The sequence below is a fragment of the Variovorax sp. E3 genome, assembly GCF_016082275.1.
Classification (GTDB): Bacteria; Pseudomonadota; Gammaproteobacteria; order Burkholderiales; family Burkholderiaceae_C; genus Variovorax.
Window position 1 is genome coordinate 1 of the sequence record NZ_MOWM01000045.1, and the last position, 49,648, is coordinate 49,648.

Genomic DNA, 49,648 nt, shown 5'->3' on the forward strand with positions numbered 1-49,648 from the left:
CAAGTCGCCGCCGTGCTGGTCGACGCGCCCTGCCGCCTCTATGCCGAGGCCGGCGCGCAAACCCCGGCGCAGGGCGGCTGGCTGGTCGTCGCCGACATGCCGCCCGAGGCCGACGGCCGCCACGGCGAGCCCTTCGCGGGCGACGCGGCCGCCTGCTCGACAACATGCTGCGCGCCCTGAAGCTGCACGACGGCAAGACGCCCGTGCACCTCGTGCGCACCCACCGCGGCGTGGCCGCCGGCCAGCCCGGCAGCCCGCGCCCGATGCCCGAGCTTCGGCGAACACGCCGCCGCGCTGGCGCCGCGCGTGGTGCTGGCCATGGGCCCGCTGGCCGCGCAAAGCCTGATGCAGAGCGCCGATCCGCTGGGCAAGCTGCGCGGCCGCGCCGTGCCGCTGGGCACCGGCGACGCCCAGGTGGTGGCGACGTATCACCCGGCCTATCTGCTGCGCAATCCGGCCGACAAGGCCCGCGCCTGGGCCGACCTCTGCCTGGCCGCCGAGCAGCACACGCCTGCGTCCGGCTGAGGGTCGGAAGCGGCCGCCTAAAATCACGGCCCATGACTTTCCTCGACAAGCTGGCCGCCGCACAGCAAAAAACGGTTCCCTGCTTTGCGTCGGGCTCGATCCGGAGCCAGCCAAGTTCCCGGGCGCCTTCAAGGGCGACGCCGGCCGCATCTATGACTTCTGCGCGCGCATCGTCGACGCAACGGCCGACCTGGCCATCGCCTTCAAGCCGCAGATCGCCTATTTCGCGGCCCACCGCGCCGAAGCCCAGCTCGAACAGCTCATGGAACACATGCGCCGCAACGCGCCCGACGTGCCCGTGATCCTCGACGCCAAGCGCGGCGACATCGGCTCCACCGCCGAGCAGTACGCCCTGGAAGCCTTCGAGCGCTACGGCGCCGACGCCGTCACGCTGTCGCCCTTCATGGGCTTCGACTCGGTGGCGCCGTACCTCAAGCACGAGGGCAAGGGCGCCTTCCTGCTGTGCCGCACCAGCAACCCCGGCGGCTCCGACCTGCAAGGCCAGCGCCTGGCGGACGTCGACGGCCAGCCTTTCTTGTACGAGCACGTCGCCAGGCTGGCGCAGGGCCCGTGGAACCTCAACGGCCAGCTCGGGCTGGTGGTGGGCGCGACCTACCCGGCGGAAATCGAGCGCGTGCGCGAACTCGCGCCGACCGTGCCGCTGCTGATTCCGGGCGTCGGCGCCCAGGGCGGCGACGCCGTGGCCACGGTGCGCGCCGGCTGGCGCCCCGACGCGCCGATCATCGTGAACTCGTCGCGTGCCATCTGCTACGCCTCGTCGGGCGAAGATTTCGCCGAGGCGGCGCGCAATGCCGCCCGGGCGACCCGCGACGCGCTCGAAGCCGCCAAGCCCTGAGCGGCTTCAGTTCCGGCGCAGGCGGGTGAAGGCCTCGAACTCCCAGTTGCGCATGCCCAGCAGCAGCGTGTAGCCCTCGCGGTCCTTGGCCGACAGCTTCTGGTCGGTCTGGTGCTGCTGCGCAAAGTCTTGCGCCACGCGCTGCAGCCGCTCCAGGAAGGCCGGCGCCAGCGAGCGGCTGATCGAGCCGTGCACCAGCAGCAGCCCCTCGGCCGGGCCGTCGAAGCCGCCCCGGTAGTAGTCGAGCACCACGTTCTCGCGAAAGAACTCCATCACCGGGCCGTGCGGCCGCCAGCGGAAGGTCTTGGCCAGCTTCAGGCGATACCGGTTCAGCGGGCGCAACTCGATGATGCCGATGCGGTCCAGCTGCGCCAGGCAGCCGATGCACTCGGCCTCGCTGATACGGTAGGAGGCCACGATCTGCTCCAGCGTCCACTGGCTCAGCACGCTGATGGCCACCAGCAGCAGCTTCTTGTCCTTGACCACGGCCTTTTCCTGCTCGTGCGTCAGCTCCTTCAGCAGCGGCTGGGCGTCGGCCACGCGGCGGGCGAGTTCGGCGAAATCGATCTTCAGCGCACGGCAGATGGCGTCCACGCGCGACAGCGGCATGTCGCTCTTGGCCAGCATGCGCTTGACGCTGGATTCGGCCATGTCCAGCGACCGCGCCAGGTCGGCGTAGGTCATGCGGGCGCTTTTGAGTTCGTTCTTGAGGGCTTGGACGAGGTCGACGGTGGTGCTCATCGCTGAAGCGTACACGGGCGCCAGGAAGTATCGGGCGGAGATACCGTTGGGTGTGAATTAATACCTCGTATCGATTCTCGATGCCTGGCGGGCGGCGCGGCCCTAAATTCCGCCGCTCGTCACCCACCACCGAGGACCGCCCCATGCTTCTGCCCTCTCTCAGCCGCCGCGAACGCGGCCTGCTGTTCACCCTGTTCCTGCTCACGGCCATTGCCTTCTTCGGCCCGGCGTTGCCCGCCGCCGACGTGGCCATCGCCTCAGTGTTCGCCGACGACCGCGCCTGGCACGGCCTGCCGAACGCCATGGACGTGCTGAGCAACATCCCCTTCGTGGTGATCGGCGTCTGGGGCCTGTACCGGCTGAACCGCATCGACCGCTCGCACCAGCAGGCGCTGTCGGTCTTTCCGTTGACGCCGCCCGCCAGCGACCCGCCCGACAACACGCTCGACTGCGCCTGGCTGTTCTTCGCCGGCCTGATCGCCACCGCCGCCGGCTCGGCCTTCTACCACCTGCTGCCCGACGGCCCCCGCCTGGCGGCCGACCGCGCCGGCATGGCCGTGGCCTTTGCGGGCCTGATCGGCGTGGCGGTCTGCGAGCGGGTGAGCCAGCGCGCCGGCTGGCCCGCCGCGTGGTTCGTGCTGACGGCCGGCCTGCTCTCGGCCGAGGTGTTCCAGGAAACCGGCAACGTCCTGCCCTGGGCGCTGGTGCAGTTCGGCGGCATGGCGCTGGTGCTGACGCTGGCGCTGGCCACGCCGATGCGCAAATCGGTCGGCCTCAAGCTCGGCTGGGTGATCTTCTTCTACGTGCTGGCCAAGGGCTTCGAGCTGGCCGATCACCCGATCTACGAGTTCACGCAGCAGACCGTGTCGGGCCATACGCTCAAGCACCTGACGGCGTCGCTCGCGGGACTGCCGGTGGTGCTGGCGCTGCGCAAACTCGAGATGCGCTGGCAAGCCGCGCTGCGGCACAATCCGGGCGCAGCCGCCGTAGCGGCCTGAGGAAAGCCTTCGAATGACAACCCCCGCCGCTGCTGCAGCCCCCGCGACATCCGCGCCTCACGAGGCGAACGCGCACGCCAACCAGTTCGCGCTCCTCAAGCAGCGGCGCTTCGCGCCTTTCTTCTGGACCCAGTTCACAGGGGCCGCGAACGACAACCTGTTCAAGTTCGCCTTCACCGTGATGGTGACCTACCAGCTGCAGCTCAGCTGGATGCCGCCGGCCATGGCGGGCCTGGTGATCGGGGCGCTGTTCATCCTGCCGTTCCTGCTGTTCTCGGCCACTTCGGGCCAACTGACCGACAAGTTCGACAAGACGAAGATGATCCGCTTCGTCAAGAACCTGGAGATCGCGATCATGCTGCTCGCGGCCTGGGGCTTCGTGCGGGCCGACGCGGTGACGCTGCTGGCCTGCGTGTTCCTCATGGGGCTGCACTCCACGCTGTTCGGGCCGGTCAAGTTCGCCTACCTGCCGCAGGTGCTCGACGCGCGCGAGCTCACGGGCGGCAACGGCATGGTCGAGATGGGCACCTTCGTCGCCATCCTGCTGGGGCAGGTGGCGGGCGGGCTGCTGGTGGCGCTGCCGCAGATCGGCCACACGACGGTGGCGGTGGCCTGCGTGCTGCTCGCGCTGGTGGGGCGCGGCGTGGCACAGGCCATTCCGCCGGCGCCGGCCACCGACCCCGGGCTGGTCATCAACTGGAACCCGATCAGCGAGACCTGGCGCAACCTGAAGCTCGCGCGCGAGAACATCGTGGTGTTCCGCTCGCTGCTGGGCATTTCGTGGATGTGGTTCTTCGGCGCGGTGTTCCTGAGCCAGTTCCCCAGCTTCGCCAAGGAAGTGCTGCACGGCGACGAGCAGGTGGCCTCGCTGCTGCTGGTGGTGTTCTCGGTGGGCATCGGCGTCGGCTCGCTGCTGTGCGAGACGCTGGGCCGCCGGCAGGTCGAGATCGGGCTGGTGCCGCTGGGCGCCATCGGCATGAGCGTGTTCGCCATCGACCTGTACTTTGCCTCGCGCGGCCTGCCGCACGTGCCCGAGATGGGCATCGGCGCCTTCGTGCACCAGGGCGCCCACTGGCGCGTGATGGCCGACCTGGCGCTGCTGTCGATGTTCGCGGGCCTGTACAGCGTGCCGATGTACGCGCTGATCCAGCTGCGCAGCCAGCCCACGCACCGCGCGCGCATCATCGCGGCCAACAACATCCTCAATGCGCTGTTCATGATCGGCAGCTCGGTCATTGCCGGCGCGCTGCTGGGCGCGGGCTTCACCATTCCGCAGATCTTTTTGTTCACGGGCATCGCCAACGCGGTGGTGGCGTTCTACATCTTCATGCTGGTGCCCGAGTACATGCTGCGCTTCGTGGCCTGGGTGCTGTCGCGCTTCGTCTACCGCTTCGACATCAAGGGCGACGAGCACATTCCCACCGACGGCGCGGCCGTGCTGGTGTGCAACCACGTGAGCTTCATCGACGCGGTGTTGCTGATGGCGGCCAGCCCGCGGCCCATTCGCTTCATCATGGACCACCGCATCTTCAAGGTGCCGGTGCTGGGCTGGCTGTTCAAGCTGGCCAAGGCCATTCCGATCGCGCCGCAGAAGGAAGACCCCGCGGCCTACGAAGCGGCCTTTGCCAAGGCGCTGGACGTGCTGCGCGAGGGCGACCTGCTCGCCATCTTCCCCGAGGGCGCGATCACGCGCGACGGCACCTTGCAGCCCTTCAAGGGCGGCGTGATGAAGATCGTCGAAAGCGCGCGCGCGAAGGCCTCGAGCCGCCGGTGATCCCGATGGCGCTGACCAACCTCTGGGGCTCGTACTTCAGCCGCATCGAGCTGCGCGGCGGCGAGCGCGTGGCCATGGCCAAGCCCTTTCGCCGCGGCTTCTTCAGCCGCGTGGGCCTGAACGTCGGCGGTGCCGTGCCGCCGGCCGAGGTGCAGCCCGAGTCGCTGCGCCAGCGCGTGAGCGGCCTGCTCGGCGCGTAAAAGTAGCGCACTGAGATACCGGAGGCGCCGCAAACTGCCACCGGTGCAAGCATTCAAGCCTCGCGCAGCGGGGGCGAACGATCATCCGTTCACCTTCACTACGCCGCGAGGCACACATGCAACCCCTGATATCCACGACCGTTTCCATCCAGCGCGATTCGCGGGCCTGGCAGTTCCAGACCTGGGCCTCCTTCGCGATCGCCGTCTTCCTGTGCGCCACCGGCTTGAGCTGGCTGCCGGGGCAGGCGCTGGACCGGGCGTCATGGTGATGGGCTATGTGTTCTGCCTGAGCACCGCCTTCATGCTGGCCAAGTTCATCCGCGACGGCGAGCAGGCCGACGCGGGCCATAGCGCCGGCCGCGACGTGCCGATGTGGCGCCTGGTGGTCTGGGGCAGCTTCTTCACCGCCATGGGCCTCACGGGCTGGGGCCTCGTGCGCATGGAGATCAACGACGCCTACAAGGCCTTCCTGGGCGTGAGCTGGCTGTTCCTCATCAGTTCGGCCTTCACGCTGGCCAAGACCCTGCGCGACCGCCACGAGGCCGACATGGCCGAAGCCCGCCTGCAGGGCCGTCGCCTGGCCCGCGCCGAAGCCGCCGCGGTAGCAACCACCGCCGAATGACATCCCTTCGTACCAACGAACGAAAGCACACCATGAAGAACTCGATCGCCGCCGTCCTCGTCGCCGCATGCACCGCCTTCGCCGGCGTCGCGGCGCCCCTGCAAGCCCAGGCCCAGAGCGATGCCTCGATGGCCATCTCGCTGATGCCCGTCGCCTCCGTCCTCGTCACGGCCTCGGCCGTGGGCGCCTCGGCGGATTCGGTCGGTGCCTCGGTCGGCGCCGCCGTGGCGCTGCCCGTCGCGCTGTCGGTGGGCGGCTCGACGCTCACCGTGGTCGCGGTGCAGGCCTCGGCCGACGGCACGGTCTACGTGCTCGAGCGCGCCTCGGACGGCGCGCGCGCCAGCATCAAGGTCGCCGGGCGCGCCGCCAGCGGCGTGGCGAACGCGGTGGGCACCAGCGTCGTCGTCAGCGTGATCGGCTCGGGCGTGGTGCTGTCGGCCGCCGGCGAGGTGCTGGCTTTCGTGCCCAACGCCATCGGCCGCGCGCTGCTGCACAACGAGAGGTTGTCATGAAGCGCGGGCATCCGGCGATCGCGGCCGCTGCCGTCCTCGGGCTCGTGCTTGCGACGGCCCTGCCGATGCAGGCGCACGCCGGCCGCTCGTGCGAGCAGGCCAAGCCCACGCCCGCGGTGATCGTCAAGGGCATGGAGTTGGCCGAGCGCACCTCGCAGGCGCTCGATGCCAGCGGCGCGCGCGTCGTCATCCTCGCGCGCGCCGGGCAGGACCTGAGCAAGTACGGCCTGCGCTACTCGCACCTGGGCATCGCCTACAAGACCGACGCGGCCCGTGGCGCGTGGTGCACAAGCTCAACCAGTGCGGCACCGCCGTGGCCCAGGTGTACCGACAGGGGCTCGGCGAGTTCTTCCTCGACGACCTGTGGCGCTACGAGGCCGCGTGGGTCGTGCCCACGCCCGCCGTGCAGGCGCAGCTCGTGGCCGCGCTGAACGAGTCGCCCGCGCGCATCGTGCGGCTGCACACCGCGCCCTACAGCATCGTGAGCTACGCCTGGGGCCAGAAGTACCAGCAGTCGAACCAGTGGGCCGTTGAAACGCTGGCCGCCGCCATGGAGCCCGCCACCGTCGACAGCCGTGCGCAGGCGCAGGCCTGGATGCAGTTCAAGGGCTACGTGCCGACCACGCTGAAGCTGGGCCCGCTCACGCGGCTGGGCGGGCGCGTGGGCTCGGCCAACATTGCCTTCGACGACCACCCGAACGACAAGCGCTTCAGCGACCGCATCGAGACGGTGACCGTCGACTCGGTGTTCGCATGGCTGCCGCGCGCCGGGCTGAGTGCGGCGCCGGTGACGCTGAAACTTCAATAACAACAGCCGAGGAGCAAAGCCATGAGCAAATCCCTTCGCCTTTCCGAAAAATGGTTTCGCCGCGGCCTCTGGCTGGTGGCGCTGGTCTTCGCAGGCTTCCTGATCGGCCTGGGCAGCACGGTCGTGGGCGACCTGCCGCAGGTCGAGCGCGTGCGCGGCATCGACGACTTCATCGACAAGCGCGCGGCCGACCCGTTGCGCGCCACCATCCACGCCTCGGAGGCGGCCGAGCTGCAGGCCGCGCGCGACTTCGACCAGGTCCGGCTGCAGCTGCAGGCCGCGCAGCAGGCCAACGCCAATGCACGCGAGACCTTCGGCAACTGGCTCGCCACGCGCCGCGCCACCGCGCAGCCCGACCAGGACACCGAGCTCATCGCGCGCACCAGGGCGCTGGACGCCTTCAAGCAGAAGGAAGAAGCGGTGCAGCGCCAGGCCAACGCGCAGCAGCAGATCATGCTCGACGCGCGCCAGGCCGAGCAGCGCGCGCGCACGTCGCTGGCCGACCTGGAGCGCGACGCGCAGGTCAAGCTCGACGCCGAGTACCGCCGCATCGAGCTGCGCGTGTTTCTCTACCGGCTGGCGCTCACGCTGCCGCTCCTGGTGGTGGCCGGCTGGCTGTTCGCGAAGAAGCGCAAGAGCACGTACTGGCCCTTCGTGTGGGGCTTCATCTTTTTTGCGCTGTTCGCGTTCTTCGTCGAGCTGGTGCCCTACCTGCCGAGCTACGGCGGCTATGTGCGCTACGTGGTGGGCATCGTGCTCACGGTGCTGGTGGGGCGCTATGCCATCGTCGCGCTCAACAGCTACCTGGCGCGCCAGAAGCTCGCCGAGCAGCAGCCCGACCAGGTGCGGCGCGAGGAGCTCAGCTACGACACGGCGCTCGCGCGCCTGGGCAAGAGCGTGTGCCCCGGCTGCGAGCGGCCGATCGACCTGAAGAACGAGGCCATCGACTTCTGCCCGCACTGCGGCATCGGCCTGTTCGACCACTGCGGCCTGTGCGAGACGCGCAAGAGCGCGTTCTCCAAGTTCTGCCATGCGTGCGGCACACCGGCCCACGCGTCGGACACCGCGCCGCGCGAGCGGCCGGAGGCTGCCAATTTATTCACGCCGGGCCCGCCTGGACACGCGTTGTAGCCGGAGCGCCGCAAGGCCGTGCTACAACGGCGGATTCCCAACCCCAGACGGAGCTAAAGCATGAGCATTTTCGGCAGCATCCTTTCCAAGATCTTCCCGGGCGCCAAGGCCGCTGAGGCCCCCGCCGCCCCGGCGCCCACCGCCGCGGCTCCAGCCGATGCACCCGCGCCCGTCGTGGCCGCGCCCCCGCCCGCCATTGCGTTGGGCGACGTGGCCGCCGTGCTCGACGGCATGCCCGGTGCGAGCAACCTGAACTGGCGCACCTCCATCGTCGACCTGATGAAGCTGCTGGGCCTGGACAGCAGCCTGGACGCACGCAAGCAGCTGGCCGCCGAACTGAGCTACGGCGAAGACACCAGCGACAGCGCCAAGATGAACATCTGGCTGCACCGCCAGGTCATGACCAAGCTGGCCGCCAACGGCGGCACCGTGCCCGCCGAACTGCGCGACTGATTCTCCAGCGCCTGCCTCGGCAAGCATCACGAAGCCCGGTTCGCCGGGCTTTGTCGTTTCAGGTCCAGCCCGCGTCCACCACGTAGTCCTGCGCGGTGCACATGCGCGAGTCGTCGGCCGCCAAGAAGAGCGCCATCGCCGCGATGTCCCCGGCCATCACGCGGCCCGGCAGGCATTGGGCCGCGTCGATTTCGGCGCCCGATTCGGGCTTGACCCACAGCTTGATCTGCCGCTCGGTCATGACCCAGCCCGGCACGATCGTGTTGACGCGGATGTTCTGCTTGCCCAGGTCGCGCGCCAGCGAGCGCGTGAGGCCCTGTGCCGCCGCCTTGCAGGCCTGGTACACCGGGTAGCCCTTGCCCTTGATCATCCAGCTGATCGAGCCGAAGTTGATGATCGAGCCGCCGCCCAGCGCGCGCATGTCGTCGGCCACCGCCTGCGCGGCGAAGACTGGTGCTTGAAGTTGACGGCCACGAGGCGGTCGAAGTCGTCGCTGCTCACGTCGGCCATTTCGTGGCGGCGGTCGTTGGCGGCGTTGTTCAGCAGCGCGGCAATGGGCCCGAAGCGCTGTCGCACCGCGTCGATGGCGGCGGCCAGCGCGGCGGTGTCGGTCACGTCGCAGGCCACGAACAGCGCCGGGTGCTCGCCCTGCAGCTGCGTTGCCAGCGCATCGCCCGCGGCCTTGTCGAGGTCGCAGAAACCGACCTTCGCGCCCTGCGCGTGAAAGGCCCGCACCAGCGATTCGCCGATGCCGCTGGCACCGCCGGAAATGAACACGGTGCGCCCCGCCAGCGAGGGGTAGCGGGCGGTGTAGGGGGTGGATGCGTTGGTCATGGCGTGCGGCAACAGCAGTGGGAACAGGCGGCAAGCGTACCGGATGAACGCCTCCCCGGCGAACGCGGGGCGACCGGCCGGTGTATGGCTTCCGGCGAATGGTCGGCGCGCGGGCGCGTGGCTACGCTTGCGGGCATGACGAACACCTTTCCCCGCCGCGGCGTCTTCCTCGGGCTCATGCTGCTGCCGGCCGCGCTGGCGGTGCGCTCCGTGCGCGCGCAGGCGCCGGCGCCCGTGCAGCTCTTCAAGGTGGTGTCGCCGCGCGACGAGGTGATCGTCGGTGTCGACGCGGCCCAGCTCGGCGCGGGCACCGGCCCCGCCGTGGAGCGGCTGGCCGCGCAGCTCGCGGCCAAGGGCCAGCTCACGCTGTGGCAATACGCCTCGCACAAGGACGCCGGCGGCGCGCTGGTGCAGGCGCCGCTCAAGCAGATCGTCGTCTTCAGGAACGAGCTGCTGCGCATCGAGCCCTACGCCACGCCGCTGCCGATCCAGCCGATGAAGTAGCGCCCGCGGCCGGATCTGGTCAGACCCCGCGTGCGCGCTCGGCCTTGAAGCGGGCGCGGAACTCGGTGAACGTGCCCGCGTCCAGCGCCGCGCGGATCTCCGTCATCAGGTTCAGGTAGTAGTGCAGGTTGTGGATGGTCGTGAGCATCGGCCCGAGCATTTCGCCGCAGCGGTCCAGGTGGTGCAGGTAGGCGCGGCTGAAGCCCTCGCGCCCGCCGTCGTTCCAGCTTACGCCCGAGGTGCCCGCGCAGGCGTGGCAGGTGCAGCTCGGGTCGATGGGTTGCGGGTCGCTCTTGTGGCGCGCGTTGCGCATCTTCAGGTCGCCGAAGCGCGTGAAAAGCGTGCCGTTGCGCGCATTGCGCGTGGGCATCACGCAGTCGAACATGTCCACGCCGTCGGCCACGCCCTGCACCAGGTCCTCGGGCGTGCCCACGCCCATCAGGTAGCGCGGCTTGTTCGCGGGCAGCCGGTGCGGCGTGTGGCCCATGATGTGCAGCATCTCTTCCTTGGGCTCGCCCACGCTCACGCCGCCGATGGCGTAGCCCGGAAAGTCCATGTCCACCAGCGCCGCGAGCGACTCCTCGCGCAGGTTCTCGAACATGCCGCCCTGCACGATGCCGAACAGCGCGTTCGGGTTCTCCAGCCGCGCGAACTCGGCCTGGCAGCGCCTGGCCCAGCGCAGGCTCAGTTCCATCGAGATGCGCGCTTCGGCCTCGGTCGTGATGTGGCCCTTGGTGTCGTAGGGCGTGCACTCGTCGAACTGCATCACGATGTCGCTGTTGAGCACGGTCTGGATCTGCATCGAGACCTCGGGCGTGAGGAACAGCTTGTCGCCGTTGACGGGCGACGCGAACTTCACGCCCTCTTCGCTGATCTTGCGCATCGCGCCCAGCGACCACACCTGGAAGCCGCCCGAGTCGGTGAGGATGGGCTTGTCCCACTTCTCGAACTGGTGCAGCCCGCCGAAGCTTTCCATCACGTCCAGGCCGGGGCGCATCCACAGGTGGAAGGTGTTGCCCAGGATGATCTGCGCGCCCATCTCTTCGAGGCTGCGCGGCATCACGCCCTTGACCGTGCCGTAGGTGCCCACGGGCATGAAGATCGGCGTCTGCACCTTGCCGTGGTTGAGCGTGAGCGTGGCGCGGCGCGCGTGGCTGTCGGGGTCGGTCTTGAGGAGTTCGAAGTTCAGCATGGTGGTCGTCGCCTTCAATCTTGTTGTCGTGCCAGCAGCATGGCATCGCCATAGCTGAAGAAGCGGTAGCCCTGCGCAATGGCATGCGCATACAGCCCCATCACGCGCTCGTAGCCCGCGAAGGCCGACACCAGCATCATCAGCGTGCTCTTGGGCAGGTGGAAGTTCGTCACCAGCAGGTCGACGTGTTCGAACACGAAGCCCGGCGTGATGAAGATGCGCGTGTCGCCCGAGGCCTCGCCGCTCTTGGCCCACGACTCCAGCGTGCGCACGGTGGTCGTGCCCACGGCCACCACGCGGCCGCCGCGCGCCTTGCATTCGGCAATGGCGCGCTGCGTGGCCTCGGGCACTTCATAACGCTCGGCGTGCATCGTGTGCTCGGCGATGTTCTCGGTCTTCACCGGCTGGAAGGTGCCCGCGCCCACGTGCAGCGTGACGCTGGCGCGCTGCACGCCGCGCGCTTCGAGTTCGGCCAGCAGGCCTTCGTCGAAGTGCAGCGCGGCGGTGGGCGCGGCCACGGCGCCGGGCACGCGCGCGAACACGGTCTGGTAGCGGCTTTCGTCGTCGGCCGAATCGGTGTGCGTGATGTAGGGCGGCAGCGGCACGTGGCCGCAGCGCTGCATCAGCGCATACGGGTCTTCGCCCGCGTCGCTCTCGAAGCCGAAGCGGAACAGCGCCCCGTCTTCCTCGGGCCAGCGGCCGAGCAGCGTGGCGCGAAAGCCGCCCACCATCTCGAGCGTGGTGCCCACGGGCGGCTTCTTGCTGACCTTCATGTGCGCGACCACCTCGTGGCCCTGCAGCACGCGCTCGACCAGCAGTTCGAGCTTGCCGCCGGTCGGCTTCTCGCCGAACAGGCGCGCCTTGACCACGCGCGTGTCGTTGAAGACCAGCAGGTCGCCCGCGCGCAGCAGCGAGGGCAGGTTCTTGAAGATGCGGTCGACCGGGGCGGGCCCTGTGCCGTCGAGCAGACGGGAGGCGGTGCGTTCGGAGGCCGGGTGTTGCGCCACCAGATCGGGTGGCAGGAGAAAATCGAAATCGGAGAGCGTGAAGGCGCGCATGGTGCTTGAGGGCCGGACGGGCCCGTTCCAAGGAAGACGGCCGGGATTGTCCCATGCCGCGAAAGCCGCCTGGTTTCGCGGGGTTGCCAAGCAGAATCGGCGCATGGTCGATTCACAAGCAGCACGCGTTTCATCGGGGCCCGAAGCCGGCGTCAAGCCCGGTCCCTCCGAAGGCGAGCTCTTCAAGAAGATCCTCGGCAGCGCCTGGCAAGGCCTGCACCCCGACATCCGCCGCCGCTTCGACAAGAACCCCTCGCCGGGCAAGGCGCTGCACTACCTGGGCGCGCTCAGCGAACTGCGCTGCTCGCGCTTCGGCAAGCTGCTGGGCCACCTCACGCAGCCGATGATCCAGGGCGCGCTGATTCCCTACAGCGACGCCGACTTCCCGGTCGAGATCCAGGTCTACGCCAAGCCGCGGGACCCGGCCATCTACAAGCAGCGCATCTACCGCCTGCATGGCCGCAAGCCGATCCAGTTCACCAGTTTCATGCGCGAGAGCGAGCGCGGCGAGGTGCTGGAGTACGTGGGCATGGGCCTGGGCATGAAGCTGGTGCTGAGCGTGGAAAACGGCAGCCTGCATTTCCAGAGCGACGGCTACTTCTGGGACGTGTTCGGCTGGCGCATTCCACTGCCGGGCGTGCTCACGCCGGGCAAGACTTTTCTCTGGCACCACAACGAGACGCCCGAGCGCTTCAACATCCGCATCGAGATCCGCCATTGCCTGATGGGCACCACCTTCACGCAGGTCGGCGTGTTCGAGGAGATCGCGGAGCCGGGCAAGAAGGCGGTGTCCGCATGATCGACACGCACCTGCTCGCGCTGCAACTCATGGCGGCGCAAGGCGCGCTGGGCGCGTTCGACACGCTCTATCACCACGAGGGCACCGAGGCGCTGCCGCGGCGCGGCACGGCGGGCCGCGAGCTCGCGATCCACGCCACGCGCTCGTCGATCTACTGCGCGCTGTTCATCGGGCTGTCGTCGTGGGCCTGGCATGGCGCGTGGGCCTGGGTGCTGCTCGCGGTGTTCAGCGTCGAGATCGTGCTCACGCTGTGGGACTTCGTGGTCGAGGACGGGAGTCGCCTGCTGCCGCCGACCGAGCGTGTCACGCACACGGTGCTGGCCATCAACGCGGGCGCGTTCATCGCGTTGCTGGCGATGAGCGCGGCCGGCTGGGCCGCGCAGCCGACCGCGATGGTGTGGCAGCCGCAGGGCTGGCTCGGCGCGTTCCTTGCGCTGTGCGGCGTGGGCGTGGGCCTCTCGGGGCTGCGCGACGGCTTCGCGGCGCGCGCGCTCTTCAAGCGCGCATCGCAGGCGCAGACGCGCGCGGTCGAGGCGCCCGTGCGTTTCGGCGCGACGCCGCGGCGCGTGCTGGTCACGGGCGGCACCGGCTTCATCGGGCAGCTCCTCGTGCGCCACCTGGTGGCCGACGGGCATGCGGTGACGGTCTGGACGCGCGACGCGCGCGGCGCCGCATGGGGCTTCGGCGGCGCGGTGCGCTGCGTGCAATCGCTGGGCGAAGTTCCGGCGGCCGACGACATCGACGTGGTCATCAACCTCGCGGGCGCGCGCATCCTCGGCCAGCGCTGGAGCGAGCGGCGGCAGAAGCAGTTGCTGCAAAGCCGCGAAGGCCTGACGCAGCAGCTGGTCGCGTGGATCGCGACGCGCCCGCGCAAGCCGTGGCTGCTGCTCTCGGGCTCCGCCATCGGCTACTACGGCGTGCAGCCGCAGGGCGACGCCACGGCGCTCGCCGAAGACGCACCGCCGCAGGACATCTTCATGTCGCGGCTGTGCCAGCGCTGGGAGCAGGCCGCGCGGTCGGCCGTGGCGCATGGCGTGCACGTGGCCTGCATGCGCTTCGGCTTCGTGCTGGGCCACCAGGGCTCGCTGCCGCAACTGCTGATGCCGATCCAGCTCGGCATGGGCGGGCGGCTCGGCAGCGGGCGGCAGTGGCTGTCGTGGGTGCATGTGCACGACCTGATCCGTGCGATGGCGCATGTGTGGAGCGTGGCTGAAAAGGCCGAAGCCCCGGCGTCCGCGCAGGCATGGAACTTCACCGCGCCCGGCGCGCTGAGCCAGGAAGAATTCACCCGCGTCGCGGCTGGCGTGCTGCACCGCCCCTGCTGGATGCCCACACCCGCCGCGCCCGTCAAGCTGCTGCTCGGCGAGCAGGCCGACCTGCTGCTCGAAGGCCAGCGCGTCGTGCCCGCGCGGCTGCTGCACGGCGGCTTCCGGTTCATGTTCCCCGATGCCCGCAGCGCCTTGACGGACCTTTGCCGTCCGCGCTAGAAGTCTTGCCCGTGCCCGCCAAGAAAGCCCCGTCCCCCACCACCGACGCGAACGCCGCCGCACCGGCATCCGCGCCCGCGGGCCCGCCCGGCACCGGCCTGAGCCTCGTGCAGCGCGCGTTGCGCAAGCTCGGCCTCGTGCGCGACATCGACTTCGCGCTCTACCTGCCGATGCGCTACGAGGACGAGACGCGCATCGTGCGCTTGGCCGACACGCGCGACGGCGACATGGCGCAGGTCGAGGGCGTGGTCACCGAATGCGAGGTGGTGTACCGCCCGCGCCGCCAGCTGATCGCCACCATCGACGACGGCAGCGACACCTGCCAGTTGCGCTTCTTCAATTTCTATCCGTCGCAGCAGAAGCAGCTGGCGGTCGGCGCGCGGGTGCGCGTGCGCGGCGAGATGCGCGGCGGCTTCGTGGGCCGGCAGATCATGCATCCCACGGTGAAGGCGGCCGGCACCGCGCTGCCCAACGCGCTCACGCCCGTCTACTCGACCGTGGCCGGGCTCGCGCAGCCGGTGCTGCGGCGCGAGGTGCGCTCGGGCCTGGCGCGCGCCGTGCTCGACGAGACCATTCCGGTGCAGATCGGCCTGCGCGGCGCGTGGGACCTGCGCGCTTCGCTGAGCTTCCTGCACTACCCCACGCCCGACGTTTCCATTGCCGCGCTCGAAGACCACAGCCACCCGGCGTGGCAGCGCATCAAGGCCGAGGAACTGCTGGCGCAGCAGCTGTCGCAACTGCAGGCGCGGATGGAGCGCGCGGCGCAACGCGCGCCGGTGCTGCCTTCGACCCCCGAGCCTGTCGAGACTTCTCTGCATGCGCAACTGCTCGCGGTGCTGCCCTTCGGCCTGACCGGCGCGCAGCAGCGCGTGGGCGAAGAGATCACCGCCGACCTGCACCGCACGATCCCGATGCACCGCCTGCTGCAGGGCGATGTGGGCTCGGGCAAGACCGTGGTGGCCGCGCTCGCGGCGGCGCGCTGCATCGACGCGGGTTTTCAGTGCGCGCTGATGGCGCCCACCGAAATCCTCGCGGCGCAGCACTTCGGCAAGCTCGTCGGCTGGCTCGACCCGCTGCTGGCCGCGCGCGGCCTGCGCGTGGCGTGGCTCACGGGCAGCCAGAAGAAGAAGGAGCGCGACGAGATGTCGGCGGCCGTGGAAAGCGGGCAGGCCGCGCTGGTCATCGGCACGCACGCCGTCATTTCGGAGAAGGTGCGCTTCAAGAACCTCGCGCTGGCCATCATCGACGAGCAGCATCGCTTCGGCGTGGCGCAGCGCCTGGCCCTGCGCGGAAAAGCGGGCGGCGAGCTGGAACCGCACCTGCTGATGATGAGCGCCACCCCCATCCCGCGCACGCTGGCCATGAGCTACTACGCCGACCTGGACGTGTCCACGCTCGACGAGCTGCCGCCGGGCCGCACGCCCATCGTCACCAAGCTGGTGGCCGACCACCGGCGCGACGAGGTCATCGACCGCATCCACGCGCAGATCGCGCAGGGGCGGCAGGTGTACTGGGTGTGCCCGCTGATCGAGGAGAGCGAAGCGGTCGACCTGCGCAACGCCACCGAAACGCGCGACGAGCTGGCCGGCACGCTGGGCGAGCCCATTCAGGTCGGCCTGCTGCATTCGCGCATGCCCACGTCCGAGAAGCAGGCGGTGATGGCCGCGTTCACCGCCAACGAGATCCAGGTGCTGGTGAGCACGACCGTGATCGAGGTGGGCGTCGATGTGCCCAACGCCTCGCTGATGGTGATCGAGCATGCCGAGCGCTTCGGCCTCTCGCAGCTGCACCAGCTGCGCGGCCGCGTGGGGCGCGGCGCGGCGGCTTCGGCCTGCGTGCTGCTCTACGCGCCGGGCGACAGCGGGCGCGTGGGCGAGGCGGCGCGCGCGCGGCTCAAGGCCATGGCCGAGACGGGCGACGGCTTCGAGATCGCGCGGCGCGACCTCGAGATTCGCGGGCCCGGCGAGTTTCTGGGCGCGCGCCAGTCGGGCGCGCCGTTGCTGCGCTTTGCCGACCTGGCGACCGACACGCTGCTGCTCGACTGGGCGCGCGAGCTGGCGCCCGTGATGCTGCACAAGCACCCCGACCTCGCGCAGCGGCACATCGACCGCTGGCTGGGCACGAAGGCCGAATACCTGAAAGCCTGAAGCGCGCGTTCAGCGCTCAGGCATCGACCCGCAGCAGGTCGAGCAGCCGGTCGAGCCCGCCTTCGTCGATGGCCACCATGGCTTGCTCGCGCACTTTGGGCTTGGCGCGGTAGGCCACCGACAGGCCGGCCACGCGCATCATCGGCAGGTCGTTGGCGCCGTCGCCCACTGCAATCGCCTGGGCCGGCGAGATGCCCATCGCGCGGCAGCATTCGAGCAGCTTGTGCTGCTTGGCCTCGCCGTCGCAGATGTCGCCCCAGGGCTGCGCGAGCATGCGGCCGGTGAGCCGGCCGTCCTCGATCTCCAGCACGTTGGAGCGGGTGTCGTCCAGCTTCAGCCGCTCGCGCAGGCGGTCGGTGAAAAACGTGAAGCCACCGCTCAGCAGAATGACGCGCAGGCCGGCGCGGCGGCAGGCGTCGATCAGGGTCTGGGCGCCGGGGTTCAGGCGCAGGCGCTGGTCGTACACCGTTTGCAGGGCGGTCAGCGGCACGCCGCGCAGCAGGGCCACGCGCCGGCGCAGGCTTTCCTTGTAGTCGGTGATCTCGCCGCGCATCGTGGCTTCGGTGATGGCCGCGACCTCGAGCCCGCAGCCGGCGATCTCGGCGATCTCGTCGACCGTCTCGATGTCGATCAGGGTCGAGTCCATGTCGAAGGCGATCAGCTTGAAGTCCGACAGCCGCAAGCGGGCAAGGGAGGAGGTGTCGTTCATGGCGCGGTGCTTCCTGCGGTCCAGTGCTGTGTGCCGAGCCAGTCGACGAACTGGCGCGCCAGTGCCGCCGCCGGCCCCTCGGTGCGGTACAGCGCGTAGACGCCGGAGGCCGGCAGGCGGGGTTCGGGGAACACCAGGCGCAAGCGGTCCGCCCGGATGTCTTCTTCCAGCAGGCACCACGCGCGAGCGCCAGGCCCAGGTCGTTCATGGCCGCCTGCATGCAAAGGAACTGATGGTCGAACACGGGCCCCGGCAACTGGGGCGGCACGCGCACGCCGGCCAGTTCGAACCAGCGCGGCCAGTTCTCCAGGCCGCCCGTGGCCTGCAGCAGCGGGTGGCCCAGGCAGTCGGCGATGCTGGCGATGCGATGGCGCTCGATGAAGCGCGGCGAGGCCACGGCCACCAGGTGGTCGTCCAGGCAGCGCACGCAGGTGTGGTCGGGGCGCTGCATCGGCATGCGGCGGATCAGCACGTCGCTGCCGGCCTCGGCCTGGTCGAAGAACTGCCGCCCCAGGGTCGACAGCTGCACGTCCGCCAGCGGCGCCAGGGCCTGGAACCCGGCCAAGCGTGGAATGAGCCACTTCATGGCCAGCGACGGCGTGGTGCACACCCGCAGGCTGCTGCGCTGGTTGGGCGACTTCAGCGCCGCCGTGGCGCTGGCGATGCGGTCCAGGCTGGCCTGCACTTCGGCGAAGTAGTCGCGCGCATGCGGCAGCAGGGTTGCGCCGCGCGCCTCGCGCGCGAACAGCGGCTGCCCCAGGTAGTCCTCCAGCAGGCGGATCTGCTGGCTGACGGCGCTGTGGGTGATGCTGAGTTCGTCGGCGGCCGCGGTGAAGTTGGCATGGCGCGCCGCCGCCTCGAAAGCACGCAGCGCCTTCAAAGGGGGGAGGCGCCGCGTCACCACATGCGTACCTTGGCGGACAGACTTGTCTTCCTCATGCTTTTCTTGTGTTCGGTTGCTTGCCGCCTCGGTTCGGGGGCCGGCGGGCATCGTAGACCGGGAAGCCTGCAGAAAAACTAACCAGCGGTCTTAAAAAAAACGGCTGGTGGCGCTTGGGGGGCGCACCTAGCATCGCGCTTCTTTCCACCCTGAACAAGAGACATGGCTTCCATCACCATCGACAACGTCGTGAAGCAGTTCGCCAACCAGACGGTGCTGCAGAACCTGTCGCTGCATGTGCCGGATGGCGCCTTCTACACCCTGCTGGGCCCCAGCGGCTGCGGCAAGACCACGCTGCTGCGCTGCATCGCCGGCTTCAACGACCCCGACGGCGGCCGCATCCTGTTCGACCAGGACGACGTGACGCGCGTGTCGACCCACCACCGCGACATCGGCATGGTGTTCCAGGACTACGCCCTGTTTCCCGACAAGACGGCCTTCGACAACGTGGCCTACGGGCTGCGTGCGCGCAAGGTGCCGAAGGCCGATATCGCCCGGCGCGTGAACGAAGCGCTGGACAAGGTGAGCCTGCTCGCGCTGGCCGACCGCTACCCCGCGCAGATGAGCGGCGGCCAGCGCCAGCGCGTGGCGCTGGCCCGCGCGCTGGTGATCCGCCCGCGCGTGCTGCTGATGGACGAGCCGCTGTCGAACCTGGACGCCAAGATGCGCCTGCAGATGCGCGACGTGATCCTGGACCTGGTGCGCGAGGCGGGCATCACCACCGTGTTCGTCACCCACGACCAGGAAGAGGCGCTGGCCATGTCGGACCGCATCGCCATCATGGACCGCGGCAGCATCGCCCAGCTGGGCACGCCCGAGGAGCTGTACGGCACGCCGGTGAACGCCTACGTGGCCGACTTCATCGGTTCGGCCAACGTGATTCCGGTGCCGGCCGAGCCCACCGGGGGCGCCGCGTCGCACGTGCGCTACCGGCTGTGCGGCCAGCAGCTGGACGGCATGCAGGGCAGCGCCGCGCTGGGCGCGCAGGGCATCCTCATCGCGCGGCCCGAGGCGCTGTCGCTGATGGCGCCCGCGCCCCATGTGCCCAACGCCATCGCGGGCGAAGTCCTGAGGCGCCAGTACCTGGGCTTCAAGACGGCCTACCGCATCCGGCTGCACGACGCCTCCGAGATCCGGGTCGAGCTGCACGCCGGCAACATGGTGGCCGACTTCCAGGCCGGCGACGCGGTGCAGGTCCTGGTGCCGGCCGACAGCCGCATCGTCGGCGCCTGAGCGGAAAGCGCGCCATGAAAATCAATTGGTGGCCCTGGGGTTTCCTGACCCTGCTCAGCCTTGTGCTGCTGCTGTTCTTCGTGTTCTATCCGTTGGGCACGCTGTTCGTGAACAGCGTGCGCGACGAGTCGGGCGCGTTCTCGCTGTCGGGCTTCGTCACGCTGCTGCGCGACAGCGAATACCTGCTGGCGTTTCGCAACACGCTGGTGCTCGGCGTGTCGGTCACGGCCTGCACGGTGGCCGTGGGCGTGCCCTTCGCGTACATGGTGGCGCGCTACGACTTCCCGCTGAAGAACCTGGTGGCGGTGCTGCCGATCATGACCATCGTGATCCCCGAGATCATCGTCGGCCAGTCGTGGCTGCTGCTGCTGGGCAACAACGGGCTGATCACCAACCTGCTGGCGGGCGTGGGCATCGAGCTGCCGACCTTCTACGGCTGGACGGGCATGGTCTTTTCCATGACGCTGGTCTACTACACCTACATCTACCTGGGCGTGCTGGCCGCGCTGCGCGGCTTCGACGGCCAGCTCGAGGAAGCCGGGCTGAGCCTGGGCACCTCGCCGCTGGTGACCAAGCTGCGCGTGCTGGTGCCGGTGATCCTGCCCGCGGTGCTGGTCAACGCGCTGGTGGTGTTCACGCTGGTGGTGGGCAACTTCGCGCTGTCGGTGGTGCTGGGCAGCAGCGTGCCGCTGCTGTCGGTCATGACGTACAACGCCTTCGTCGGCGAGATGGGCGGCAGCCCCACGCTGCAAAGCGCGATGTCGGTCGTGTCCATCGGCATCGTGGCCGTGGTGCTGTTCTTCCAGAAGCGCGTGGTGGAGCGCAAGGTCTACACGATGACGCAGGGGCGCGCGCCGGCGGTGGTGCGCGTGCGCTCGGGCGCGGCCGTGCTCTACACGCTGAGCGTGGGGGTGATCATCGTGCTGTCGATGCTGCCGCTGCTCATCGTCTTCGTGGGCGCGTTCACCGAGACCAGCGGGCCGGTGATGCGCTGGGGCCAGTGGTCGCTGTCCAGCCTGGAGCGCGCGCTGCACGGCGCGCCCGAGCCCATCTTCAACTCGCTGAAGTTCGCCTCCATGGCCACGGTGGCGGGCGTGGCCTTCGCCGTGCTGGTGAGCTACCTCACGATCAAGAAGCGCAACCCGTTCACCCAGCTGCTGGACTACATCGTGGTGCTGCCGTTGACCATTTCCGGCACGGTGCTGGGCATTGCGCTGGTGCAGACCTTCAACACCGGCTGGCTGGTGCTGGCGGGCACCTCGGGGATCATGGTGCTGTGCTACACGGTGCGCCGCCTGCCTTTCGCGGTGCGCAACGCGTCGTCGACGCTGTTCAACATTTCCGACTCCATCGAGGAGGCGTCGATCAGCCTGGGCGTGTCGCCGCTGATGACTTTCTTCAAGGTGCTGCTGCCGGCCATGAAGGCCTCGATCATCTCGGCCGCCATCCTGATGTGGGTGACCACCATCTCGGAGCTCTCCGCGTCCATCGTGGTCTACACGGGCGGCCTGGAGACCATGCCCATCGCCATCTTCCGCCAGGTCGACGGCGGCCGCCTGGGGCTGGCGTCGGCCTACGGCGCGGCGCTGGTCAGCGTGATCCTGCTGCCCATCGTGGTGTCGATCAAGGTGTTCCGCATCAACCTGTTTTCCAGCAAGTAACCAACCCATTCCAACCTGCGAGGTTTTCATGTCCTTCAAGTCCCTGGCGAAATACGCGGCGCTGGCCCTGGCCCTGTCCTTCACGGCGGGCATCGCCGGCGCACAGACGGTGGTGCTCTACTCGTCCAACAACACCGAGACCGTCGAGACCGCGCTGGCCGTGGTCAAGAAGAAGACGCCCGGGCTGACGGTGCAGCAGGTCACCGGCGGCACCGGCACGCTGATGAAGCGCATCCAGGCCGAGGCCAAGAACCCGCGCGGCGACGTGCTGTGGAGCGGCGGCTTCGGCACGCTGGGCGCCTACAAGGACCAGATGGCGCCGTACAAGTCGCCCGACCTCGCGGCCGTGCCCGCGGCGTTTCGCGGACCGAACGACCTGTGGGTCGGCACCAACGTGCACGTGATGGTGATGATGGTCAACGAGCGCCAGCTCAAGGGCATGGCGCCGCCCAGGACCTGGTCCGACCTGATGCGCCCCGAATGGAAGGGCAAGTTCGCCATCACCGACCCGAGCAAGAGCGCCACGGCCTACATGCTGGTGTACGGCCTGCTCAAGCAGTTCGGCCGCGACGGGCTCGCCAAGCTGGCGGCCAATGCGGTCATCACCGCGTCGTCGGGCAGCACCTACAAGGGCGTGGCGGCCGGCGAGTACCCGGTGGGCCTGACCATCGAGTACGCGGCGCAGGAGTACGTGGCGGGCGGGCAGAAGGAGATCAAGCTGGTCTACCCCACCGAGGGCAGCTACCTGGCGCCCGAGGGCATGTTCATCGTGAAGGGCGCCAGGAACATGGACGCCGCCGTCGCGCTCTACAACGGCCTGCTGAGCAAGGAGACGCAGCAGGAGCTGCTGGTCAAGAACTTCCGCCGTCCGGTGCGCAGCGACATCGCGGTGTCCAAGCTCACCTCGCTGCCTGACCTCAGCGCCATCAAGATCTTCCCGCTCGACCAGGAAGCGGCCTCGGCGGAGTACGAGCAGCTCGTCGCCCTGTGGAACCTGGCGGTGAAGGCGCGGTGACCGACGCCGCCGCGAAGGCGCCGGCCTTCGTGCCGGTCAGTGCCTTCGACCTCTTCAAGATCGGCATCGGCCCGTCGAGCTCGCACACGGTCGGGCCGATGATCGCGGCCCGGCAGTTCGCCTGCCTGCTTCGATCGCGCGGCCTGCTGGCGCGCGTGGCCGCCCTGGTGACGCAGCTGTACGGTTCGCTGAGCGCGACCGGGCGCGGCCACGGCACGGACCGCGCCGTGCTGCTCGGGCTCGAAGGCCATCGGCCGGACACGATCGACCCCGACGCCATCGAGCCCGTCGTCGCGGCCATCCGGCAAGACCGGCGCCTGCGCCTGCTCGGCACGCACGCCGTGACCTTCGACGAGAAGGAGCACCTGCTCTTCATGCGAAGGAGCCTGCCGTACCACCCGAACGGCCTGCGCTTCGTCGCGCTGGACGCGCAGGGCGCGCCGCTGGCCGAGGCCGACTACTTCTCGGTGGGCGGCGGCTTCGTCGTCGACGCGCAGGGCCTGGGCGTGCGCAACGACGAAGGCGCGCAGCGCCCGCCGCCCGCCGCGCTGCCCTTTGCCTTCGAGACCGGTGCGCAGCTGCTCGCGCAATGCAGCGCGCACGGCAAGTCGATTGCCGCGCTGATGATGGACAACGAAACCCGATGGCGCCCGCAGCCCGAAGTGCGGGCGCAACTGCTGAAGGTCTGGGACACCATGGCCGGCGCCGTGCGGCGCGGCTGCGCCAGCACCGGCAGCCTGCCCGGGCGCATGCAGGTGCGCCGGCGCGCGGCCGACCTGTTCCAGCGGCTGCAGGGCGACAGGCGCGACGCCGCGCCCGACCCGCTCGCGGCATGGACTGGGTCAACCTCTACGCCATTGCCGTCAACGAGGAAAACGCGGTCGGCGGGCGCGTGGTCACCGCGCCCACCAACGGCGCGGCGGGCGTGATTCCGGCGGTGCTGCACTACCACCAGCGTTTCTTTCCCGGCGCGGGCGACGACGCGGTGGTCGAGTTTCTGCTCACCGCGGCGGCCATCGGCATCATCTACAAGAAGAACGGCTCGCTCTCGGGCGCGAGGTGGGCTGCCAGGGCGAAGTCGGCGTGGCCTGTTCGATGGCGGCGGGCGCGTTCGCCGCCGTGATGGGCGGCACGCCCGAGCAGGTCGAGAACGCCGCCGAGATCGGCATGGAGCACAACCTGGGCATGACCTGCGACCCGATCAGCGGGCTGGTTCAGATCCCGTGCATCGAGCGCAACGCGATGGGGGCCGTCAAGGCCATCAATGCCGCGCGCATGGCCTTGCGCGGCGACGGCTCGCACTTCGTCTCGCTGGACAAGGTCATCCGGACCATGATGCAGACCGGCGCGGACATGAAGACCAAGTACAAGGAAACTTCGCGCGGTGGCCTTGCCGTGAATATCGTCGAGTGCTGACCGCCGCGCGGCCGGCGCTCAGCCTGCCGGGCGGCGCGTGAACGCCAGGATCAGCCCGAAGCCCACCATCATGCTGCCGCTGATGCGGTTGAACCAGCGCATCGCGCGGCTGCCGTCCGCCAGCCGGCGCATGCGCGCGCCCAGCAGCGCGTACAGCGCGATCGCGACCAGCTCGAACACCAGGAAGGTCGCGCCCAGCAGCATGTAGCTGGAGGCATACGCGCCCGGCACCACGAACTGCGGAAAGAACGCGGTGAACACCAGGATGGCTTTCGGGTTGCCGGCCGCCACGGTGAACTCCTGCCGCACGAGCGCGCGCATCGACGGCGGCGCGCACGCGTCGCGCGCCTGCACGTCGGCCGTGGGCGCCGGCGCACGCAGCAGTCGGATGCCGATCCACACCAGGTACGCCGCGCCGATGTACTTGATGACGTCGAAGGCCATCTCCGAGGCCACCAGCACCGCGCCCATGCCCAGGCCCGCGATGGCGATCATGATCGCGAAGGCCGCGAGCCGGCCGCTGGCCGCGACGACCGCCGGCGACACGCCGTGCTTCGCGCCGTTGGTCACGGACAGCAGGTTGTTGGGCCCGAACGCCATGTTGATGGCGAAGCAGGCGGGCAGGAAGAGCAGGTAGGCGGACAGGGTCATGGCGTATCCGGCGGCGTTGCGTGGCAGGGGTTGCCATTATTTCAGGTCATCGAGGAAAGTCATGACACCGCATCCGGCGTCGAAGCCCTTGAAGCCCCTGAAGGCCTGAGCCGGCGCTCAGCCGTCGACGCCGCCCTCGGGCATCTGCCGCGCATACACCGCGAGCACGATGCGCTCGGAGTGGATCAGGTAGTCGTTCAGCGCCACCGAGCCCTCGGCGAACTTGCCGGCCTCGATGAGCTCGAGCAGCTTGGTGTTCATGTCCACGTAGGGCGCGTGCAGGAACTCCGGGTCCTTCAGCAGGCCGAAGGCCAGCCGCAGCTCGACCAGGATGTGCGCGAACAGCACGTTCAGCCGCTCGCTGTCGGCCAGTTCCACGATGCCCTTGTGGAACTCCATGTTGGCCGTGCCCACGCCCAGCCAGTCGCCGGCGTCGCGGCACTTCAGCGCCATCTCGACCGCCTCGCGCATGTGCTTCTTGGCGGGGTGGCGCGGGTAGGCCTGCGCCAGCGCCTGGCACTCGATGAGGCGGCGCACGCGGTAGATGTCGATGATCGACGCGATGCTCGGCACCGCCACGAACACGCCGCGGTTCGGCGCGTGCTTGAGCAGCCCCTCCTTGGTCAGCGTGCGGAACACCTCGCGCAGGGTGTTGCGCGAAATCTCGAAGCTGTCGGCCAGCGCGGCCTCCGACAGCCGCTGCCCGGGCGAGAACTCGCCCTGCACGATCTTCTGGCGGATGAGCTCGGCCACCCGGTCGTTGAGCGTCTGCGTGCCCGCGGCCGGCGAGGCGGGCGGTGTGGGGGAAACCAGTCGAGTCATGCCGGGATGTAGGTGAAGGGGGCGTCGATGCCGCGCGGTTGTAACAGATTTTCCCCCCAGCCGCGACCGAGGGCCCGTGCCCTGCCGGGCGCACCAAATGGCGCCGTGCTCAGGGTTTTCATGGGGGTACTTAAGCACTATTGTTGGGCACACTTCAATGGATTGTTCAACAATTCAAATAGATTGAGTGATTCATGTCGTCTGAATTGCTCATTCATTGGCACGGCGTTTGCGTACAACGGCGTGCCGGCGACTCGCGCCAGGCGGCTCCGTACTCCAACACGAAAGACCAACATGACTCCTGACATCCCCCTGTGGCCGCTGATTGGCGTGGCCGTCATCATTGCGGGGTTCATCCTGCGCTTCAATCCGATGCTGGTGGTGATCGTCACGGCCATCGTGACGGCGGCCGCCGCGGGCTTCGGCCCCATGGCCATCCTCACGGCCATCGGCACCGGCTTCATCAAGACGCGCAACCTGCCGCTGATCCTTCTCCTGCCGTTGGCGGTGATCGGGCTGCTCGAGCGGCACGGCCTGCGCCAGCACGCGCAGAACTGGATCGGGCGCATCAAGTCGGCCACCGCCGGACGCCTGCTGATCGTCTACCTCGCCGCGCGCGAGCTCACGGCCGCCATCGGCCTGACCAGCCTGGGCGGCCATCCGCAGATGGTGCGTCCGCTGCTCGCGCCCATGGCCGAAGGCGCCACCGAAACCCGCTACGGCAAGCTGCCCGACCGCCTGCGCCACAAGCTGCGCGCCTACGCCGCGGCCACCGACAACGTGGGCCTGTTCTTCGGCGAAGACATCTTCGTGCCTTCGGCGCCATCGTGCTCATGACCACTTTCCTGCACGAGGCCGGCATCGACGTCGAGCCGCTGCACATCGCGGTGTGGGGTATCCCGACGGCCATCGCGGCGTTCATCATCCATTCGTGGCGCCTGCGCCGCCTCGACCAGGCGATCGCCCGTGAAATGGAAGGCGCGCCGGCCACCGACGCGCCCGCCGTTCCCGCCACGCAAGAAGGCCGCTGATCATGATTCTCTCAATCCAGCACCTCTACATCCTGGTCGGCCTGATCCTCGCGGTCACGGCCATCATGACGCTGACCGACCGCCAGCATCCCAAGCGCTACACCAGCGGCCTGTTCTGGGGGCTGTATTCGCTGGTCTTCCTGGTCGGCGACAAGCTGCCGCCCGCATGGGTGGGCGTGGGCGCCATCGCCATGGCCGTCATTGCCGGCATGCGCGGCGTCGGCGCGGGCAAGCACCGCGAACCCACGCAGACCGAGTACATGGCCAGCGCCAAGCGCCTGGGCAACAAGCTGTTCATGCCGGCGCTGGCGATCCCGCTGGTCACGGTGATCGGCACCGTGCTGATGAGCAAGGTCAAGATCGGCGACGCCTTCCTGCTCGACCCCAAGAACACCACGCTGGTGAGCCTGGGCGTGGGCTGCGTGGCCGCGCTGGCGCTGGCCTGCTGGCTGACGCGCGAAACCCCGGTGCAGGGCCTGCGCGAATCGCGCCGCCTGACCGACGCGCTGGGCTGGGCCGTGGTGCTGCCGCAGATGCTGGGCATGCTGGGGCTGGTGTTCTCCGACGCCGGCGTGGGCAAGGCCGTGGCGCACATCACCACGAGCTACGTCAACATGGACATCCGCTTCGTGGCGGTGGTGGTCTACGTGCTGGGCATGGCGCTGTTCACCATCATCATGGGCAACGGCTTCGCGGCCTTCCCGGTGATGACGGGCGGCGTCGGCGTGCCGGTGCTGGTGGGCGTGTACCACGGCGACCCGGCCGTGATGGCGGCCATCGGCATGTTCTCGGGCTACTGCGGCACGCTCATGACCCCGATGGCAGCCAACTTCAACATCGTGCCCGCGGCGCTGCTGGAGCTGCCCGACAAGAACGCGGTGATCAAGGTGCAGGTGCCCACGGCGGCCGCGCTGCTGGTGGTCAACATCTTCCTGCTGTACTTCCTGATGTTCCGCTGAGGCCCTGCGCATGACGAAGACGAAAGGCGCCGCCGCTCCCCGCGTGCTGCTCGCGGGCTTCGAGCCCTTCGAGAACGACCCGGTCAACCCCGCGTGGGAAATCGCCCGCGCCCTGGACGGCTGGGCCTGCGAAGGCGCCGTCATGCAGGCGGTGCAATTGCCCTGCGTGTTCGGCCGCTCCATCGACCGGCTCGACGAGGCGCTGGCGGCCGGCGCGCCGCCCGTGCTGGTGCTGTGCATCGGCGCGGCGGGCGGGCGCACCGAGATCTCGATGGAGCGTGCCGCGCTGAACGTCGACGACGCGCGCATTCCCGACAACGCCGGCTACCAGCCCATCGACATCGACGTGGTCGAGGGCGGGCCGGCGCCTACTTCTCCACGCTGCCGATCAAGGCCATGGTGCGCGACATGCGCGCGGCCGGGCTGCCGGCGGCGGTGTCGAACACGGCAGGCACCTTTGTCTGCAACCACATCTTCTACGCGCTGATGCACCGGCTGGCAAAGCGGCCCGAACTGGCACGCACGCGCGGCGGCTTCGTGCACGTGCCCTACCTGCCCGAGCAGGCGGCCTCCAGCCCGGCTTTGCCAGCCTGGCGCTCGCGACGCAGGTCGAGGCCTTCCGCGTGGCGATCCGCACCGCGCTGACCGTGCGCGACGACGTGCGCGAGACCGCGGGCCGCCTGCACTGACCCCCTGACGACCCCTGAGACCCCTGAGGTGCGTGCCCGCCGCGCGCCGGAAAAGACGAACGATGAACATCGACTTGAACAGTGACCTCGGCGAAAGCCTCGGCGTCTGGCGCATGGGCGACGACGCCGCCATGCTGGACATCGTGAGCAGCGCCAACGTGGCCTGCGGCTTCCACGCGGGCGACCCCGCCGGCATCCTGCGCACGCTGCGCGAGGCCAAGGCGCGCGGCGTCGTGGTCGGCGCCCACGTGGCCTACCGCGACCTCGTGGGCTTCGGCCGTCGCAACATGGACGTGGACAGCGCCGACCTGCGCGCCGACGTGATCTACCAGATCGGCGCGCTCAAGGGCCTGGCCGCCGCCGCCGGCACCGCCGTCTGCTACGTGAAGCCGCACGGCGCGCTCTACAACACCATCGCCCACGACGAGCGCCAGGCGCGCGACGTGATCGCCGCCATCCGCGAGATCGACCCCGGCCTGTGCCTGGTGGCGCTCGCGGGTTCGCCGCTGCTGGGCTGGGCGCGCGTCGCCGGGCTGCGCGTGGTGGCCGAGGCCTTCGCCGACCGTGCCTACACGCCGCAGGGCACGCTGGTGTCGCGCCGCGAGCCCGGCGCCGTGCTGCACGACGCGCAAGAGGTGGCCGAACGCATGCTGCGCCTGGCCACCGACGGCGTGGTCACCGCCATCGACGGCAGCACCGTGCGCATCGAGGCCGACTCGGTCTGCGTGCACGGCGACAGCCCGGGCGCGGTCGAGATGGCGCGCCAGGTGCGCGCGCGGCTGACGCAGGCGGGCGTGAACATCCGCCCCTTCGTGGATGCCGACACCGATGCCGATGCCTGCACCGACGCCGGCGTGGCCGCGACCGCATGACCGTGCGCTGCCTGTCGGTCAACCTCAATGCCGTGCTGGTCGAGCTCGACGACCTGCCGCAAACGCTGGCGCTGCTGGCCTCGCTGCGCGCCGAGCCCATCGCCGGCATCGAGGAGCTGGTGCCCGCCGCCCGCACGCTGCTCGTCACCTTCCGCCCGGCCGTGCTGTCCGCAGCCGAGCTTGCACGGCAACTGCGGCTGCGCAACCTCGACGCGCGCGAGCAGCGCGTGGACAAGCGCATCGAGATTCCCGTGCGCTATGCGGGCGAAGACCTGGCCGAAGTGGCCGGCCTGCTCGGCGTTGCGCCTGACGAAGTGGTGCGCCGCCACACGGGCAGCGACTACACCGTGGCCTTCACCGGCTTCGCGCCGGGCTTTGCCTATTTGTCGGGCGGCCACCCGAGCCTGAACGTGCCGCGTCGCCAGGTGCCGCGCACGCGCATCCCGGCCGGCGCGGTCGGCCTCGCGGGCAGCTTCAGCGGCGTGTACCCGCAGGCCAGCCCCGGCGGCTGGCAGATCATCGGCGTGACCGACACGCCGATGTGGGACCTGTCGCGCGAAACGCCCGCGCTGCTGCAGCCCGGCGACACGGTGCGCTTCGTCGACGTGAGCGCAGCGCCATTGCCCGAGCCCGAGCCCGTGCCGGCGAGCGACGCGCCCCCGCATTCGCGGCTGCCGAGCCCGGCGGCTGCGCCCTCGAAATCCGCGCACCCGGCGTGCAGGCGCTGCTGCAGGACCGTGGCCGTCCGGGGCAGGCGCGCCAGGGCGTGTCCGTCTCCGGCGCGATGGACCAGCGCGCGCTGCAGGCGGCCAACCGGCTCGTCGGCAATGCCTCGGACACCGCCTGCATCGAAGTCGCCTACGGCGGCTTCCAGCTCGTGTGCCGTGGCGAGGCCGTGCTGGCCGTCACCGGCGCCGAAGGCTTGGTCATGCTGACCCGCGCCGACGGCGCCAAGTGGCCGCTGCCGCGCTACCAGCCCTTTGCGCTGCCGACGGCGACACGCTCTCGCTCGGCGAGCCCGACGCCGGCATCCGCAGCTACGTGGCCGTGCGCGGCGGTTTCGCGGTCGCGCCCGTGCTGGGCAGCTGCTCGAGCGACACGCTGGCCCGCATCGGCCCGCCCGCGCTGAGCGCCGGCGACGTGCTGCCCGTGCACGCCGTGACCGTGGGCGCCGTGGTCGGCGCGCCGGAAATTCCGCCGGCCGACCTGCCCGACGTGCACGAGGAAATCGTGCTCGACATCGTGCCCGGCCCGCGCACCGACTGGTTCACGCCCGAGGCCATCGCGCAGCTGTGCGGCCAGTCGTGGCGGGTCACGCCGCAGTCCAACCGCGTCGCATCCGGCTGGCCGGCGACGAACCGATGGTGCGCGCCAACCTGTCCGAGCTGCCCAGCGAGGGCACCGCGCGCGGCGCGATCCAGGTGCCGTCCAGCGGCCAGCCCGTGCTGTTCCTGGCCGACCATCCGCTGACCGGCGGCTACCCGGTGATCGCCTCGGTCGCCACTCATCACCTGGACCGCGCGGGGCAGATCCCCGTGAACGCCCGCGTGCGCTTCCAACCCGTGGCCGGTCTCGGCCCCGTCGAACACTGAGCGAAAGTCTCCGATGAAAAAAGTCCTGATCGCCAACCGCGGCGAAATCGCCGTGCGCATCGCGCGCGCCTGTGCCGACCACGGCGTGCAATCGGTCGCGGTCTACGCCGACGCCGACCTCGACGCACTGCACGTGCGCATGGCCGACGATGCCTACGGCCTGGAGGGCGACCGCCCCGCCGACACCTATCTCAACATCGCCAAGCTGCTGGCCGTGGCCGCGCGCAGCGGCGCCGATGCCGTGCACCCGGGCTACGGCTTCCTGTCCGAGAGCGCCGCGTTCGCGCAGGCCGTCATCGACGCGGGGCTGACCTGGGTCGGCCCGTCGCCCGCCGCCATCGCGCGCCTGGGCGACAAGGTGCAGGCACGCAAGCTCGCCATGAAGGTCGGCGCGCCGCTGGTCGCGGGTACGGCCGACCCGGTGCAGAGCGCGGCCGAGGTGCTGGCCTTTGCCGAGCAGCACGGCCTGCCCGTGGCCATCAAGGCCGCGTTCGGCGGCGGCGGGCGCGGCATCAAGGTCGCGTGGCGCATGGACGAGGTCGAGGGCCTGTACGAGTCGGCCGTGCGCGAGGCCGTCACCGCCTTCGGCCGCGGCGAGTGCTACGTCGAGCAGTTCCTCGACCGGCCGCGCCACGTCGAGGCGCAGGTGCTCGGCGACACGCACGGCAACGTCGTGGTGCTCGGCACGCGCGACTGCTCGCTGCAACGGCGCAACCAGAAGCTGGTGGAAGAAGCGCCCGCGCCTTTCCTCACCGACGCGCAGCGCGAGCGCATCCACCAGTCGGCGCGCGACATCTGCGCCGAGGCCGGCTACACCGGCGCCGGCACGGTCGAGTTCATGCTCAGCGCGAGCGGCGCCATCTCGTTCCTCGAGGTCAACACGCGGCTGCAGGTCGAGCACCCGGTGACGGAAGAAACCACCGGCATCGACCTCGTGGTCGAGCAGTTGCGCATCGCCGAAGGCCTGCCGCTGTCGGTCACCGAGACGCCCGCGCCGCGCGGCCATGCGTTCGAGTTCCGCATCAACGCCGAGGACGTGGGCCGGGGCTTCCTGCCCACGCCGGGGCCGGTGAAGGTGTTCGACGTGCCCTCGGGCCCGGGCGTGCGTATCGACACCGGCGTGGTGGCCGGCTCGACCGTGCCGGGCACCTTCGATTCGTTGATGGCCAAGCTCATCGTCACCGGCGCCACGCGCGAGCAGGCCGTGGTGCGGGCGCGCCGCGCGCTGAAGGAGTTCCGCATCGAGGCGTGGCCTCGGTGCTGCCGTTCCACCGCGCCGCGATGGCGCACCCCGACTTCGTGTCGGGCGACGGCTTCAAGGTGCACACGCGCTGGATCGAGACCGACTTCGCCAACGGCGAGGCCGCCGCCGCGCGGCCCGTGGCGCAGCCCGACAGCACGCTGGTTCGCACCGCCATCGAGGTCGACGGCCGGCGCCTGTCGCTGGGCCTGCCGCCCGAACTGCTGCGCGGGCTGTCGTCGGCCGGCACGGGCACTGCGGCGCCGGCCGAGGCCGTGGCGGTGCAGGACCCGGCCGCCGTGGCCGCGCCCGTGTCGGGCACGGTGCAGGGCTGGAAGGTGGCCGACGGCGACGAGGTGGCCGAGGGCGCCGTCATCGCCGTCATGGAAGCAATGAAGATGGAAATGCAGGTGCTCGCGCACCGCGCGGGGCGCATCGCGTTCGGCGTGACAGCGGGTGGCTACGTGGCGGCCGGCGCGCCGATCGCGACCATCGGCTGAGGTTTGCATCCCCGGCGCCTAGGGTTTACACCAAGGCGCCCATCCGACACACCGGACGGCCCACGCGGCCACGGTCCGGGCGTCCGGCGGCGCACCCCGTGCCCGCCCGCGCAACTTCCTTGTAGATCAAGGACTTAGCCTCCGCGGCACGGTCGCCGCCGCGTGGCACATCGATTGCTCAATGCCTGGGCTGGGCCGCATCTTCCGATGCGGACCCCGGCCACGACACAGGAAACAAATCGATGAGCACCATGGGCGACCTCGACCCCACCCACGACCTGTTGAACCGCCCCGTCTGCCAGGGGCGGCGCGACGGCGTGCGCGCGCCGCGCCCGCTGACAGCCTGAGCGCCGAGGCGCCGATCGATTTCCCGATGCCGAACCCGTACCGGCAGCGCGACCGCTGCGACCGGCGGTGGCAGGCCCATGCCGCCGGCATCCGACATTTTTTAGGAGACCCCGTGGACCATCAATCCGTACCCAAGCCCTTTTACAAGTCCCTGTACTTCCAGGTCATCACCGCCATCGTGCTCGGCGTGCTGCTGGGGCATTTCTATCCGGACACCGGCGCCTCGATGAAGCCGCTAGGCGACGGCTTCATCAAGCTGATCAAGATGATCATCGCGCCCATCATCTTCTGCACGGTGGTGGTGGGCATCGCCGGCATGGAAGACATGAAGAAGGTCGGCAAGACCGGCGGCCTGGCGCTGCTTTACTTCGAGATCGTGAGCAGCCTGGCGCTGATCGTGGGCCTCGTGATCATCAACATCGTGCAGCCGGGCCACGGCATGAACGTCGACGTGAGCACGCTCGACGCCAAGTCCGTGGCCGCCTACACCGGCCCGGGCAAGATGGCCTCGACGACGGAGTTCCTGCTCAACGTCATTCCCAGCACCGTGGTCGACGCCTTCGCCAAGGGCGAGATCCTGCAGGTGCTGCTGGTCGCGGTGATGTTCGGCTTCGCGCTGCACAAGTTCGGCGGGCGCGGCACGCTGGTGTTCGACGTGATCGAGAAGGGCTCGCACGTGCTCTTCGGCATCGTCGGCTACATCATGAAGGTGGCGCCCATCGGTGCCTTCGGCGCCATGGCCTTCACCATCGGCAAGTACGGCGTGGGCTCGCTGGTGTCGCTCGGCGCGCTGATGGCGACCTTCTACGCCACCTGCCTGTTCTTCATCTTCGTGGTGCTCGGGGGCATCGCGCGCTTCCATGGCTTCAGCATCTGGAAGTTCATCAAGTACATCAAGGAAGAGCTGCTGATCGTGCTGGGCACGTCTTCCAGCGAGGCCGCGCTGCCGCGCATGATGGCCAAGATGGAGAACCTGGGCGCCAAGAAGTCGGTGGTCGGGCTGGTGATTCCCACGGGCTATTCGTTCAACCTGGACGGCACCTCGATCTACCTGACGATGGCGGCGGTGTTCATTGCGCAGGCCACCAACACGCCGATGACGCTGACCCAGCAGATCACGCTGCTGGCGGTGCTGCTGCTCACCTCGAAGGGCGCGGCGGGCGTCACGGGCAGCGGCTTCATCGTGCTGGCGGCCACGCTGTCGGCGGTGGGGCATGTGCCGGTGGCGGGGCTCGCCCTCATCCTGGGCATCGACCGCTTCATGTCGGAAGCGCGCGCGCTGACCAACCTGATCGGCAACGGCGTGGCCACGCTGGTGGTCGCCAAGTGGACCGGCGACCTGGACACCGTGCGCATGCACCAGCACCTGAACCAGGAAAGCACCGCCGAGGCCGACGAGCCCGAGCGCGTGCTCGATGTCAACGAGGCGCGGATGCCTGCCGGTTCGGGTCGCTGAGGCCGGTCATCCAGCACACATCCACACAACGAGGAGCCATCGAATGAGCGACACGACGCAGGACAGGAAGCAACAAGTGGTGCTGGTCACCGGCGGCATGGGCGGGCTGGGCGAAACCATTTCCACCAAGATGATCGACGCGGGCTACCAGCTGGCCGTGACCTATTCGCCGGGCAACAAGTCGCATGCCGAATGGGTGGCGCAGATGGCCGGGCGCGGCTACCGCATCCTGGCGGTGCCCTGCGACGTGGCCGACTTCGATTCGTGCGAGCGCGCCGTGGCCGAGGTGACCGAGGCGCTGGGCCCGGTCGACGTGCTGGTCAACAACGCGGGCATCACGCGCGACATGACCTTCAAGAAGATGGACCGCATCAACTGGGACGCCGTGCTGCGCACCAACCTCGACAGCCTGTTCAACATGAGCAAGCAGGTGGCCGACGGCATGGTCGAGCGGGGCTGGGGCCGCATCATCAACGTGTCGTCGGTGAACGGCTCCAAGGGCGCGTTCGGCCAGACCAACTACTCGGCGGCCAAGGCCGGCGTGCACGGCTTCACCAAGGCGCTGGCGCTCGAAGTGGCGAAGAAGGGCGTGACGGTGAACACCATCTCGCCGGGCTACATCGGCACGAAGATGGTCACGGCCATTCCGAAGGAAGTGCTCGACAGCAAGATCCTGCCGCACATTCCGGTGGGCCGGCTGGGCAAGCCGGAAGAGGTGGCGGGGCTCATCATCTACCTGGCCTCGCAGGAGGCGGCGTTCGTGACGGGCGCCAACATCGCCATCAACGGCGGCCAGCACATGCAATGAACGGCGGCGCCGCGCGCCATCGGGCAGGCACCGATGCGCGGGCCGCGGCCTTGTGCAATAACGGGCCCATGATTTCACGGGAGCCGGCCCGGCGCTTCGATTTGCCTTCCGAAAACTACAGACGATGGCGCGGCCTTGCGCGCTGGTGCGGCGCACTGGCCCTGGTGGCGGTGGCCGCCTTTGCCGGCCACCAGATCGCCATGCAGGCGGGCCTGGCACGGCTGCGCGAGGCGGCCGAGCACCGGCTCGACATGCTCGCGACCGGGCTCGACGCGACCTGGCCCGCTTCGACTACCTGCCCGCGCTGCTGGAGATGACGCCCATCGTGCCGGCGCTGCTGGGCACGCCGTCGGACACGCACCTGCGCGACGCGGTCAACCGCTATCTCGACGGCGTCAACGCCACGGCCGGCGCCGAGATGCTGTACGTGCTCGACGGCTCGGGCACCTCGCTGGCGGCCTCCGACTGGGACAAGCCCGGCACCACCCTGGGCCAGGACCTGTCGTTCCGGCCCTATGTGATCGACGCGCTCGGGCAGGGCCGGGGGCGCTTCTACGGCGTGGGCATCACGAGCAAGCGGCCGGGCTACTACCTGTCGTATGCGCTGCGCCGCGGCCAGCCCTCGCGCGGCGTGGTGGCGGTCAAGGTCAACCTCGAGGAGGCCGAGCGCGCCTGGCGCAAGCTGCCGGGCGACGTGGCGCTGATCGACCAGCGCGGCGTGGTGATCCTGTCCACGCGCGACGACCTGAAGTTCCGCCCGCTGCTGCCGCTGGATGCGCTGCAGCGCGCCGAAGTGCTGCGCTCGCGCCCCTATGGCGAGGCCAGCCTGCAGCCCCTGCGCTGGTCGCAGAAGGAATCGCTGGACCGCGACGTGCAGGTGATCTCGCTGGACGGCACCGACCAGCTCGCCTCGGCCCGCACGCTGCGCGGCGCGCCCTGGCAGCTGGTGCTGCTGGACGACCTGGCGCCGGTGCGGGCGGCGGCGCGCAACGGGGCCATCACCGCGAGCCTGGCCATGGCGGTGCTGCTGCTGGTGGCCGTCGCGCTGTGGCAGCGCCGCCGCGCGGTGCGCCAGAAGCTGGCCAACCAGGCCGCGCTGCAGGCCGCGCACGACACGCTCGAGTCGACCGTGGTGGCGCGCACCGCGCAGTTGCGCGCGGCGCAGGGCGAGCTGGTGCACGCGGGCAAGATGGCCGCGCTGGGCCAGATGTCGGCCGGCGTGGTGCACGAGCTCAACCAGCCGCTCACGGCCATGCGCACGCTCTCGGAGAGCGCGGGCATCCTGCTGGACAAGGACCGCCTGGACGACGTGCGCGGCAACCTGCAGCGCATTCGCGACATGGTCGACCGGCTCGCGCGCCTGACCTCGCAGCTGAAGACCTTCGCGCACAGGAGCGAGCTGCCGCTGGTGCCGCTGCTGCTGTCGCAGGCCATCGTCGACGCGCAGGTGCTGGTGGCCGACGCCTCGAAGAAGCAGCGCATCGGCATCGAGGTCGACGTGCAGCCCGCCGCGCTCAGCGTCATGGCCGAGGAGGCCGCGCTGGGCAGCGTGCTCGTCAACCTGATGCGCAACGCCATCGACGCCATGCAGGACACGCCGCAGCGCACGCTGCGCCTGACGGCGCGGCCCAGGGAGGGCCGCGTGGTCCTGAGCGTGAGCGACACCGGGCCCGGCATTCATCCCCGCATCCTGCCGCGCCTGTTCGAGCCCTTCGTCACCAGCAAGCCGGCGGGCGCGGGGCTGGGGCTGGGCCTGGTGATCTCGGCACAATTGGTGCGGGCCATGGACGGCACGCTGCGCGCGACCAACCTGGAAGAAGGCGGGGCCTGCTTCATGATCGACCTGCCCGCCGCCATTGCCGTGATCCACAGCCCGCCCGTGCCTTCCCCCGCGTATTCCATTGAACAACAGGAGTGATTTCCAAGTGAGCGAAGCCCCCGCCATCCGGGTGTTGCTGGTCGAGGACGACGAAGACGTCCGGATCAGCACCGCCCAGGTGCTGAACCTGGCCGGTTTCGAGGTCGAATCCTTCGCCAGCGCCGAGCGCGCGCGCCCGCACATCAGCTTCGGCGTGCCCGCCATCGTGGTGTGCGACGTGCGCCTGCCGGGCATCAGCGGCACCGAGTGGCTGCTGGAGCTGCGCAACGCCGACGCCGAGCTGCCGGTGATCCTGTTCACCGGCCACGGCCACATCGCGATGGCCGTGCAGGCCATGCGCGAAGGCGCCTACGACTTCATCGAGAAGCCCTTCAGCTCCGAGCGGCTGGTGGCCATCGTGCGCCATGCCATCGAGCGCCGGCAGCTCACGCTGCAGGTGCGGGCGCTGCGCGACGCGCTGGAGAACTGGAACGGCATCCAGTCGGTGCTGATCGGCCGTTCGGCGCAGATGCAGCAGGTGCGCCGTACCGTCATGACGCTGGCCGAGACCTCGGCCGACGTGCTGATCTACGGCGAGACCGGCACCGGCAAGGAGCTGGTCGCGCGCTGCCTGCACGACCACAGCGAGCGCCGGCGCCAGCACTTCGTGCCGCTGAACTGCGGCGGCCTGCCGGAGGCGCTGGCAGAGAGCGAGCTGTTCGGCCACGAGGCCGGCGCCTTCACCAGCGCCAACCGCGTGCGCGTGGGCAAGTTCGAGTACGCCCACGGCGGCACCTTGTTCCTCGACGAGATCGAGAGCATGCCCATGGCCGTGCAGATCAAGCTGCTGCGCGCGCTGCAGGAGCGCACCATCGAGCGCATCGGCTCCAACAAGGCGATTTCCTTCGACTGCCGCGTGGTGGCCGCGAGCAAGGACGACCTGAAGGACATGAGCGACCAGCAGAAGTTCAGGGCCGACCTGTACTACCGCCTGGGCGTGGCCTTCATCGAGCTGCCGCCGCTGCGCGAGCGCCGCGAGGACATTCCGCTGCTGTTCGAACACTTCACGCTGCTGGCCGCGAGCCGCTACGAGCGCGCGGCGCCGCTGCCGAGCAATGCGCAGATGGCCGACCTGATGGCCTACGCCTGGCCCGGCAACGTGCGCGAGCTGCGCAACGTGGCCGACCGCTTCGTGCTGGGCTTGCTCGGCGAACGGCTGACGCAGGTGCGCGGCGCCGCCGAGGGCGTGCACGGCTTGCCGCGCGGGCTGCCGCAGCAGGTCGAGTCCTTCGAGCGCGCGGTGATCGTCGAGGCGCTGCGCCGGCACCGCGGCGACCAGCCGGCCACGGCGGGCGCTTTGGCCATCGCGCGGCAGACGCTGCACGACAAGGTGAAGAAGCTGGGCATCGCGGCCGAAGAGTTCAAATGACCATCCGCGCGACGCGGCGGCTTCGCCTGCGGCCACGAAGCGGCGCTCGCGCATCCACTTGGTCATGACCCACTTCTCGCCCCGGGTCACGGCCGCACTGGCATGCAGGGAGCGCGCGTCGACGCGGCCGCTGTCGTCGCAGTACTCGAAGTAGCAGGCGTTGCCGCGAATCGGCGAGACCGCCAGGCCCAGTTGCGGGAAGACGGTCTGGCCACCTTCCGGCACGTCGTTCAGGTAGGTCACCAGCGTGCTGACGCGCTGCCCGCTGCGCGCGATGGATTCGCGGTTGGCGGCGTTGCCGGGTGCCAGGTAGTCGTGATGGGGCTCGCTGCCCGCGCCCGTGGGGTAGTGCAGCACCTGCAGCCCCTCGCCGTTTTCCAGCGGAAGGTTCATCAGCGCCGACAGGCGCCGATCGAGACGGGCGACCAGCTCGTTCTCGCCCAGCCGGAAGAACATGCCCCAGCTCGCGCGCTTGTCGCTCACCACGTCGCGCCCGCTCATCGGGTCGACCAGCGTCGAAGGCTTCAGGCGCGGGCGCGCCATCTCGATCACGGCCTTGCATTCGTCGGCGTCCACGAGGTTGCCGAGCGCGGCAAAGACCGGGTCTTCGCCGCGCGAGTGCACGACGATCTCGCGGTCGGCCGCGACGATGCGCGTGCCCGGCGCGAGCCGCGCCACGGGCTTGGCGGGCGCCTCGTCCGGCAGTTCGATGGCGTCGGCCGGCACGGCCGCGCCGCGCTGGCGCGCATCGACGTAGGCCCGCACGATGGCCTGCGCCGTGCGCTCGTTCATGCCCTGCTTGCGCATGGTGCCCACCAGCGCCTGCGGGGCCTGGCCGGCGTCGAGGTGGTGCGTGAGCCAGCGGCCCAGTTCGGGCGAGAAGCGGACGACGGTGCTCACACCGGGCCCGGTCGGGCGACCCAGCCCTTGTCGCCGAGCGTGAAGCCCTGGCGCAGTTGCAGCGGCCCGCCCGCGCCGTTCGCGATGCGCGCGATCATCGGGAACACGCGCTGCGCGTCGGCGTTCTGCATCCAGGGCGCGGTGTCGACCTGGTAGGTGTAGCTCACCACCGCCAGCGGATGGCCCGCGTCGGAGGCGTCGACCTTGACGTCGACGATCTTCTCGCGCTTGAGGTGCGCCACGCAGAAGTCGTTGGCGTGCTCGGCTCCCTGGTTGACGTACGGATGCGGCTTGTAGAACTTGCGGCCGGCGTCGGTCAGCTCGAAGCGCTTGACCGCGCGTCGGGGTTCTCGCTGCTCTTGGGCACGGAGACGACGGTGCTGTGCACCAGCCCCAGTTGCTCCATCACCGGAAACTGCACCGCATGGCGGGCGCGGAACCGGCCTCGGCTTCGGTCAGGTCGATCGGCCAGTCGAACATGGCCAGGCAGATGTCGCCGCGCTGGGCCAGGTGTTCGTCCAATGCCACGGCGAGGTTCTCGGGCGTGGGGGCCTTGGCGTCGTGGGCGGCGCTGCAGGCGGCCAGCGCGCAGACGATGGCGATGCCGGTCAGGGCCTTGAGCGAGTTCCGGGTGCGTCGGTGCGGGTGGAGAGAGCGGAGATTCATGGGGGCTCGGGTTGATTGTTATGGGTAGCAGTGGCGTGGCGATCGCGGACTCAATGCAAGTCCAGTTCGTCCGCGACCCAGCCGCGCCGCGTCAGGTGAACGCCCAGGCGCACCTGCATGGTTCCTTCGCGCTGGATGGCGCGCGCCAGCAACGGGAAGGCCTGCTGCACTTCGGGCGCGATGGCCCAGGCGTCGGGCGCGATGCGGTAGGTGAACAGCAGCGAGGTCGCGGTGCGGCCGTCGCGCGTTTGCGGCGGGTCCCAGCCGATCAGGCGGTCCAGGCTCAGGGTGGCCGCGCACAGGTCGGCCGGGTGCGTGACCGTCTGCGTCGGCGTGCGAATGACCACGGGCACCTGCAGGTAGTGCTTGCGGCCCGCGTCGGTCAGCGCGTATTCGCGCGCCGGCCCGGCATCGCCAGAGGCGGTGGCTGCGACATTCTTGCCCGCCACCAGCCCCAGTTTCTCGAGCACGGGCATCTGCTGTGCATCGGGCTCGCGCGAGCCGGCGGCCACCGTGATCGGCCACGCGTACTTGGCCAGGCACACGTGCCCGCGCTGCGCGAGGTAGTCGTTGACGGTCGCCGTGAAGTTGTCGTTGTCCGGAAAGCGCGCCTGTTCGTTGTCGCAACCGGAGAGCAGGGCCAGCGAAGCCAGCAGCGCCAGCAGGGATGCGCCGGCGCGGCGGGCACGGCGTGTGAGGGCCGGGGTTGTGGTGTTGTTCGTCATCGGGTCGATGGGGCGCGCGTTCACTGCACGCATTTGCCGCTGGCCGCCGGCCTGGAGCTCGGCTGGTAGCCGTCGCTCAGCGCGCCCAGGAAGCAGACCAGGTCGGCGATCTGCTGCGGCGTCATGACCGGCACGGCGCCGGGTGCGCGCGGCCGCGTGCCGCTGGCCAGCGTCTTGTCGCCGCCTTCGCCGGTGCCCAGCGGCACTTCCTCGTCGATGTTGCCCTGCTGCGCGCGCGGCAGGTCGTTGTACTTCTCGACCGTCGCGCCCGGCACGTGGGTGGGTTGAAGCGCCCAGCCCGGGTTGGCCTGCGGCGTGCCGGTGCCGTCGTTGCGGGCGGGATACCAGTACTCCGGGTTGGTGTCCCGCGTGTTGTAGAAATTGAGGACCTGCTCCAGCGAATGGAGCACGCCGTTATGGAAGAAGGCGCCGCGCGAGGCCACGTTGCGCAGCACCGGCACCTTGAACATGCCGCAGTACGGGTTGGCCGCTTGCGGCGTGGCGGGCATGTGGTCGGTGCGGTAGGGGCCGCACAGGCCCATGTCGAAATAGCGCGGATCGTCGTTGGCCGGAATCGGGTCCGGGTTGTTCGGGATCGACCGGTCGTTGCGCGGCGCGCCCAGGGCCTGGTAGGTGAAGTCCGTCATCAGGCCGCTGTTGCCGTTGAAGTTGGCGCCCGTGTAGTGGCAGCCCGAGCAGTTGGTGACGCCCGTGCTGTGAAACAGCACTTCGCCGCGCCGTTCGGCCGGCGTCAGCGTGCCGCCGATCTTGTTGAACACGTAGAGGTCGTACTTGCTGCTGTACGGATGAAAGCTGCGGTCTTCCGTCTCCAGCGCCTGGATCGCGGTGCCCAGGGCGTCGAAGGCCTTGTCGGTGTCGTTGAACACGTCGGCGCCGAAGGCCTGCTTGAACAGGTCGGCATAGGCGCCGTTCTGAACGGCCTTCACGACCGCTTCCTTCGAGCTGTTGTTCATCTCGAGCGGGTTGAGCAGCGGCAGCGCGGCCTGCGCCGCCATGGTCGCGGCGCGGCCGTCGGCCATGAAGCCGCCGCCGGGCGAGCTGGTGGTCACGCCGTCGGGGTTCGGCGCGTCGTCGGCATAGGCCGGCGTCGATTCCTTGTAGCGCAGTGAAGGCACGGCGCGCACGCCGGCCTGCGTGGTGTCGGAGCCCAACTGCACCGAGATGCTGTTCGGCGGACCGTAGGCGTATTGCGGGTCGTGGCAGCTCGCGCACGACATGTTCTTGTTGCCCGACAGGTTCCTGTCCAGGAACGCGAACTGCCCGACCTGGGCATTCAGGCTCAGGGCGGGCGGGGGCGGGGCGGGGGTGCTTGTTGCCGCCATCGCCGCGCCCTTGCCGTCACAGCCCGCCAGTGCCAGCAGCGCGATCGAAAGCGCCATGACGAGGGGGACTGTCTTTTGCATTACCAGATTCATCATTCACTGTTGCCCGAAGGCCGGAAAAAGCTGTTCCAGGCGGCCCCGTGAGGGATTCCGCCCGGAACACCGCCGCGGTGCAGCGGCCTTCGGCTTACTTCGTCGCCCAGACGTTGGTCTGGCTCGCGTCAGGCCCCACCTGCGGGGTGATCTGGCCTTGGAGCTTGCCCGTGAGGGTGTCGACCTGACCGACGATGTCGGCCGCATACAGCTTCTGCGTGTAGCTGCCCGGGATCACATAGGCGTGGTTGATCGGGCGCACCGAGTCGAAGTGCGTGTCCACGCTGCCGGCGAATTCCGGCAGCGCCGTGATGTTGGCCGTGATGAAGGCTTCGGTGTACTTGGCGCGGTTCAGGTACGACGCATCCACGGCCGGGTCGGCGATCTGGAACATGTCCTGCAGCGTGCGCACGAACGAGAAGTGGCTGTAGGAGTCGCTGTCCGCGATGTTCTTCTTGGCCGTGCCCACGTCCTGCTGGTTGGAGATGATGCCGAAGATCGAGTTGCCGTGGCCGAAGTTGCCCGACGTGTAGTTGCTCGGCGCGGTGGTGGCCGTCGCCTTGCCGTTCGCGTCCACGGTCACCGGTGCGGCGCCCGAGTTCTTGCCGCCGGCATTCCAGCCGCAGCAGGAGCCGTTGCTGCCGCCTTCACCTTCGTCGTACATCACGACGATCGCGACGCGCTTCTGCGGGTTCTTCCACAGCGCGGAAGCCTGGATCTTCTTGACCACCATGCCCAGGTAGATGTCGGCGCGCATGACGCCGTTGGCCTGGCCGTTGTTGTTGCTCACGCAGCTCGTGTCGCTGCCGACGCCGTGCATGTCGTCGCACTGGTCGGGCACGATGAAGTTGATGTTGCCCACGTCGCCCGTGACCAGGTCCTTGCTGAACTGGTCGTAGATCCAGCCGCTCGGCAACGGGTAGGCGGTGGACTTGAGCCAGTCCGCTTCCTGGTACTGCGTGCCGAAGATGGTGCGGTTGGTGGCCACGAACTCGGGCAGGTTGCGCGCGTCTGGTAGGCGATCGACGGGCCGTGCTTGACCTTGTACAGGCCGTTCACCACGCCGTAGCCGGCGGTGCCGGTGAGGTTGGGCGTGGAGCCGTCGAGGTTGGTGAAGCCGTTCAGGCGGTTGGTCGCGTCGTACGTGGCGGTGACGCTCGCATCGGCGATGCTGTCGGCACGCACGTCCTGGCCGGGGTTCATCGATTCGCTGTAGGTGCGGATGGTGCGGCCGGTCCTGGACATCAGCGAGAACAGGTTGTCGCCGGGGATGTTGTGCACTGTGCCGCTGGTCGGGTTGTCGCCGCAGGTCACGCTGGCCGATGTGTAGCCGGCGCGGGTGGGAAAGGACGTGGAGCCTGGGGCGGGAACTGGCCCTGGATGGGCAGGGGCTGGCCGTCGGAGGCCGTGCCGCCGGTGAATGCGACGTCGGTGACGGCGTAGGGCGAGCCGGTGACCGCGCCGCAGCCGAACCAGTTGTCGTCGGTGATGCCAAAGTCATCGCCACCGCCCAGCGCCGTGTAGTTCGGCTCGGACGGATTGCCGGTCGAGTAGTACGTGGTCAGCTGGTTGTACTTGTTCAGGATGTAGTTGATGTTCACGGCCCGCGAGTTGCCGACGATCACGTCGGTCGACTTGTTTTCCTCGATGACCACGAAGATGTTGTCGTAGGCCGGCACGCCTTCCACGTTGAAGGCCGCCTGCTGCGCCTGCGCGAAGGTGATGGGCGCCTGCTTCTGCGTCGGGCCCGTGGGGGTGGCCTTGGTGCCGTCCTTGTTGGTGAGCACCACGCTGGACAGGCCGACCAGGCGGGGGTCGCCGCCGGTGACGGCCAGGTTGTCGGGGAACATGTCCTTGCGATCGAGCTTGGTCGTCGCGTAGGTGTAGCGGTTGGTCAGCTGGTTGTCTTCATACAGCGCCGCGTACTGGCTGGCGCCGCTCAGCGTGTTGACGTCGGCCAGCGGGTCGGTGAGCGCGGCGTTGCCGAGATTGAAGGTCGGCCCGTTCAGGCGCGTGGCCAGGTTGGCCTTCTCGGCCGCGTAGCTGCTGCCGTTGGCTTCCACCAGGCGCTGCGCTTCGCTCGACAGCGGGCTGATGACGATCTTGCCGGCGCCCTGGTCGGCGATCTGGGCCGCCGAAGCGCGCAGGATCAGGTGGCTGGCCACGGGGGCGCCGGTGGCGGTGTTGATCGCGCTGGTGCCGATGTCGGCCACCAGCGGTCCGGTGCTGGTGGTCGTGAGCGTGAACTTGCCGCTGGCGTCGGTGACGGCCGAGGCTTCGCCGCTGTCGAGCACGCCGTTGCCGTTGGCATCGACGAAGACCGTGGCCTTCTGGTAGTAGCCGGCCTTCAGCGTGGGGTTGCCGGTGGCGCTGCCCGGCACGTAGCCGCTGGCGGCCACCACGCCGCTGAAGGTCGTGCCGGCGGACGGGAGGTTCGGGAACACGACGGTGCCCGCGTCATTGCCTCCCCCGCAAGCGGCGAGCACGCAAGCCGCAACCGTCGTCAACGACGAGAGCACGGCTTTTCTATTGAGAATGTTCATATATATCCTGGGGCAGTGAGTTATGAATGGTTTTACCGGCCGGCAAAGGAAAAGTGGGCGTCGTCTTTTGTGAGAAAGAAGTGCCACGGCGAGGAGGAATGTAGAAATAACGGGTGACATTTGTGTGTCAAAAGAGTCTTGGTATTTCCAATTTGCAAAGGCTTTTCCGGAGGCCTGATTTCTCCATTCAATCAATTGGCTGACTGATGGCTGACCATTAATTAATTGGGGGTTAGCGAATTGTTAGGAGGGAATTAGGGATGCCAGAAAATGCTGCCCGGGCGCCTGGATCCGCCGTGGATTGCGCTACCCTGTTCCGGGCGTCGGCCGTCTTGGCCGCGCGCCGGATCAGTCGCTTCATGGCATGCGGGGTTTGCTTGAATGGGAGCGATCGACAACCGCCATTGGTTGTCGGCGGGCGTCACGGGTTTGCCGAGCTCTTGGGGTAATTGGCGTCCGTCGCTCGCAGCCGAGGGCGGCAAATGCCATTTACGCCCGGCCGTGGGCTTCGAGGTGGCCAACCGTGCAATTGGGGTGCGTGAATTCGCCTCTGGCCAGACGGAATTCGGCGCTCACGGTCGTAATGCGTGGTAGATATGCGCCCGCGTGAACAGCCTGCCCCTGCGCGGCTGTTTCCCGTCCGGCGCCGCGGGCCGCAGCCGCGCTCGTGGCGCGACGACGCCGGGCGCCAGTAGCCCCCGTGTCCGCCCGGTCACGAACGCTTGCGCATAATTGACGCAAGCTATGACTCTCACCGAACTCAAATACATCGTCGCAGTAGCCCGCGAACGGCACTTCGGCAAGGCGGCCGAGGCCTGCTACGTCTCCCAACCGACCCTGTCGGTGGCCATCAAGAAACTCGAGGACGAACTCGAGGTCAAGCTTTTCGAGCGCAGCGCCGGCGAAGTGACTGTCACGCCGCTCGGCGAGCAGATCGTGCAGCAGGCGCAAAGCGTGCTCGACCAGGCCGCCAGCATCAAGGAAATCGCCAAGCGCGGCAAAGACCCGCTGGCCGGCCCGCTGAACCTGGGCGTGATCTACACCATCGGGCCGTACCTGCTGCCCGACCTGGTGCGCCAGGTGATCCAGCGCACGCCGCAGATGCCGCTGGTGTTGCAGGAGAACTTCACCGTCAAGCTGCTCGAGATGCTGCGCGCCGGCGAGATCGACTGCGCCGTCATGGCCGAGCCCTTTCCCGACACCGGCCTGGCGATGGCGCCGCTGTACGACGAGCCCTTCATGGCGGCCCTGCCCGCCAAGCACAAGTTCGCCGACCGCGAATCGATCACGTCCGAAGAATTGCAGAGCGAGACCATGCTGCTGCTGGGCACCGGCCACTGCTTTCGCGACCACGTGCTCGAGGTGTGCCCGGAGTTCGCGCGCTTCTCGAGCAACGCCGAAGGCATTCGCAAGAGCTTCGAGGGCTCGTCGCTCGAAACCATCAAGCACATGGTGGCCTCGGGCATGGGCGTGACGCTGGTGCCGCGCCTGTCGGTGCCGGCCGAGGCGCTCAAGCCCAAGGTCAAGGGCCGCAAGGAGGCCGAGCAGATGGTGCGCTACCTGCCCGTGCGCGACGCGCACGACCGCGACCCGCCCACGCGCCGCGTGGTGCTCGCATGGCGCCGCACCTTCACGCGCTACGAGGCCATCGCGGCGCTGCGCAATGCGATCTATGCGTGCGAGCTGCCGGGCGTCAAGCGCCTTTCCTGAGCGGCGAATTCGGGGGATTGGCCTACGCGGCGGCTGTTTTGAATCGTTGATCGCTGAGATAGAGTGACGCTGTTGCGAAGCCGCGCGCCGGCTTCCAGAATCGAAGCGTTCCACCCAACTTGAAGAAAGAGCTCTCGCCATGGCCAAAGCCTCGAAGAAATCATCGCCTGCTTCCTCCGCCGGCAAGGTGCCCAAGAAGGGCGGCGCGGTGGTCGCGCAGGAGTCTGGCAGCCGCAATGCGCCGATCATCAACATCGGCATCGAGCGCCAGGACCGTGCCGCCATCGCCGAGGGCCTGAGCCGCGTGCTGGCCGACACGTACACGCTGTACCTCACCACGCACAACTTCCACTGGAACGTGACGGGCCCGCACTTCAACTCGCTGCACGCGATGTTCATGGGCCAGTACACCGAGCTGTGGAACGCCACCGACGTGCTGGCCGAGCGCATCCGCGCGCTGGGCCACTACGCGCCGGGCTCGTACGCCGAGTTCAGCAAGATCGCCACCGTGCCCGACGTGCCGCAGAACCCGCCCAAGGCGATGGAGATGGTGCGCATCCTGGTGAAGGGCCACGAGACCGTGTCGCGCATCGCGCGCGAGTTCATCCCCGTGGCCGAAGAGGCCGGCGACGACCCGACGGCCGACATGCTGACCGCGCGCTGCACGGTGCACGACCAGACCGCCTGGATGCTGCGTTCGCTGCTCGAGGACTGAGCGCGCGCTTTCCTCGCACCCCCACAAGAGCGGCACAATGGCCGCTCTTTTTTTGCCCGTCTTGCCTCGCATGCTCGCCCGTCGCTTCGCGCTCTACCTCGACCTGATCCGCTGGAACCGCCCCGCCGGCTGGCTGCTGCTGCTGTGGCCCACGCTGGGCGCGCTCTGGTTCGCGGCCGACGGTTGGCCAGGCTGGCACCTGGTGGTGGTGTTCACGCTCGGCACCTTCCTCATGCGCAGCGCGGGCTGCTGTGTGAACGACGTGGCCGACCGCGACTTCGACCGCCACGTCAAGCGCACCGCGCAACGGCCCGTGACCAGCGGGGCGATGTCGGTCAAGGAGGCGCTGGGGCTCGGCGTGGTGCTGGCGCTGGCGGCCTTCGGGCTGGTGCTCACCACCAACTGCACGACGGTGCTGTGGTCGTTCGCGGCGCTGGCCATCACGCTGATCTATCCCTTTGCCAAGCGCTTCGTGTCGGTGCCGCAGGCGGTGCTGGGCGTGGCCTTCAGCTTCGGCATTCCGATGGCCTTCGCGGCGGTGCAGGCCCACGTGCCCGTGTTCGCCGCGTGGCTGCTGGCCGGCAACCTGTTCTGGGTGCTGGCCTACGACACCGAGTACGCGATGGTCGACCGCGACGACGACCTGAAGATCGGCATGAAGACCTCTGCCATCACCTTCGGCCGCTTCGACGTGGCGGCGGTGATGGCCAGCTACGCGATCTTTCTCGCGGTGTGGATCTGGGCCGGCGCGAGCCGTTCGCTGGGTGTGCTGTTCTACGTCGGCATCGCGGGCGGCGCGGCGCAGGCGCTGTGGCACTGGCGGCTGATTCATGACCGCACGCGCGACGGCTGTTTCAAGGCCTTCCGGCTGAACCACTGGCTGGGCTTCACCGTGTTCGCCGGCATCGTGGCCGGCTACGCGATGCGTTGACGAGGGGCGTTGCATGCTGGAGCGACTGAAACAGAAGATCGGCCAGGAGGGCTTCTCCGAATGGCACTGCATCACGCAGGAGATGGTCGCGCGCTACTCGGCGCTGTCGGGCGACGGTGAAGGCGAGTGGATCCACCTCGACCCCGAGCGCGCGGCGCGCGAGGCGGATCACGGCGGCACCATCGTGCAGGGCTTCTTCCAGGTCTCGCACCTGATCCGGCTGACCGGCGAGGCCATGCGCACGCTGCTGCCCTTCGACACCAACCACGCGCTGAACTACGGCTTCGACCGGCTGCGCTTCGTGCGGCCGATGCCCGTGGGCGCGCGCTTCAGGGCGCGCGTGCGCATCATGGACGTGACGCCCAAACCCGGCGACAGCTTCCTGCTGAAAGAGGACGTGCGGCTCGAGCTGGAAGACGGCACCGTCACGCTGGCCGCCGAATGGCTGTTCTTTCTCGGGCCGCGGGCGTTGCCGGCGGCCTGAGGTCAGCCGCTCGGCCGCTCAGCCGCGCCCGAACTCTTCGCCCAGCTCGGCGGCGCGCTTCTGTGCCGCGCGAATGGCGGTCTTGAACTGCGCCTTCACGTCCGCGCCTTCGAGTGAGCTGATGGCCGCGTAGGTCGTGCCGCCCTTGGACGTGACGCGCGCGCGCAGCACCGACGGCGGCTCGGTGGCGCTGTGCGCCAGCGCCGAGGCGCCGGTGAAGGTGCCGATGGCCAGGCGCTGGGCCTGGTCGGGCGTCAGGCCCATCTCGACGCCGGCCTCGGTCATGGCCTCGATGAAATAGAACACGTAGGCCGGGCCCGAGCCCGACATGGCCGTCACGGCGTCGAGCGCGGGCTCGGCGTCGACCCAGATCAGCTCGCCGGTCGGCGCCAGCAGCTGGCCGACCAGCGTGCGGTCGGTGCCGGCCACGCCGTCCCGCGCGAACAGGCCGGTCATGCCCTTGCCCACCAGCGCGGGCGTGTTGGGCATGGCGCGCACCACGCGCTCGGTGCCGAGCCAGCGCGCGATGCTGTCCGACGGAATGCCCGCGGCCACGCTCAGGTGCAGCGCGTTGGCGGCGAATGCGGCCACCGGGCGGGCGGCTTCGGCAAAGGTCTGGGGCTTGACCGCCCAGACCACCACCTCGCAGCGCGACAGGGCCTCGCCGGCCTCGGCCTTCGCGACGATGCCGAACGATTGGGCCAGCTTCGTGCGGGCTTCTTCGAAAGGCTCGACCACCTCGAACGCATCCGCCGGCGTGCCTTGCTGGATCAGGCCGCCGATGATGGCGCTCGCCATGTTGCCGCCGCCGATGAAGGCGACGGGCGGCAGCGGCGCGGGGGCGGTGCGGGGCAGGAAGGTCACGGCGATGGTCATGGTCGGTCGGGCGGTCGGTGTTGGTCGAAGGCGAAGGCGGCGAACTGGGTGATCTGCAGCGGGTTGAAATTGTCGTCGCTCACGACCACCAGCATGCGCTTGCCGTCCGGCAGGGGCGGGCCCCAGCACATGCCCTCGGTGTTGTCGAGGCGGGCCAGGCCCAGCGCGGCGAAGTCGGCCACCAGGGTCTTGGCCGCCGGACGGTGGTTGCCCGGCGCCAGCGTGTCGATGGCGAGCACGTCGCCGCCGGCGCGGGTGTCGATTTCGTACAGGCGCAGCGAATTGCCCCTGCCGGTGGCGTAGGCGCGCTCCAGCACCAGCAGGCGGTGGGCGTCGAGCATGAGGATCTCGCTCACGCCGTTGTCGGCGTAGGTACCGGGCACCAGCGGGCGCAGCGGAATGGCGTCGGGCACGTAGGCGATCTGGCGCACGGCCTGGCCGGTCTCCAGGTCGACCTGGGTGAAGCGGCAGGGGCCGCCGGGCGCGCCGGTGGTGGGCTCGGGGCCGTCCTGGATCAGGGCGTTCTCCATGCCCAGCCAGGCGAAGCGGCCGTCCGGCGTGAGGGTGACGCCCTCGAATGTCAGGTTGTCGCGCGGGCCGCGGCGCTGTGCCGGGTCGGGCCTGAACATCGGCGGCAGGGCGAACTCGCGCAGGAAGCGGCCGTCGCGGGCCGATTCGTACAGCGCCGGGCCGAAACCCCGGGCCACGTCGCCCTCGCTGGTCCACAGCACGGTGCCGGTCGCGGGCCGCAGGCGCAGGGCTTCGGGGTCGGGCACCGGCAGGCCGTCGACC

At 69.3% G+C, this 49,648-nt stretch carries 38 protein-coding genes and 14 pseudogenes; 35 read left to right on the forward strand and 17 right to left on the reverse strand.

The genetic code is table 11. From position 1 onward, the window contains the following. The 3 pseudogenes from BMG07_RS42300 to pyrF form a co-directional block, all read left to right on the forward strand. A pseudogene (locus BMG07_RS42300) lies at positions 1–180 on the forward strand (hypothetical protein); the annotation flags it as partial. A 48-nt stretch (positions 181–228) separates the two neighbouring features. Next, a pseudogene (locus tag BMG07_RS42305) lies at positions 229–525 on the forward strand (uracil-DNA glycosylase family protein); the annotation flags it as partial. Between the two features lie 32 nt (positions 526–557). Beyond that, positions 558–1,381, forward strand: a pseudogene (pyrF, locus tag BMG07_RS17330) (orotidine-5'-phosphate decarboxylase). Positions 1,382–1,387: 6 nt separating this feature from the next. On the opposite strand, the gene BMG07_RS17335 reads toward pyrF, so the two are convergent. Next, positions 1,388–2,122 (reverse strand): helix-turn-helix transcriptional regulator, encoded by a 735-nt coding sequence (locus tag BMG07_RS17335; RefSeq protein WP_198085615.1) that lies wholly within the window; start codon positions 2,120–2,122, stop codon positions 1,388–1,390. Positions 2,123–2,265: 143 nt separating this feature from the next. Between BMG07_RS17335 and BMG07_RS17340 the strand changes: the two genes are divergently transcribed. The 7 genes and pseudogenes from BMG07_RS17340 to BMG07_RS17370 all read left to right on the forward strand — a co-directional run bounded on the left by BMG07_RS17340 (position 2,266) and on the right by BMG07_RS17370 (position 8,620). After that, positions 2,266–3,120, forward strand: coding sequence for a hypothetical protein (locus BMG07_RS17340; protein WP_198085616.1), 855 nt, complete (start codon positions 2,266–2,268; stop codon positions 3,118–3,120). A gap of 13 nt (positions 3,121–3,133) precedes the next feature. Then, a pseudogene (locus BMG07_RS17345) lies at positions 3,134–5,094 on the forward strand (MFS transporter). A gap of 116 nt (positions 5,095–5,210) precedes the next feature. Then, positions 5,211–5,716, forward strand: a pseudogene (locus BMG07_RS17350) (YiaA/YiaB family inner membrane protein). A gap of 32 nt (positions 5,717–5,748) precedes the next feature. Continuing rightward, positions 5,749–6,228, forward strand: coding sequence for a hypothetical protein (locus BMG07_RS17355; protein WP_198085617.1), 480 nt, complete (start codon positions 5,749–5,751; stop codon positions 6,226–6,228). A 65-nt stretch (positions 6,229–6,293) separates the two neighbouring features. Continuing rightward, positions 6,294–7,036 (forward strand): annotated as a pseudogene (locus BMG07_RS17360) (DUF2145 domain-containing protein). Between the two features lie 21 nt (positions 7,037–7,057). Next, positions 7,058–8,167, forward strand: a complete 1,110-nt coding sequence (locus tag BMG07_RS17365; RefSeq protein ID WP_269759096.1) for a serine endopeptidase — start codon at positions 7,058–7,060, stop codon at positions 8,165–8,167. A 60-nt stretch (positions 8,168–8,227) separates the two neighbouring features. Further along, positions 8,228–8,620, forward strand: a complete 393-nt coding sequence (locus BMG07_RS17370) for a DUF3597 domain-containing protein (RefSeq protein WP_198085618.1) — start codon at positions 8,228–8,230, stop codon at positions 8,618–8,620. 58 nt (positions 8,621–8,678) lie between these two features. On the opposite strand, the pseudogene BMG07_RS17375 reads toward BMG07_RS17370, so the two are convergent. After that, a pseudogene (locus tag BMG07_RS17375) lies at positions 8,679–9,454 on the reverse strand (SDR family NAD(P)-dependent oxidoreductase). Between the two features lie 135 nt (positions 9,455–9,589). Here BMG07_RS17375 and BMG07_RS17380 point away from each other — a divergent pair. Beyond that, positions 9,590–9,958, forward strand: a complete 369-nt coding sequence (locus BMG07_RS17380; protein WP_269759097.1) for a hypothetical protein — start codon at positions 9,590–9,592, stop codon at positions 9,956–9,958. Between the two features lie 19 nt (positions 9,959–9,977). On the opposite strand, the gene tgt is transcribed toward BMG07_RS17380, so the two are convergent. Together tgt and queA are read right to left on the reverse strand one after the other, a co-directional pair. After that, positions 9,978–11,150, reverse strand: a complete 1,173-nt coding sequence (gene tgt, locus BMG07_RS17385; protein ID WP_198085619.1) for a tRNA guanosine(34) transglycosylase Tgt — start codon at positions 11,148–11,150, stop codon at positions 9,978–9,980. Between the two features lie 14 nt (positions 11,151–11,164). Continuing rightward, a complete protein-coding gene (queA, locus tag BMG07_RS17390; RefSeq protein WP_198085620.1) occupies positions 11,165–12,208 on the reverse strand; it encodes a tRNA preQ1(34) S-adenosylmethionine ribosyltransferase-isomerase QueA in 1,044 nt (347 codons plus the stop codon). Positions 12,209–12,311: 103 nt separating this feature from the next. Between queA and BMG07_RS17395 the strand changes: the two genes are divergently transcribed. The 3 genes from BMG07_RS17395 to recG are packed head-to-tail and all read left to right on the forward strand — an operon-like array spanning position 12,312 to position 16,641. Beyond that, positions 12,312–13,007: a DUF4166 domain-containing protein gene (locus BMG07_RS17395; RefSeq protein ID WP_198085621.1), complete on the forward strand. Its 696-nt coding sequence runs from the start codon at positions 12,312–12,314 to the stop codon at positions 13,005–13,007. Continuing rightward, a complete protein-coding gene (locus tag BMG07_RS17400) occupies positions 13,004–14,494 on the forward strand; it encodes a TIGR01777 family oxidoreductase (protein ID WP_198085622.1) in 1,491 nt (496 codons plus the stop codon). Before BMG07_RS17395 ends, BMG07_RS17400 begins: the two co-directional genes overlap by 4 nt. Before the next feature lie 11 nt (positions 14,495–14,505). Continuing rightward, positions 14,506–16,641, forward strand: coding sequence for an ATP-dependent DNA helicase RecG (recG, locus tag BMG07_RS17405; protein WP_198085623.1), 2,136 nt, complete (start codon positions 14,506–14,508; stop codon positions 16,639–16,641). Positions 16,642–16,657: 16 nt separating this feature from the next. On the opposite strand, the gene serB is transcribed toward recG, so the two are convergent. Together serB and BMG07_RS17415 are read right to left on the reverse strand one after the other, a co-directional pair. Next, positions 16,658–17,350 (reverse strand): phosphoserine phosphatase SerB, encoded by a 693-nt coding sequence (serB, locus tag BMG07_RS17410; RefSeq protein ID WP_198085624.1) that lies wholly within the window; start codon positions 17,348–17,350, stop codon positions 16,658–16,660. Next, positions 17,347–18,254, reverse strand: a pseudogene (locus BMG07_RS17415) (LysR substrate-binding domain-containing protein). The gene serB and the pseudogene BMG07_RS17415 overlap by 4 nt, the downstream one beginning before the upstream one ends. Positions 18,255–18,452: 198 nt before the next feature. Between BMG07_RS17415 and BMG07_RS17420 the strand changes: the two are divergent. The 5 genes and pseudogenes from BMG07_RS17420 to BMG07_RS42315 form a co-directional block, all read left to right on the forward strand. Continuing rightward, the gene (locus BMG07_RS17420; RefSeq protein ID WP_198085625.1) at positions 18,453–19,523 is read left to right on the forward strand and encodes an ABC transporter ATP-binding protein; all 1,071 of its coding nucleotides are present in this window, start codon (positions 18,453–18,455) and stop codon (positions 19,521–19,523) included. A 14-nt stretch (positions 19,524–19,537) separates the two neighbouring features. Next, on the forward strand, positions 19,538–21,184 hold the full coding sequence (locus BMG07_RS17425; RefSeq protein WP_198085626.1) for an iron ABC transporter permease: 1,647 nt from the start codon (positions 19,538–19,540) through the stop codon (positions 21,182–21,184). Positions 21,185–21,212: 28 nt separating this feature from the next. Beyond that, a complete protein-coding gene (locus tag BMG07_RS17430; protein ID WP_198085627.1) occupies positions 21,213–22,199 on the forward strand; it encodes an ABC transporter substrate-binding protein in 987 nt (328 codons plus the stop codon). A gap of 98 nt (positions 22,200–22,297) precedes the next feature. Next, positions 22,298–23,128: a serine dehydratase beta chain gene (locus BMG07_RS44930; RefSeq protein ID WP_374221290.1), complete on the forward strand. Its 831-nt coding sequence runs from the start codon at positions 22,298–22,300 to the stop codon at positions 23,126–23,128. Then, positions 23,011–23,615, forward strand: a pseudogene (locus BMG07_RS42315) (L-serine ammonia-lyase); the annotation flags it as partial. The gene BMG07_RS44930 and the pseudogene BMG07_RS42315, both read left to right, overlap by 118 nt. An 18-nt stretch (positions 23,616–23,633) precedes the next feature. On the opposite strand, the gene BMG07_RS17440 reads toward BMG07_RS42315, so the two are convergent. Together BMG07_RS17440 and BMG07_RS17445 are read right to left on the reverse strand one after the other, a co-directional pair. After that, the gene (locus BMG07_RS17440; RefSeq protein WP_198085628.1) at positions 23,634–24,266 is read right to left on the reverse strand and encodes a LysE family translocator; all 633 of its coding nucleotides are present in this window, start codon (positions 24,264–24,266) and stop codon (positions 23,634–23,636) included. A 117-nt stretch (positions 24,267–24,383) separates the two neighbouring features. Beyond that, positions 24,384–25,088, reverse strand: a complete 705-nt coding sequence (locus BMG07_RS17445; protein WP_198085629.1) for a GntR family transcriptional regulator — start codon at positions 25,086–25,088, stop codon at positions 24,384–24,386. A 294-nt stretch (positions 25,089–25,382) separates the two neighbouring features. Here BMG07_RS17445 and BMG07_RS17450 point away from each other — a divergent pair. From BMG07_RS17450 to BMG07_RS17495, 11 genes and pseudogenes are all read left to right on the forward strand, one after another. Beyond that, positions 25,383–26,119, forward strand: a pseudogene (locus BMG07_RS17450) (DUF969 domain-containing protein). Between the two features lie 2 nt (positions 26,120–26,121). Continuing rightward, a complete protein-coding gene (locus BMG07_RS17455; protein WP_198085630.1) occupies positions 26,122–27,078 on the forward strand; it encodes a DUF979 domain-containing protein in 957 nt (318 codons plus the stop codon). Positions 27,079–27,088: 10 nt separating this feature from the next. Beyond that, a pseudogene (pcp, locus tag BMG07_RS17460) lies at positions 27,089–27,767 on the forward strand (pyroglutamyl-peptidase I). A 62-nt stretch (positions 27,768–27,829) separates the two neighbouring features. Next, a complete protein-coding gene (locus BMG07_RS17465; protein WP_198085631.1) occupies positions 27,830–28,639 on the forward strand; it encodes a LamB/YcsF family protein in 810 nt (269 codons plus the stop codon). 2 nt (positions 28,640–28,641) lie between these two features. Next, positions 28,642–30,231: pseudogene (locus BMG07_RS17470) on the forward strand (5-oxoprolinase/urea amidolyase family protein). A 13-nt stretch (positions 30,232–30,244) separates the two neighbouring features. Beyond that, positions 30,245–31,971 (forward strand): annotated as a pseudogene (locus BMG07_RS17475) (biotin carboxylase N-terminal domain-containing protein). Positions 31,972–32,431: 460 nt separating this feature from the next. Further along, positions 32,432–33,775, forward strand: a complete 1,344-nt coding sequence (locus tag BMG07_RS17480; RefSeq protein WP_198085632.1) for a dicarboxylate/amino acid:cation symporter — start codon at positions 32,432–32,434, stop codon at positions 33,773–33,775. 43 nt (positions 33,776–33,818) lie between these two features. Beyond that, positions 33,819–34,583 carry an acetoacetyl-CoA reductase gene (gene phbB, locus BMG07_RS17485; RefSeq protein WP_198085633.1) on the forward strand — a complete coding sequence of 255 codons (765 nt, stop codon included), beginning with the start codon at positions 33,819–33,821 and terminating at the stop codon, positions 34,581–34,583. A gap of 68 nt (positions 34,584–34,651) precedes the next feature. After that, entirely contained in the window at positions 34,652–34,900 is a 249-nt protein-coding gene (locus BMG07_RS42320; protein WP_269759099.1) for a hypothetical protein, read from the forward strand. Further along, positions 34,897–36,501, forward strand: coding sequence for an ATP-binding protein (locus BMG07_RS17490; RefSeq protein WP_269759100.1), 1,605 nt, complete (start codon positions 34,897–34,899; stop codon positions 36,499–36,501). Before BMG07_RS42320 ends, BMG07_RS17490 begins: the two co-directional genes overlap by 4 nt. Before the next feature lie 7 nt (positions 36,502–36,508). Continuing rightward, positions 36,509–37,870: a sigma 54-interacting transcriptional regulator gene (locus tag BMG07_RS17495; protein ID WP_198085634.1), complete on the forward strand. Its 1,362-nt coding sequence runs from the start codon at positions 36,509–36,511 to the stop codon at positions 37,868–37,870. Positions 37,871–37,930: 60 nt separating this feature from the next. Here the strand turns inward: BMG07_RS17495 and BMG07_RS44140 are convergent. Then, a pseudogene (locus BMG07_RS44140) lies at positions 37,931–38,413 on the reverse strand (2OG-Fe(II) oxygenase); the annotation flags it as partial. Here BMG07_RS44140 and BMG07_RS44145 point away from each other — a divergent pair. Continuing rightward, positions 38,325–38,627 carry a hypothetical protein gene (locus tag BMG07_RS44145; protein WP_307866993.1) on the forward strand — a complete coding sequence of 101 codons (303 nt, stop codon included), beginning with the start codon at positions 38,325–38,327 and terminating at the stop codon, positions 38,625–38,627. The pseudogene BMG07_RS44140 and the gene BMG07_RS44145 overlap by 89 nt on opposite strands. Positions 38,628–38,766: 139 nt before the next feature. On the opposite strand, the gene BMG07_RS17505 is transcribed toward BMG07_RS44145, so the two are convergent. The 6 genes from BMG07_RS17505 to BMG07_RS44155 all read right to left on the reverse strand — a co-directional run bounded on the left by BMG07_RS17505 (position 38,767) and on the right by BMG07_RS44155 (position 44,140). Further along, positions 38,767–39,012 (reverse strand): hypothetical protein, encoded by a 246-nt coding sequence (locus tag BMG07_RS17505; RefSeq protein WP_198085635.1) that lies wholly within the window; start codon positions 39,010–39,012, stop codon positions 38,767–38,769. Between the two features lie 163 nt (positions 39,013–39,175). Beyond that, a complete protein-coding gene (locus BMG07_RS17510) occupies positions 39,176–39,436 on the reverse strand; it encodes a hypothetical protein (RefSeq protein ID WP_198085636.1) in 261 nt (86 codons plus the stop codon). A 50-nt stretch (positions 39,437–39,486) separates the two neighbouring features. Continuing rightward, the gene (locus BMG07_RS17515; protein ID WP_269759102.1) at positions 39,487–40,161 is read right to left on the reverse strand and encodes a hypothetical protein; all 675 of its coding nucleotides are present in this window, start codon (positions 40,159–40,161) and stop codon (positions 39,487–39,489) included. A 20-nt stretch (positions 40,162–40,181) separates the two neighbouring features. Next, on the reverse strand, positions 40,182–41,585 hold the full coding sequence (locus tag BMG07_RS17520; protein ID WP_269759103.1) for a cytochrome-c peroxidase: 1,404 nt from the start codon (positions 41,583–41,585) through the stop codon (positions 40,182–40,184). Between the two features lie 106 nt (positions 41,586–41,691). Continuing rightward, the gene (locus tag BMG07_RS44150) at positions 41,692–42,585 is read right to left on the reverse strand and encodes a hypothetical protein (RefSeq protein ID WP_307866994.1); all 894 of its coding nucleotides are present in this window, start codon (positions 42,583–42,585) and stop codon (positions 41,692–41,694) included. A 322-nt stretch (positions 42,586–42,907) separates the two neighbouring features. Further along, entirely contained in the window at positions 42,908–44,140 is a 1,233-nt protein-coding gene (locus tag BMG07_RS44155; protein WP_307866995.1) for a hypothetical protein, read from the reverse strand. 744 nt (positions 44,141–44,884) lie between these two features. Here BMG07_RS44155 and BMG07_RS17530 point away from each other — a divergent pair. From BMG07_RS17530 to BMG07_RS17545, 4 genes are all read left to right on the forward strand, one after another. Beyond that, positions 44,885–45,850 (forward strand): LysR substrate-binding domain-containing protein, encoded by a 966-nt coding sequence (locus BMG07_RS17530; RefSeq protein ID WP_198085638.1) that lies wholly within the window; start codon positions 44,885–44,887, stop codon positions 45,848–45,850. A gap of 139 nt (positions 45,851–45,989) precedes the next feature. Beyond that, positions 45,990–46,565 (forward strand): Dps family protein, encoded by a 576-nt coding sequence (locus BMG07_RS17535; RefSeq protein ID WP_269759104.1) that lies wholly within the window; start codon positions 45,990–45,992, stop codon positions 46,563–46,565. Positions 46,566–46,635: 70 nt separating this feature from the next. After that, positions 46,636–47,496: a 4-hydroxybenzoate octaprenyltransferase gene (ubiA, locus tag BMG07_RS17540; protein ID WP_198085639.1), complete on the forward strand. Its 861-nt coding sequence runs from the start codon at positions 46,636–46,638 to the stop codon at positions 47,494–47,496. Positions 47,497–47,509: 13 nt separating this feature from the next. Next, complete coding sequence (locus BMG07_RS17545) at positions 47,510–47,980, forward strand: MaoC/PaaZ C-terminal domain-containing protein (protein ID WP_198085640.1); 471 nt, start codon at positions 47,510–47,512, stop codon at positions 47,978–47,980. 18 nt (positions 47,981–47,998) lie between these two features. Here the strand turns inward: BMG07_RS17545 and proC are convergent, their stop codons facing one another. Both proC and BMG07_RS17555 read right to left on the reverse strand, forming a co-directional pair. Further along, positions 47,999–48,856, reverse strand: a complete 858-nt coding sequence (gene proC / locus BMG07_RS17550; RefSeq protein ID WP_198085641.1) for a pyrroline-5-carboxylate reductase — start codon at positions 48,854–48,856, stop codon at positions 47,999–48,001. After that, positions 48,853–49,648 (reverse strand): esterase-like activity of phytase family protein (locus tag BMG07_RS17555; protein ID WP_198085642.1); only part of this gene is annotated, 796 nt, incomplete at its 5' end. The genes BMG07_RS17555 and proC, both read right to left, overlap by 4 nt.

Excerpts from the sequence above, each read along its gene's own strand:
- BMG07_RS17335 (WP_198085615.1), bottom strand. The coding sequence starts at position 2,122 with ATGAGCACCACCGTCGACCTCGTCCAAGCCCTCAAGAACGAACTCAAA.
- BMG07_RS17340 (WP_198085616.1), top strand. The coding sequence starts at position 2,266 with ATGCTTCTGCCCTCTCTCAGCCGCCGCGAACGCGGCCTGCTGTTCACC.
- BMG07_RS17355 (WP_198085617.1), top strand. The coding sequence starts at position 5,749 with ATGAAGAACTCGATCGCCGCCGTCCTCGTCGCCGCATGCACCGCCTTC.
- BMG07_RS17365 (WP_269759096.1), top strand. The coding sequence starts at position 7,058 with ATGAGCAAATCCCTTCGCCTTTCCGAAAAATGGTTTCGCCGCGGCCTC.
- BMG07_RS17370 (WP_198085618.1), top strand. The coding sequence starts at position 8,228 with ATGAGCATTTTCGGCAGCATCCTTTCCAAGATCTTCCCGGGCGCCAAG.
- BMG07_RS17380 (WP_269759097.1), top strand. The coding sequence starts at position 9,590 with ATGACGAACACCTTTCCCCGCCGCGGCGTCTTCCTCGGGCTCATGCTG.
- tgt (WP_198085619.1), bottom strand. The coding sequence starts at position 11,150 with ATGCTGAACTTCGAACTCCTCAAGACCGACCCCGACAGCCACGCGCGC.
- queA (WP_198085620.1), bottom strand. The coding sequence starts at position 12,208 with ATGCGCGCCTTCACGCTCTCCGATTTCGATTTTCTCCTGCCACCCGAT.
- BMG07_RS17395 (WP_198085621.1), top strand. The coding sequence starts at position 12,312 with ATGGTCGATTCACAAGCAGCACGCGTTTCATCGGGGCCCGAAGCCGGC.
- BMG07_RS17400 (WP_198085622.1), top strand. The coding sequence starts at position 13,004 with ATGATCGACACGCACCTGCTCGCGCTGCAACTCATGGCGGCGCAAGGC.
- serB (WP_198085624.1), bottom strand. The coding sequence starts at position 17,350 with ATGAACGACACCTCCTCCCTTGCCCGCTTGCGGCTGTCGGACTTCAAG.
- BMG07_RS17420 (WP_198085625.1), top strand. The coding sequence starts at position 18,453 with ATGGCTTCCATCACCATCGACAACGTCGTGAAGCAGTTCGCCAACCAG.
- BMG07_RS17425 (WP_198085626.1), top strand. The coding sequence starts at position 19,538 with ATGAAAATCAATTGGTGGCCCTGGGGTTTCCTGACCCTGCTCAGCCTT.
- BMG07_RS17430 (WP_198085627.1), top strand. The coding sequence starts at position 21,213 with ATGTCCTTCAAGTCCCTGGCGAAATACGCGGCGCTGGCCCTGGCCCTG.
- BMG07_RS44930 (WP_374221290.1), top strand. The coding sequence starts at position 22,298 with ATGATCGCGGCCCGGCAGTTCGCCTGCCTGCTTCGATCGCGCGGCCTG.
- BMG07_RS17440 (WP_198085628.1), bottom strand. The coding sequence starts at position 24,266 with ATGACCCTGTCCGCCTACCTGCTCTTCCTGCCCGCCTGCTTCGCCATC.
- BMG07_RS17445 (WP_198085629.1), bottom strand. The coding sequence starts at position 25,088 with ATGACTCGACTGGTTTCCCCCACACCGCCCGCCTCGCCGGCCGCGGGC.
- BMG07_RS17455 (WP_198085630.1), top strand. The coding sequence starts at position 26,122 with ATGATTCTCTCAATCCAGCACCTCTACATCCTGGTCGGCCTGATCCTC.
- BMG07_RS17465 (WP_198085631.1), top strand. The coding sequence starts at position 27,830 with ATGAACATCGACTTGAACAGTGACCTCGGCGAAAGCCTCGGCGTCTGG.
- phbB (WP_198085633.1), top strand. The coding sequence starts at position 33,819 with ATGAGCGACACGACGCAGGACAGGAAGCAACAAGTGGTGCTGGTCACC.
- BMG07_RS42320 (WP_269759099.1), top strand. The coding sequence starts at position 34,652 with ATGATTTCACGGGAGCCGGCCCGGCGCTTCGATTTGCCTTCCGAAAAC.
- BMG07_RS17490 (WP_269759100.1), top strand. The coding sequence starts at position 34,897 with ATGACGCCCATCGTGCCGGCGCTGCTGGGCACGCCGTCGGACACGCAC.
- BMG07_RS44145 (WP_307866993.1), top strand. The coding sequence starts at position 38,325 with ATGCCCCAGCTCGCGCGCTTGTCGCTCACCACGTCGCGCCCGCTCATC.
- BMG07_RS17510 (WP_198085636.1), bottom strand. The coding sequence starts at position 39,436 with ATGAATCTCCGCTCTCTCCACCCGCACCGACGCACCCGGAACTCGCTC.
- BMG07_RS17515 (WP_269759102.1), bottom strand. The coding sequence starts at position 40,161 with ATGACGAACAACACCACAACCCCGGCCCTCACACGCCGTGCCCGCCGC.
- BMG07_RS17520 (WP_269759103.1), bottom strand. The coding sequence starts at position 41,585 with ATGCAAAAGACAGTCCCCCTCGTCATGGCGCTTTCGATCGCGCTGCTG.
- BMG07_RS44155 (WP_307866995.1), bottom strand. The coding sequence starts at position 44,140 with ATGAACATTCTCAATAGAAAAGCCGTGCTCTCGTCGTTGACGACGGTT.
- BMG07_RS17530 (WP_198085638.1), top strand. The coding sequence starts at position 44,885 with ATGACTCTCACCGAACTCAAATACATCGTCGCAGTAGCCCGCGAACGG.
- BMG07_RS17535 (WP_269759104.1), top strand. The coding sequence starts at position 45,990 with ATGGCCAAAGCCTCGAAGAAATCATCGCCTGCTTCCTCCGCCGGCAAG.
- ubiA (WP_198085639.1), top strand. The coding sequence starts at position 46,636 with ATGCTCGCCCGTCGCTTCGCGCTCTACCTCGACCTGATCCGCTGGAAC.
- BMG07_RS17545 (WP_198085640.1), top strand. The coding sequence starts at position 47,510 with ATGCTGGAGCGACTGAAACAGAAGATCGGCCAGGAGGGCTTCTCCGAA.
- proC (WP_198085641.1), bottom strand. The coding sequence starts at position 48,856 with ATGACCATCGCCGTGACCTTCCTGCCCCGCACCGCCCCCGCGCCGCTG.